General features: G+C 45.2%; 40 protein-coding genes (2 of these 40 running past the window's edge). 18 read left to right on the forward strand and 22 right to left on the reverse strand.

Annotated features, from left to right (window positions below; genetic code table 11):
* Window positions 1–1,191, forward strand: partial view of a ferrous iron transport protein B gene (gene feoB / locus BLP33_RS19855; protein WP_090532384.1) — the 3' portion only. 924 nt of this gene lie to the left of the window's left edge; only the last 1,191 of its 2,115 coding nucleotides appear in the window; the start codon falls outside the window, past its left edge; the stop codon is at window positions 1,189–1,191.
* Window positions 1,192–1,428: 237 nt separating this feature from the next.
* Here the strand turns inward: feoB and BLP33_RS19860 are convergent, their stop codons facing one another.
* Window positions 1,429–2,358 (reverse strand): TIGR01777 family oxidoreductase, encoded by a 930-nt coding sequence (locus BLP33_RS19860; RefSeq protein WP_090532387.1) that lies wholly within the window; start codon window positions 2,356–2,358, stop codon window positions 1,429–1,431.
* Window positions 2,359–2,360: 2 nt separating this feature from the next.
* Window positions 2,361–3,179 (reverse strand): DCC1-like thiol-disulfide oxidoreductase family protein, encoded by an 819-nt coding sequence (locus BLP33_RS19865; RefSeq protein WP_090532389.1) that lies wholly within the window; start codon window positions 3,177–3,179, stop codon window positions 2,361–2,363.
* Between the two features lie 118 nt (window positions 3,180–3,297).
* Here BLP33_RS19865 and BLP33_RS19870 point away from each other — a divergent pair, with 118 nt between their 5' ends.
* The 5 genes from BLP33_RS19870 to BLP33_RS19890 all read left to right on the forward strand — a co-directional run bounded on the left by BLP33_RS19870 (window position 3,298) and on the right by BLP33_RS19890 (window position 6,805).
* The gene (locus tag BLP33_RS19870) at window positions 3,298–4,128 is read left to right on the forward strand and encodes a protein NO VEIN domain-containing protein (protein WP_090532391.1); all 831 of its coding nucleotides are present in this window, start codon (window positions 3,298–3,300) and stop codon (window positions 4,126–4,128) included.
* 65 nt (window positions 4,129–4,193) lie between these two features.
* Window positions 4,194–4,811: a hypothetical protein gene (locus BLP33_RS19875; RefSeq protein ID WP_090532393.1), complete on the forward strand. Its 618-nt coding sequence runs from the start codon at window positions 4,194–4,196 to the stop codon at window positions 4,809–4,811.
* The gene (locus BLP33_RS19880) at window positions 4,808–5,110 is read left to right on the forward strand and encodes a winged helix-turn-helix domain-containing protein (RefSeq protein WP_090532394.1); all 303 of its coding nucleotides are present in this window, start codon (window positions 4,808–4,810) and stop codon (window positions 5,108–5,110) included. Before BLP33_RS19875 ends, BLP33_RS19880 begins: the two co-directional genes overlap by 4 nt.
* Before the next feature lie 487 nt (window positions 5,111–5,597).
* Window positions 5,598–6,017: a cobalamin B12-binding domain-containing protein gene (locus tag BLP33_RS19885; RefSeq protein ID WP_090532397.1), complete on the forward strand. Its 420-nt coding sequence runs from the start codon at window positions 5,598–5,600 to the stop codon at window positions 6,015–6,017.
* Window positions 6,018–6,022: 5 nt separating this feature from the next.
* Entirely contained in the window at window positions 6,023–6,805 is a 783-nt protein-coding gene (locus tag BLP33_RS19890) for an enoyl-CoA hydratase/isomerase family protein (RefSeq protein ID WP_090532399.1), read from the forward strand.
* Between the two features lie 185 nt (window positions 6,806–6,990).
* Here the strand turns inward: BLP33_RS19890 and BLP33_RS19895 are convergent, their stop codons facing one another.
* Window positions 6,991–8,649, reverse strand: coding sequence for a glutamine--tRNA ligase/YqeY domain fusion protein (locus BLP33_RS19895; protein ID WP_090532401.1), 1,659 nt, complete (start codon window positions 8,647–8,649; stop codon window positions 6,991–6,993).
* Between the two features lie 497 nt (window positions 8,650–9,146).
* Between BLP33_RS19895 and acs the strand changes: the two genes are divergently transcribed.
* On the forward strand, window positions 9,147–11,048 hold the full coding sequence (acs, locus tag BLP33_RS19900; RefSeq protein WP_090532845.1) for an acetate--CoA ligase: 1,902 nt from the start codon (window positions 9,147–9,149) through the stop codon (window positions 11,046–11,048).
* 13 nt (window positions 11,049–11,061) lie between these two features.
* Here the strand turns inward: acs and BLP33_RS19905 are convergent, their stop codons facing one another.
* Window positions 11,062–12,378 carry an amino acid permease gene (locus tag BLP33_RS19905; RefSeq protein ID WP_090532403.1) on the reverse strand — a complete coding sequence of 439 codons (1,317 nt, stop codon included), beginning with the start codon at window positions 12,376–12,378 and terminating at the stop codon, window positions 11,062–11,064.
* A gap of 194 nt (window positions 12,379–12,572) precedes the next feature.
* On the opposite strand from BLP33_RS19905, the gene BLP33_RS19910 reads away from it, so the two are divergent.
* The 4 genes from BLP33_RS19910 to BLP33_RS19925 all read left to right on the forward strand — a co-directional run bounded on the left by BLP33_RS19910 (window position 12,573) and on the right by BLP33_RS19925 (window position 19,294).
* Window positions 12,573–14,324, forward strand: a complete 1,752-nt coding sequence (locus tag BLP33_RS19910; RefSeq protein WP_090532404.1) for a PQQ-dependent sugar dehydrogenase — start codon at window positions 12,573–12,575, stop codon at window positions 14,322–14,324.
* Between the two features lie 60 nt (window positions 14,325–14,384).
* Entirely contained in the window at window positions 14,385–16,058 is a 1,674-nt protein-coding gene (locus BLP33_RS19915) for a tetratricopeptide repeat protein (RefSeq protein WP_090532406.1), read from the forward strand.
* A 115-nt stretch (window positions 16,059–16,173) separates the two neighbouring features.
* Window positions 16,174–17,772, forward strand: coding sequence for a S8 family peptidase (locus tag BLP33_RS19920; RefSeq protein ID WP_090532407.1), 1,599 nt, complete (start codon window positions 16,174–16,176; stop codon window positions 17,770–17,772).
* A gap of 13 nt (window positions 17,773–17,785) precedes the next feature.
* Window positions 17,786–19,294: a carboxylesterase/lipase family protein gene (locus BLP33_RS19925; RefSeq protein WP_175490069.1), complete on the forward strand. Its 1,509-nt coding sequence runs from the start codon at window positions 17,786–17,788 to the stop codon at window positions 19,292–19,294.
* A 437-nt stretch (window positions 19,295–19,731) separates the two neighbouring features.
* Here BLP33_RS19925 and BLP33_RS19935 read toward each other — a convergent pair whose 3' ends face one another.
* From BLP33_RS19935 to BLP33_RS19945, 3 genes are all read right to left on the reverse strand, one after another.
* Entirely contained in the window at window positions 19,732–19,962 is a 231-nt protein-coding gene (locus BLP33_RS19935) for a hypothetical protein (protein ID WP_217633194.1), read from the reverse strand.
* A 55-nt stretch (window positions 19,963–20,017) separates the two neighbouring features.
* Complete coding sequence (locus BLP33_RS19940) at window positions 20,018–20,953, reverse strand: DUF6268 family outer membrane beta-barrel protein (protein WP_090532412.1); 936 nt, start codon at window positions 20,951–20,953, stop codon at window positions 20,018–20,020.
* Window positions 20,954–21,189: 236 nt separating this feature from the next.
* A complete protein-coding gene (locus tag BLP33_RS19945) occupies window positions 21,190–22,356 on the reverse strand; it encodes a DegT/DnrJ/EryC1/StrS family aminotransferase (protein ID WP_090532414.1) in 1,167 nt (388 codons plus the stop codon).
* 71 nt (window positions 22,357–22,427) lie between these two features.
* Here BLP33_RS19945 and BLP33_RS19950 point away from each other — a divergent pair, with 71 nt between their 5' ends.
* The 5 genes from BLP33_RS19950 to BLP33_RS19970 are packed head-to-tail and all read left to right on the forward strand — an operon-like array spanning window position 22,428 to window position 28,322.
* The gene (locus BLP33_RS19950) at window positions 22,428–24,182 is read left to right on the forward strand and encodes an FAD-binding protein (protein WP_090532416.1); all 1,755 of its coding nucleotides are present in this window, start codon (window positions 22,428–22,430) and stop codon (window positions 24,180–24,182) included.
* Window positions 24,175–25,032 carry a methyltransferase domain-containing protein gene (locus BLP33_RS19955; protein ID WP_090532418.1) on the forward strand — a complete coding sequence of 286 codons (858 nt, stop codon included), beginning with the start codon at window positions 24,175–24,177 and terminating at the stop codon, window positions 25,030–25,032. Before BLP33_RS19950 ends, BLP33_RS19955 begins: the two co-directional genes overlap by 8 nt.
* A gap of 2 nt (window positions 25,033–25,034) precedes the next feature.
* Window positions 25,035–26,132, forward strand: a complete 1,098-nt coding sequence (locus BLP33_RS19960; RefSeq protein WP_090532420.1) for a hypothetical protein — start codon at window positions 25,035–25,037, stop codon at window positions 26,130–26,132.
* A 19-nt stretch (window positions 26,133–26,151) separates the two neighbouring features.
* Window positions 26,152–26,922 carry a hypothetical protein gene (locus BLP33_RS19965; RefSeq protein ID WP_090532422.1) on the forward strand — a complete coding sequence of 257 codons (771 nt, stop codon included), beginning with the start codon at window positions 26,152–26,154 and terminating at the stop codon, window positions 26,920–26,922.
* 26 nt (window positions 26,923–26,948) lie between these two features.
* Window positions 26,949–28,322: a leucine-rich repeat domain-containing protein gene (locus BLP33_RS19970; RefSeq protein WP_139160028.1), complete on the forward strand. Its 1,374-nt coding sequence runs from the start codon at window positions 26,949–26,951 to the stop codon at window positions 28,320–28,322.
* Window positions 28,323–28,666: 344 nt separating this feature from the next.
* Here the strand turns inward: BLP33_RS19970 and prfH are convergent, their stop codons facing one another.
* The 7 genes from prfH to BLP33_RS20010 all read right to left on the reverse strand — a co-directional run bounded on the left by prfH (window position 28,667) and on the right by BLP33_RS20010 (window position 39,547).
* Window positions 28,667–29,200 carry a peptide chain release factor H gene (prfH, locus tag BLP33_RS19975; RefSeq protein WP_217633195.1) on the reverse strand — a complete coding sequence of 178 codons (534 nt, stop codon included), beginning with the start codon at window positions 29,198–29,200 and terminating at the stop codon, window positions 28,667–28,669.
* A gap of 85 nt (window positions 29,201–29,285) precedes the next feature.
* Window positions 29,286–30,686 (reverse strand): RtcB family protein, encoded by a 1,401-nt coding sequence (locus BLP33_RS19980; protein ID WP_090532426.1) that lies wholly within the window; start codon window positions 30,684–30,686, stop codon window positions 29,286–29,288.
* Between the two features lie 5 nt (window positions 30,687–30,691).
* A complete protein-coding gene (locus tag BLP33_RS19985) occupies window positions 30,692–31,423 on the reverse strand; it encodes a hypothetical protein (protein ID WP_090532428.1) in 732 nt (243 codons plus the stop codon).
* Window positions 31,424–31,881: 458 nt separating this feature from the next.
* Window positions 31,882–33,156, reverse strand: coding sequence for an alginate lyase family protein (locus BLP33_RS19990; protein WP_090532430.1), 1,275 nt, complete (start codon window positions 33,154–33,156; stop codon window positions 31,882–31,884).
* Window positions 33,157–33,457: 301 nt separating this feature from the next.
* Complete coding sequence (locus BLP33_RS19995) at window positions 33,458–35,539, reverse strand: glycoside hydrolase family 43 protein (RefSeq protein ID WP_090532432.1); 2,082 nt, start codon at window positions 35,537–35,539, stop codon at window positions 33,458–33,460.
* 62 nt (window positions 35,540–35,601) lie between these two features.
* Window positions 35,602–37,215, reverse strand: a complete 1,614-nt coding sequence (locus BLP33_RS20000) for a glycoside hydrolase family 43 protein (RefSeq protein ID WP_090532434.1) — start codon at window positions 37,213–37,215, stop codon at window positions 35,602–35,604.
* A gap of 325 nt (window positions 37,216–37,540) precedes the next feature.
* Entirely contained in the window at window positions 37,541–39,547 is a 2,007-nt protein-coding gene (locus tag BLP33_RS20010) for an alginate lyase family protein (protein WP_090532438.1), read from the reverse strand.
* A gap of 513 nt (window positions 39,548–40,060) precedes the next feature.
* Between BLP33_RS20010 and BLP33_RS20015 the strand changes: the two genes are divergently transcribed.
* Together BLP33_RS20015 and BLP33_RS20020 are read left to right on the forward strand one after the other, a co-directional pair.
* Window positions 40,061–42,061 carry a family 43 glycosylhydrolase gene (locus BLP33_RS20015; RefSeq protein ID WP_175490070.1) on the forward strand — a complete coding sequence of 667 codons (2,001 nt, stop codon included), beginning with the start codon at window positions 40,061–40,063 and terminating at the stop codon, window positions 42,059–42,061.
* An 88-nt stretch (window positions 42,062–42,149) separates the two neighbouring features.
* The gene (locus BLP33_RS20020) at window positions 42,150–42,353 is read left to right on the forward strand and encodes a hypothetical protein (protein WP_090532442.1); all 204 of its coding nucleotides are present in this window, start codon (window positions 42,150–42,152) and stop codon (window positions 42,351–42,353) included.
* A gap of 103 nt (window positions 42,354–42,456) precedes the next feature.
* On the opposite strand, the gene BLP33_RS20025 is transcribed toward BLP33_RS20020, so the two are convergent.
* The 8 genes from BLP33_RS20025 to BLP33_RS20060 form a co-directional block, all read right to left on the reverse strand.
* Window positions 42,457–43,470: an NAD-dependent epimerase/dehydratase family protein gene (locus BLP33_RS20025; protein ID WP_090532444.1), complete on the reverse strand. Its 1,014-nt coding sequence runs from the start codon at window positions 43,468–43,470 to the stop codon at window positions 42,457–42,459.
* A 65-nt stretch (window positions 43,471–43,535) separates the two neighbouring features.
* Entirely contained in the window at window positions 43,536–44,105 is a 570-nt protein-coding gene (locus tag BLP33_RS20030) for a Crp/Fnr family transcriptional regulator (protein WP_090532447.1), read from the reverse strand.
* 111 nt (window positions 44,106–44,216) lie between these two features.
* Window positions 44,217–44,564, reverse strand: coding sequence for a hypothetical protein (locus BLP33_RS20035; RefSeq protein WP_090532449.1), 348 nt, complete (start codon window positions 44,562–44,564; stop codon window positions 44,217–44,219).
* Window positions 44,565–44,627: 63 nt separating this feature from the next.
* The gene (locus tag BLP33_RS20040) at window positions 44,628–45,698 is read right to left on the reverse strand and encodes a glycoside hydrolase family 43 protein (protein ID WP_090532450.1); all 1,071 of its coding nucleotides are present in this window, start codon (window positions 45,696–45,698) and stop codon (window positions 44,628–44,630) included.
* A 173-nt stretch (window positions 45,699–45,871) separates the two neighbouring features.
* Complete coding sequence (locus tag BLP33_RS20045; RefSeq protein WP_254780202.1) at window positions 45,872–48,322, reverse strand: glycoside hydrolase family 95 protein; 2,451 nt, start codon at window positions 48,320–48,322, stop codon at window positions 45,872–45,874.
* A 404-nt stretch (window positions 48,323–48,726) separates the two neighbouring features.
* On the reverse strand, window positions 48,727–50,646 hold the full coding sequence (locus BLP33_RS20050) for a RagB/SusD family nutrient uptake outer membrane protein (RefSeq protein ID WP_090532452.1): 1,920 nt from the start codon (window positions 50,644–50,646) through the stop codon (window positions 48,727–48,729).
* Window positions 50,647–50,656: 10 nt separating this feature from the next.
* The gene (locus tag BLP33_RS20055) at window positions 50,657–53,719 is read right to left on the reverse strand and encodes a SusC/RagA family TonB-linked outer membrane protein (protein WP_090532454.1); all 3,063 of its coding nucleotides are present in this window, start codon (window positions 53,717–53,719) and stop codon (window positions 50,657–50,659) included.
* Window positions 53,720–54,195: 476 nt separating this feature from the next.
* Window positions 54,196–57,671, reverse strand: partial view of a hybrid sensor histidine kinase/response regulator transcription factor gene (locus BLP33_RS20060; RefSeq protein ID WP_175490071.1) — the 3' portion only. It continues 553 nt past the right edge of the window; 3,476 of the gene's 4,029 nt are visible here — the last part of the coding sequence; its start codon lies off the right edge, out of view; its stop codon occupies window positions 54,196–54,198.

Consider the following 57,671-nt stretch of genomic DNA (forward strand, 5'->3'; position numbering starts at 1 on the left):
ATCGAAAACCTGTTTATCTGGCTGCAGGCCGGCGCCGCTAAAATACTGCCTGCCGGTCCGCTGAGCAGCCTCATCATCGATGGGGTATTGGCCGGCCTGAGCGGAGTATTGGTATTTATCCCGCAGATCGCCATCCTCTTCGCGCTTATTTCTATTTTGGAAGATACGGGCTATATGTCGCGCGTTACTTTTATGATGGATAAGGTGATGCGCAAGGTAGGGCTTAACGGCAAATCAGTAGTACCCCTTATTGGCGGTTTTGCCTGCGCTGTACCGTCTATCATGAGTACCCGAACTATCGAAAACTGGAAAGACAGGATGATCACCATTATGGTTACCCCCCTGGTAGCCTGCTCTGCCCGTTTACCGGTTTATACCTTGCTTATTTCATTGGTAGTGCCCAACCGCAACGTTTGGTGGATCTTTAATATGAAGGGCCTCGCGCTTACTGCCATGTATGTGCTCAGCATCTTTTCGGCTATTATTGTGGCTTTTGTGATGAAGTTTATCCTCAAAGCCCGCGAACGCGGCTATTTTATTATGGAACTGCCCGTGTACCGCATGCCAAGGTGGAAAAACGTGATCTTTACGATGTATGACCGTTCAAAAACGTTCGTACTGCAGGCCGGTAAAGTGATCATTGCGGTCTCGGTGATCCTGTGGGTAATGAAATCATATGGCCCCGGCGACAGGTTTGCCCAGATAGATAAACAATACGCCCAGCCTCAATATACCAAAACCATGACGCCGGATAGCCTCAGCAAAGTTATCGCATCCGAAAAACTGGAAAACTCATACGCCGGCGTATTTGGTCATGTTATTGAACCCGTTATTAAACCCCTTGGCTTCGACTGGAAGATAGGTATAGCCCTCATCAGCTCCTTTGCTGCCCGCGAGGTATTTGTGGGCACCATGGCCACCATTTACAGCGTGGAGGGCGATGCCGATAAGATGCAATCGGTTCAGCAAAAAATGCACGAGGCTAAAAATCCGCAAACCGGAGAGCCGGTATTTACCTTAGCGGTGGCTTTCTCCCTCATGATGTTTTATGCCTTCGCCATGCAATGTGCCAGTACAGTGGCCGTTGTTTACCGCGAAACCAAAGACTGGCGCTGGCCCGCTGCCCAGTTTGCCTATATGACCGCGCTGGCTTATACGGCGAGCTTTATCGTATACCATTGGCTCAAGTAATTTTTAGTTCATGGATCATAGTTGATGGTTCATAGCCCTAAATGTTTCAGCAATGTTTGCACTGCTGAAGTCTCCGACTTTGGATAGCGAAGTATATCGGGGGCTGAAGTAGTTTTAGTTCATAGTAAAAACTATTCTTACCAATACCTGCTTATTAAGTTTCGCTATTTAAAGCCCAGACTCCCGGCAGCGTCCGTGTTGAAGAAATTCATCACGCGTTGCCATATTATTAACCTGCTACCTCTTCAAACTCAAAATATCATGCACCGCATGCTCCGCTTTTGGGTATTGAAATATAAACCCGCTATCCAGTAAGCGTTTGGGCATTACCCACCGGCTTTTTAATATCAGTTCGGTTTCGGTACCGATTACCATCGCGCCGACTTCCAGCAGCCACTGAGGGGCAGGTAAACCGAAAGGCGCACCATAAGCCTTGCGGATAATCTGCATCATATCAGTATTCTTTGCGGCTTCAGGGGCAGTGCAGTTAAATATGCCATTTAATTCGGGGTGGTCTAACAGCCATTGGGTGCTCCGGGCTACATCATGCTCATGCACCCAGGCTATGTATTGCTGCCCATCGCCTTGTTTGCCGCCGAGGCCAAACCTAACCAGGTTAAGCAACCGCGGAAAAACGCTGTCGCTTCGGCCTAACACAATGCCCATGCGCAGGGCAATTTTACGGGTATGGGGCGTATCTGTTTTAAAGAAAGTGTTTTCCCAGATGTTGCAAACATCAATAGAAAAGCCATAACCAATCTCACCGGTATCCTCATCCTGCGGACGGTCTTCAGCATGCCGATAGATGGTGGCAGAAGTTACATTGATCCAAACCTTTGGCGGGTTTTCCATCTTATGGATCACCCTGCCTAATAGTTCGGTAGGTACCACCCTTGAACGGATGATCTCCCGCTTGTTCTTTTCGGTATAGCGGCAGTTTACATTTTTGCCGCACAGGTTGATCAGCATATCGGCACCGGCAAGGTGAACCGTCCATCCCCCTTCGGTTTCACCATTCCAAACAGCGGTATGTACATTGCCATCAACAGGTTTTTGTTTGCGGGCCAGGATGATCACCTCGTCTGCCAAATCGCGGTAGTATTTGGCCAGCACGGTACCGAGATAACCGTTGCCGCCGGCCAGTACGATTTTTTTATAAGCTTTCATGATCAGTTAAGGTTTAAAATAAGTAATAATAAAACAATACGATAAGTTACCCAGGTAACGGTGAGCACCCAGCCAAGCCCAAGCAATTTGGTACGGCGGACGTGTTCAAGGAGCATTAAACCTGCTACCGCCATAAAATACAGGGTGTAAATCAGCGGGCCGAATTGAAAAAAGTGATTTACAACCAACCCCATCAGCAGTAATAAGCTGCCGGCAAAAGAGATGGTCATCATGTTGCCGAGGTAGGTCCACAGGTTACGGCGGTCAAAGCTGCATATAGCTGCTCCCTGAAAAAGGATCTGCCCGCCACAAATCAGGTACTCACGATAGGGGCTGCCTAAAGGAACAATCCCCCTAAGCAGATGTGCATAAGCGGTAAGGATAAACCCTGTACAAAACCAGGTGAAAAGCAAATACAATAAACGATAATGCAGCTTAAACGCAGGCTGGTATTCGAAGCCGGTTTCGGCAGCAGGGATAATTACCCTCCTATTGTATGATATAAAAGCATAAACCTTGCTCATGAGCCAGATGAATGGTTTAAAAGCAAATAAGGGAGTAAATACAGGCCAGGTATTGGCAATTATTTTGAAAAGGCTTTTAACACCGTAGGTAACCTCGCCGCTTTTCAGGTTAATTAAGGCTATTTCGTTAACAGCCCGTTGCCTGTCATAAACAGGGCAGGTACCTGCATGTGCTTCCTGGTACGCAGCGCGGCCATCAGCATCAAGCATCCCTGTTTTTACAAAGGCACCAGTATAAGCACGGCACATCGGGCATTCTGCATCAAACAGGATCATGTGGTTCTTGAGCGCTTTCATAACTTTCAGTGTTTTCTGAAACAAATATACAATATATTTTAAACTTTCAATAAATACTGAAATTTAAATTAACCACTACCCTACATATTTAACATATTATTTCACCGATATTTAGTGTATGACAACCTATAAATTTATCCGCGATGAAACTGAATTGGTTCAATCTTTAATTGAATTTAATAAGGAGCCCATTTATCACAGAAAAATGGTTGGAAACAAACCTTTATATTTTGTCCACACAATTATAGGAGAACAACATTTATTCGGGTTGTCAAAATTTTGTGCGTTCAAGGACATTACAAGCGATGATTATCTTTCAGGAAAGCGGCGTGAGACTGATGGGGGTAAAACCCAAAAACATATTGAGAAAGTGGTCAATAGACAATGGGAGCCATATGAGGGAATAGCAAAAAACATTCAAAAGGCATTCAAGCAATGGATTGAATCCTTTTTTCCACATTATAATATCTATAATGCCAACTTTTTAACCATCGAAGCAAAGCTTCTAAAAAAAGTAAAAGCGCAGAATAAAAGGTCAATAACTCAAGATGAATTGGAGATTTTATTAGACTTTAAGAAACGGATAGGTGCTACAGGCGAAGAAATTGCTATTACTTACGAAGCAGATAGGCTATTGAAACTTGGGGCAAGCTCACCATTGAATTATATCACCCATACCTCTAAAATAAACGCTAACGCTGGGTTTGATATTTATAGTGATTTCAATAAAAAGGTAAGATTTATAGAAGTAAAATCGAACGTAAATAATACAGGGGAAATATATCTCACAAGTAATGAACTTAGTACATTTAAATCGAATCCCAGGGAAGCATATATCTACTTAGTTAATATCACAAACCTCGAAAAAAAGGAAGGCATAGTTAGGGTTTTGAATGATGTAGATGAATTAGGTGAACGGGAAGCCATACTTTATAAAATAATTCGATAAACTTTTCCTGTCCCCTCTTGCAAAATCAAATCTTATATTTAACTTTGAACAACAAAGTACTTTTGATGAAAGAACAAGATATTCATGCAGAGTTAAGTTCCATCCGCGACCTGATGGAACGTTCGGCCAAGTTTATTTCGCTTAGCGGCCTTTCGGGTGTGATGGCGGGCATCTATGCCTTCGCCGGCGCCGGCATAGGATACAGTTTGCTGCAGGGCGAGTATACTACCCTCAGGGAGCGCCGTACTTACAATGAAGAATTGCTGATCATAAAATTATTTATCGTGGCAATTGCGGTGCTTGTATTGTCCATTGGCACGGGGATCTGGTTATCGGTACGCAAAGCTAAAAAAAACGGTCAGCCATTTTGGAGCGCCGGCAGCAAACGCCTGCTCATTAATATGGCAATCCCACTGGTAAGCGGCGGTTTATTTACTATTATACTTGTTTATCGTGGTTATTATGGTGTTGTGGCGCCTGCTACATTGATTTTTTATGGCATGTCGTTAGTTGCAGGCAGTCATTATACATATTCGGGTATTAGGAGCTTGGGGATATTGGAGATTTTATTAGGTTTGCTGTGTGCTGTAATGCCGGGTTACGGCTTAATTTTCTGGAGCGTGGGTTTCGGTCTGCTCCACATTATTTATGGTACTGTAATGCATTTTAGATACGATAAGTGAAGATATCATTAGATCAGTTTGATAAAGCCTTTGAAAACCGCATCCGCCTGCAAATCATGAGCGTATTGGTTGCTAATGAAAGCTACGACTTTAACTCGCTTAAAGAATTGCTTAACCTTACCGACGGTAACCTGGCGTCGCACCTGAAAGCGCTGGAGAAGGAAGAATACATTCAGGTGGAGAAAACTTTCATCGGCCGCAAACCCAATACACGTTACCTGGCATCCGAAAAAGGCCGGGCCGCCTTCAAATTGCACCTCCTTGCCCTCGAAAATTTGATCAAACAACAAAAAATGTAATTTTTTTTATTCATAAACTTTGAATTACAAAGTACTTTTAATTTATAAGACATGAAAAACCTTAAAGCAATTCTATTTAAAGATAGCACAGTTAAACTTGGCCTAATCCTAATCACTATATCTGCCGGGCTCTTCTTTTATGGAGGGGTCCGGCCTTTTTGAAGTCACCAGCTATTAAACAATAATAAATTGCTTCTTAGCGCCTTTGCGAGACAGGGCAATCGCTTTTAACCACATGCGGATTGAAAAATAATAAATGAAAAATTTTACACTAATTTTTACGTATTAATCGAATTACACGAATTGAATCAATTTAATATTCGTGTAATTCGATTAATTGTGGAGAGCTTGTAAAGCATTTGTGTAGAAATTTTTTAGTATAAAATTGGTAAAACGGATTGAATTATGAGGTTTCCCTACATTGCATGAAACATAAATAAACTTCCATAATTTTCTTATTACTTTTACAAAAACCAATAGGTTATTCATGAGTAATACCTTTAACCGACCAATCCGTGTTTTAGTTGCCAAAGTAGGGCTCGATGGCCATGACCGCGGCGCGCGCATTATTGCCACTTCGCTGCGCGATGCAGGTATGGAAGTTATTTATACCGGGCTACGCCAAACCCCCGAAATGGTGGTGAATACAGCCCTGCAGGAGGATGTGGACGCCATTGGCATTTCTATACTTTCGGGCGCGCATATGACGGTATTTCCGCGCATCATTAATCTCATTAAAGAGAAAAAAATGGATGATGTTTTGGTTACCGGCGGTGGTATTATTCCGCATGAAGATATGCTTGAGCTGCAAAAGCTGGGTGTTGGCGAGCTTTTTCCGCCCGGCACCAGCACGCAGGATATTGTAAAATATATAACCGCTTGGGTACATGAACACCGCAATTTCTAATATCTATGAAATTTCAAAATTTACTGATAACAAACAAGGGCCGCGTTCAACAAATCACTATTAATCGCGAAAGCAAACTGAACGCTCTTAATAAAGATACGCTGGCCGAACTGCATAGCGCTTTTACCCTGGCTTTCCAAAATCCGGAGGTTGGTGGTATCATCATTACCGGAGCCGGACCAAAAGCATTTGTTGCCGGGGCTGATATCAGTGAGTTTGCAGCGCTGAATATTGAAGGGGGTGCACAGCTTTCGCGTACTGGCCACACCGCAGTTTTTGATTTAATAGCTAACGGCAGCAAGCCTGTAATAGCGGCGGTAAATGGGTTTGCTTTGGGCGGTGGGCTCGAACTGGCCATGGCCTGCCACATCCGCATAGCATCTGACAATGCTAAAATGGGCCTGCCTGAAGTAACTTTAGGCCTGATCCCCGGTTATGGGGGTACACAACGCCTTACCCAACTGGTTGGTAAAGGCAAAGCGATGGAAATGATCCTGACCGCAGATATGATCACCGCGGGCGATGCCCTTCAATATGGCCTGGTTACCCACGTAGTTAACCCCGAAGAACTATTAACTAAAGCCGAAGAGATCCTGAATAAAATATTATCCCGTGCCCCTTTAGCGCTTGCTGCTGCTATCCGCAGTATTAATGCCGCTTATACCGATGGTATTAATGGCTATGAAACTGAAATAACCGAGTTTGGCAAATGCTTCGGCACAAAAGATTTTAAAGAAGGCGTAGCAGCCTTTATGGAAAAACGGAAGGCTGAATTTAAAGGAGAATAGAAGCTAAAAGCGGAAAACTCAAGGCTATGCCGTTGTTGTCGTCACGGGTGTCCGGAACACAAAAAACATGTCATTGCGAGGAGGAACGACGAAGCAATCGCATGCTATACAGGGCGGATATTCTTCCGTGCGATTGCCACGCTACGCTCGCAATGACATGATTTTTTTAAGGGGGCCAGGGGTGATTACTTTTTACCCCAACCGTCCTTCAATGTAACGGTGCGGTTAAACACCAGTTTATCATCAGTCGAGTTTTTATCTAAAGTAAAATAGCCTTTTCGCATAAACTGAACCGGCTTGCCTAACTCGGCATTAACTAAATCTGGTTCAATGTATACGGTTGATAATACATGCAGGCTGTTAGGGTTGATATAATCTTTAAAGTCGCCATCCTCATTTGAAGGGTCTTCAACCTGGAATAAACGGTCGTATAACCTCACCTCGGCAGTTTTGGCGTGTTCAACACTCACCCAGTGGATGGTGCCTTTTACATTAATGCCGCTGGTATCATGGCCCGATTTTGATTCGGGCAGGTAGCTGCAATGAATTTCGGTGATATTACCATCGGCATCTTTAACAATGCTTTCACCTTTAATGATATAAGCGTTTTTAAGGCGAACCATCAGCCCGATACCCAGGCGGAAGAACTTTTTAGGTGCAACCTCCATAAAATCCTCACGCTCTATCCACAACTCACGGCCGAAAGGGATATCCCTGCCGCCATCGCCGCCTTCAACTTCGGGGTTATTTTCGCCATGCATCACTTCGGTTTCGCCTTCAGGATAATTATCCAGGATCAGCTTAACCGGATCAAGCACAGCCATACGGCGCCATGCGGTTTTGTTCAGGTCCTCGCGGATACAGAACTCCAGCAAGCCAACATCTATCATGTTTTCGCGTTTGGCAACGCCAATACGCTCGCAAAACTCACGGATAGAAGCAGGGGTATAACCACGGCGGCGTAAACCGCTGATGGTAGGCATACGCGGATCGTCCCAGCCATCAACATAGTTTTCGTTAACCAGTTGCAGCAATTTGCGCTTGCTCATTACCGTATAGTTCAGGTTTAAGCGGGCGAACTCGTATTGTTTTGACGGGAAAATATTCAGTTTTTCAATAAACCAATCGTACAACGGACGGTGAGGTACAAACTCCAGCGTACAGATAGAGTGGGTGATCTCCTCAATAGCATCCGATTGTCCGTGAGCAAAATCATACATGGGGTAAATACACCATTTATCGCCTGTACGATGGTGATGAGCGTGTTTAATACGGTACATCAATGGGTCGCGCAGGTGCATGTTGGGCGACGCGAGGTCAACCTTTGCACGCAGTACTTTCGCACCGTCAGGATATTTGCCATCTTTCATATCGGCAAACAGCTGCAGGTTTTCCTCTACTGAGCGACTGCGGTATTGGTTTGGTGTGCCCGGTTCGGTAGGCGTACCTTTCTGGGCGGCTATTTCTTCGGCTGTGCTGTCATCAACATAGGCCAGGTTATTTTTGATCAGTTCAACGGCAAAGGCATACAGCTGATCGAAATAATCAGAAGCATAAAGCTCATTGGCCCAATCAAAGCCAAGCCATTTTACATCTTCCTTAATACTGTCAACATATTCAACATCCTCCTTAACGGGGTTGGTATCGTCAAAACGGAGGTTGGTAAGGCCATTGTATTTTTTTGCCAAACCAAAGTTAAGGCAAATTGACTTGGCATGACCAATATGCAGGTAACCATTAGGTTCGGGCGGGAAACGGGTAAGTACACGGTTGTCGTTTTTACCGGCAGCCAAATCTTCTTCAACAATTTCCTCTATAAAGTTCAGTGATCTTTCTTCGCTCATAAATTAGTATAGCAATATGAGCAAAAGTAACAAAATTTTAGGCGGCTGTGCGCATTATCATAGCATATTCGGTTGTGTATTATTGGCCAGTCAAAACAGGAAGCCATGCCGGATATATCGGCGTCCCACACCTCGGGTATCCAATGCAAGGAGATGGCCTCCCAATCGGGTTTATAACATGGGCGTTGCCTGCGGCCCGGGCTATCCGTTGCAAGTCCTCGCATTGCCCCTACGCTCCCCCTCGTTCGCTGCGGGCTTTCCACTTCTATCCCTAACGCGCCTCCTGCACAAACCAATAACAATACCAAAATCTAAAGCCTGCAATAGTCCAATTCTTACTTTTTAAAATATTTTAAAAAGTAAGAATTTTAATATATACATCACACATAAATTATTAAATTACGCCCACCATTTAAACCAGCATGAAACTGGTGCGGGGCAACAAAAAAACAAACAATTTAAACCCGGAACAGCTTCATCAACCAAACAACCAACCGATGAAAATTACATCATTTGAAGAGTACAAAAAAGTTTACCAGCAAAGTGTTGAGCAGCCCGAGCAGTTTTGGGCCGGCATTGCCGATAATTTTTTATGGCAAAAAAAGTGGGACACCGTACTGGACTGGAACTTTAAGGAGCCTAAGATCAAATGGTTCCAGGGTGCAAAACTCAATATTACCGAAAACTGTCTCGACCGTCACCTCGAAACTCTTGGCGATAAACCGGCCATCATCTGGGAACCTAACGACCCGGAAGAGGATCACCGCATTTTAACATACCGCCAGTTGCATGATAAGGTTTGCCAGTTTGCCAACGTACTTAAAAATAACGGCGCAAAAAAAGGTGACCGTGTTTGTATTTATATGCCCATGATCCCCGAGCTGGCTATTGCTGTTTTGGCTTGTGCACGTATCGGTGCTATCCACTCAGTAGTGTTTGGTGGTTTTTCTGCACAGTCCATTGCCGATAGGATCAACGATGCCGAGTGTAACATCGTGATCACCTGCGATGGCGGTAAACGCGGCAACAAAGAAGTACCGCTTAAAACTGTGATTGATGATGCTTTGGTACAATGCCGTTCGGTTAAAAAAGTGATTGTGCTTACCCGCAGCCGCACGCCGGTATCCATGATCAAAGGCCGCGATGTTTGGTGGGAAGATGAGATCAAAAAAGTGGAAACACAAGGTAACCCAAGCTGCCCTGCCGAGGTAATGGATGCCGAAGATATGCTCTTCATCCTGTACACATCTGGCTCAACCGGTAAACCCAAAGGAGTGGTACATACCTGTGGCGGCTATATGGTTTATACCGGTTATACTTTTGCCAACGTATTTCAGTACAACCAGGGCGAGGTATATTTCTGTACTGCCGATATCGGTTGGATCACCGGTCACTCTTATATCGTATATGGCCCGCTTTCGCAGGGCGCTACCACGCTGATGTTTGAAGGGATCCCAACTTATCCTGATTGTGGCCGTTTCTGGGAGATTGTGGATAAATTCAAAGTAAACATATTATATACCGCGCCAACAGCTATCCGCTCACTGATGAGTTTTGGGCTGGACAATGTAAATAATAAAGACCTGAGCTCACTCAAAAAATTAGGCTCTGTAGGTGAGCCTATCAATGAAGAAGCATGGCATTGGTTTGATGACAATATCGGGAAAAACCGCTGCCCGATTGTTGACACCTGGTGGCAAACCGAAAATGGCGGTATCATGATTTCTCCTATCGCCGGCATTACCCCAACCAAACCGGGTTATGCTACCTTACCATTACCAGGCGTGCAACCCGTGTTGGTTGACGAAAACGGCAAAGTGATTGAAGGCAACGGTGTAAGCGGCAACCTGTGTATCAAATTTCCGTGGCCGGGCATGCTGCGCACTACTTATGGCGATCATGAGCGCTGCCGCACCACTTACTTCGCCACTTACGAAAACATGTATTTCACCGGGGATGGCTGTCTGCGCGATGAGGACGGCTATTACCGCATTACCGGTCGCGTGGATGACGTACTGAACGTATCAGGTCACCGTATAGGTACTGCCGAAGTGGAGAATGCCATCAACATGCATAGCAGCGTGGTTGAATCGGCGGTGGTGGGTTATCCGCATGACATTAAAGGCCAGGGTGTTTATGCCTATGTGGTGAGCCCCGATAAGCATGGCGATGAGGACATTACCCGCAAGGACATCATCATGACGGTATCACGTATCATTGGCCCGATAGCCAAGCCTGATAAGATCCAGTTTGTAACCGGCTTGCCAAAAACCCGTTCGGGCAAGATCATGCGCCGCATTTTGCGCAAGATAGCCGAGGGCGATACCTCAAACCTGGGCGATACCAGTACTTTGCTTGATCCGGCAGTAGTTGACGAGATCAAGGCAGGGGCCTTATAATATTTAAGAAAAACTAATTCGCATTTTTTGTGAATGCGGCCCAAACATAAAACGGGATCCCGGCCATCAGCAGTAAAAAGCCGTAATATACAGCCTCCTGCCCGGCTCCTGCAATAGCCCAAAGCGCATAGGCAAAAGCCAGCATAGCCAGTGCTATAGCTCCGGCCCAGCCGCCTGCCTTTGGGCTTTTTCGTACCCGGATAACCAGGTAAGCCGCTGCCGATAACAAATAGGGGATCAAAACGCTCAACAGCGAAAGCAGCAGCAGGAATTTAAATTGTGTTACCAGGCCTTTGGTATAATTCATGGTCATGAACAGTGATACCATGATACTGCTGATGATAATACCCATATAAGGTACACCCTTTTTATTAGTGCGGCTGAATATCGGCGGGAAAAGTTGATCTTTTGAAATGGCATAAGGCACTTGCCCCTGCAATAACGTCCAGCCGTTCAGCGAGCCGAAAGCGGCGATGGCAATACCTGCGCTTACCCAGTAGCGGGCGCTGCTGCCGTAGATGATCACCGCGGTATCGGCATAGGGCGTAAGTGATTTTTGCAGCTGCGCCGCCGGGATAATACCGATAACGCTTACACTCCCCAGTATATAGATAAAGGTGGTGATGAGCAGCCCCAGCATGGTTGCCCTGGCCACTGTTTTTTCGGGATTGGCCACGCTGCCCGACGGTACGGTGGCGCTTTCAATACCAATAAACGCAAACATAGTCATGGTAGCGGTTGCCTGCAGGGCGCTGACTATGCCTGTCCCGCTGGCGTTAAAAGGTTTAAAGTTGGCCGCCTTAATGAAAAACAAACCGCCGATAGCTACCAGCAACAGTGGTAACACCTTTAAAATGGTGGTAACCAATTGCAGCTTGCCGCCGGTAACGACGCCCAATGTATTGATATAAGCTAATAACCAGATAGAACATAAACCGGTAATCACAGCAATAACACTGCTGCTTCCCAATATTGGAAAAAAGGTACTTAAGGCGCTCACAAACGAAATAGTAATGGCCGCGTTGGCGCAGGCCACAGCAAGGTAATATCCCCAGGCCACTAAAAATCCAATAAAATCGCCCAGCCCGTCGCGGGTATAGGCATACGGCCCGCCGGTAGCATGGGGCAACAGCTTGCTCAGGTTACTGAAAACCCGGGCTAAAAAGAACGAGCCTATTGCCGAGAACACCCAGCCCAGCAAACCAATACTCCCGAACGAAGCCATAGCCGCCGGCATCAGGAAAATACCTGCGCCAATCATATTGCCAATCACCAGCGAAGTACTGGTCCACAGGCCTAATTTGTTTTTTTCGGGATGAGTTTCGGGCATGGATCTTTTGTTTTGTTGAAAAGATAGGATTTTTTGGGATAACATGATATCCTTACATCCGGCCCATGTTATAATATTTAGTCTCTCAGCCAATAAAAATGAATCTTCCTAAACATTTACCTGCAAAATCGCTTTTATAGCAGGGCATTGCCGTTTAATACCAATCCTGCATTTAGATAACCTGTTCGTCTCAAATGAAAAGCAAAAAAACTATGACCGGCGTGATGCTGGTGCTGTGTGCACTGTTGATTATCAGTTTTAAAAATATAGGCCATAACACTGTACCGCCTGCTGCTGACACCACCAATGGCGGCTTATTCCTGCCCGGCAAATTTAAAGCGGTTGTGGTGGTGGATAGTTTGGAAGGCCGCGCACGTCATATCGCGGTGAACACCAATGGCGATGTTTATGTAAAACTCCGCTTCCCCGATTCTATCGGCGGCAACGTTGCCCTGCGTGATACTAACGGCGATGGCCGGGCTGACATCATTAAAAAGTTTGCCAATTATGAAGACAAAGGTCCCTATGGCACAGGCATGAGGGTACATAAAGGATACCTGTACTTCAGCTCGGAGGCAAATGTTTATCGAACAAAATTAAATCCGCAATCGCTGGTGCCCGATGGCCCCCTGGAATTGATTTTGCATGATGCTGCCGCCCCGCATGAGCATGACGCCAAACCTTTGGCCTTTGATAATGCCGGGCACATGTACGTGGCATTTGGCGCGCCCTCAAACGCCTGCCAGGAGCAAAACAGGGTGCCCGGTTCAAAAGGGATCAAGGGCTGCCCCTTGCTGCAGCAATATGGGGGCATCTGGCAGTTTGATGAGGCTAAACCTAATCAAGTACAGGCTGATGGTATCCGCTATGCCACAGGTATGCGCAGCGTTGTTGCTATGGACTGGAATACTGCCGATAATTGCCTGTATGTGGTGGCCCACGGTCGCGACGACCTGCGTCTGCAGTTCCCTAAAATATTCAGTGCCTGGCAAAGCGCTGTGCTGCCCGCCGAAGAATTTATAAAAGTAAAAAAGGGCACTGATGTAGGCTGGCCATATTATTATTACGATCCTATTAAAAAGAAAAAACTTCTGAACCCCGAATATGGCGGCGATGGCATAAAAGCCGGCAACGGTGCTAAATACACCCAGCCTATTATGGCTTTCCCCGCGCACTGGGCCCCCAACGACCTGTTTTTTTATACCGGCGATCAGTTCCCGGCAAGATATAAAAATGGGGCCTTCATTGCCTTTCATGGTTCAACCAACAGATCGCCTTATCCGCAGGCTGGCTTTTTTGTATGCTTTGTACCCTTTAAAAACGGCAAACCTTTTGGGCAATGGGAAATTTTTGCCGATGGCTTTACCGGAAAAAACACGGTAGTAAGTGTAAGTGACGCGGCTTACCGGCCAATGGGGCTGGCCATGGGTCCGGATGGCTCCTTATACATCAGCGAAACAGAGGAAGGAAAGATCTGGAAAATTTCCTATACGGGTAACAAAGCCGGGTTTGGCAAGGCCGAACTGGCCAAAATGGAGCTCCGTAAAAAACTGCCGGGTTTCAGGTTGCCCGATGTTTTAAAGAGCGATCTGCAAACCGGGATGCTCAAAGGCGGCGCTAAAATTTACAATACCTATTGTGCCAACTGTCACCAAAAAAACGGCCGGGGCGATGGTAATATGATCCCGCCGCTTAGCGGATCTGAATGGGTAACCGGTGGTAAGTTTATGGAAAAAGACCTCGCTATAAGGGTACTGCTTAATGGTCTGGATGGCCCTATCAAGGTGAAAAACAGGCCTTACAACAGCGCCATGCCCAAGCATAATTTTTTAAGTGATGCTGATATCGCGGCGGTACTTACCTATATCCGCAATAATTTTGGTAATAACAGCAGCCTGGTTACCGCGGCTGAGGTAAAAAAGGTTAGGGCTGAACTGGGTAAATAGGATTAAACCGGCAACCCATTTCCATTTTTTAATATTAACCGGATATGCTATTTTTATAGCATGACCTTATCATTCAAACCAATAGCTTTTTGGCTGTTCATTTTAGGCCCCTTAACCACCTGGGCTTTAGTACCGGCGGATACTTCCAGTAAAAAAATTTCTGTACCAATAACCGCACCTGGTTATCAGATCAGCGACTATGCATCCAATTTAAAAGAGGCTATCACCTGTTTCAGACAAGACAGCATTGATAAAGGAATGATGTTACTATCCAAAAGCATTAAAAACATCACTTTACAAAAAGATGTAACACGGATCATGCCCTATCAGGGATATGAAGTTTTTAGCCTTGTTAAGGATATTGCTGACAATAGCAATCTTTCGCCTGCGGAAAAACAGCTGGGGAAAGATTTTTTTAAATTGGTATTCACATCACAGCCCGGCGATAAAAATGCCGATAAAATTTTAGACGGCTTTTTTAAAAATGCCCCTAACACCGTTTTTGCTAAACGATTAAAATTACTTACCGCGTCATTTAAAGGAAAATCGGCCGCAGGTACTGAATTGAACCGATTGCTAAAGGACAGCCCGGGATTGATTTCGACCAACACAATGAAAGCAGAAATGTTGTTTGATGAACATAAATACCACGAATGTATAACGTATTGTGATCAAATATTGGCGGTATGGCCACAGTATGCCCATGCGTACCAGATGCGGGCTAAGTGCTATTATAATCTTGATGAGCTTGACAAGGCGATAGCTGATTACAACCAGGCCATTAAATTTTTCCCGGGCTATTTTGTACTTTATTATGACCGGGCCGACTGCCTGATCGACCTTGAAAAATATAAGGAAGCAGCAACTGATCTGCGATTGACATTACGGTTAAAGCCCAATTATAGTTGGACTTACTACAACCTCACCAGGTGCTACAAAAATATGGATATGCCTGATAGCGCCCTTTATTTTATCAATCAGCATATTAACCAAAATGCCGACGATGGTGATGGCTATAACCTGAAAGGTGATATTTACTGTGACAGGAGCGAATACGAAACAGCTATCAGTCTGTATACACAGGCCATCAACCTGGAACCCGACCGACGGACTTTTTATGTTGATCGCGGCGACGCTTATTATTACGCAGATAAATTGGACGATGCCATAAAAGATCTCCAAAAAGCTATCAGCATTGATAAATCATATCCTTTTCCATACGACAGGATAGGCGATTGCTACTATCAGAAAAAGCAATATGAAACAGCTATAACTTATCATCAGAAAGCAGTAAAGGCCGACCCGACCTATAAATACGCCTATGTTGGGCTCAATTTAAGCTATACGCAATCGGGTAACTACCTCGAAGCTATTGATGCCGCCAAAAAAGCAATAGCTATTGACAGCACCTATGCCAATGCCTTGGGTAACCTGGGGTGGTCATGTTATTGCGCCGGTAAGTTTGATGACTGTATAAAATATTCTTACAAGGCGCTGAAATACCAGGATGACGCCACTTACGCCATGTTTAATATAGCGCTTGCCACACTTGCAAAAGGCGAAACAGGCAAAGCGAAACAATTGTATACAGGTTTTATAAAAACCTGTAAAGAAAAGAAGTATGAGATAAGGGATGGCGCCACCGACGATTTACGGGAACTGATCAGGAAAAAGGTTTACGTAGAAGAATCAAAATTTATAATTGAACATATTTTTGAGCAAAAAGTAGAGTGACAAGCAAGATATTTTTCCTGAAAACGTGTTAAAATCACCAAACCCGCACATTTTTTAAACAATTAAAAACCTACTTTAGAGTTTTTGTACTTATAAACTATTACTGAAAGTATTAATGATAAACAATTTTCCGCTTAAAAAGCTTGTGCTGGTAGCCGGGCTTTGCTTACCTGTATTCACTTATGCGCAGGAAGCTCCAAAAACTAAACCTAACTGGCAAAACCTTGATCTTAAAACCGATTCTGTATTTGGGATCAGTACCGAAAAAGCATACAACGAACTGTTAAAAGGCAAAAAACACGTTACCGTGCTGGTAGCCGTAATTGATGGGGGTATTGATGTGGACCATGAAGACCTTAAAAAGGTGATCTGGAACAACCCGCAAGAAACCGCCGCGAATAAAAAGGATGATGATAAAAACGGTTATGCTGATGACGTGCACGGCTGGGATTTTATTGGCTCGGCCAAGGGAGATGTACATTATGATAACCTGGAGCTAACCCGCCTTGTACGGATCAACAACGCCCGCTTTGCCAATGCCGACAGTACGAAACTTACCGGGAAAGACCTTGCCGATTTTAAAGCATACAGCGCTATGAAAGCTGATATGGATAAGCAGGTTGCCAAAGCACAGCAAACCTATACGGTGATCAATAAATTCAATACCCTGCTTGATGGGGTACTGACCAAGCTGGGCAACCAAAACCCAAGCCTTGATGATATCACCAAATTTGAGCCTAAAGATAATGGCGAGGCCTATGTTAAACGTGTATTGGTAAGCGCCCTGCCTTCGTTTAAAAATGTAGCCGAGTTCAGGGAGAAAGAGGTAAACGGCGGCTTAACTCACTTTAAAGAGCAGTTGGATTATCACCTCAACCTTAATTTCAATTCGAGGGATACCGTGGGCGATAACTATAACAATGCTAATGAGCGTTTTTACGGCAATAATGACGTAACCGGCCCGGATGCTGATCATGGCACCCACGTTGCCGGGATCATTGGCGCGATACGGGATAACAATCTTGGTGTTATGGGTGTGGCCAATGATGTAGCTATTATGTCGGTACGTACAGTACCTACCGGCGATGAACGCGATAAGGATGTAGCAAACGCTATTCGTTATGCTGCGGCTAACGGCGCTAAGGTGATCAACATGAGCTTCGGCAAAAGTTACTCGTACAATAAAAAAGCTGTTGATGAAGCAGTGAAATTTGCTTTAAGCAAGGATGTGTTGCTGGTACATGCCGCGGGTAATGACAACAATAACACCGAAGTTGAACTGAACGTCCCTAACCGTATTTATGAGGACAAAAGCGGCGTAGCCGGTGCCTGGATAGAAGTTGGCGCATCGGGCCCTAAAGATGATGAAACGCTGAAAGCATCTTTCTCCAATTATGGCAAAACCAGTGTTGATGTGTTTGCACCGGGCGTAGCCATCAATTCAACCACACCAAAATCAGCCTATGCCGAGCATGATGGTACCAGTATGGCGGCACCGGTTGTAACCGGTCTGGCAGCGCTTATCCGTTCATATTATCCTAAATTAACGGCTGTACAGGTTAAGGAGATCATCATGAAATCGGTAGTAAAAATATCGCATAATGTGGAGATTAAAGATGGAGAGACTAAAAAAGAAGTTCCGTTTACCGATCTTTGTGTAACCGGCGGCGTTGTTAATGCTTATAACGCGCTTCAGCTGGCTGCCACTTATTAAGATCAACCATTTTATGAAAAATATCATCCGCTTGATTCCGGTATACACGTTTTTACTGGGCATATTTTTAGGTTTTACCACCTCTGCCCAAACAGTTGTAACAAAAGTATCAGGTGGATGGATAAAAGGTATCGAAGAAGGGCCAACCCTGGTGTTTAAAGGCATCCCGTATGCTAAACCACCGGTTGGCCCTTTGCGTTTTATGCCCCCTCAGCCCATGACGGCATGGAAAGACACGCTTTCATGCGAAAAATTTGGAAGCCCGGCATCGCAGGGCGGCGGCACAGGCGGACTAAAAGGCAGTGAAGATTGCCTGACATTGAACGTTTATACACCAACAACAGCAAGGGATGCCAGGCTTCCGGTGCTGGTATGGGTACATGGCGGCTCGCTTACAGGCGGCTCGGGTATGGGAATGAACGGGCACGCTTTTGCCGACGATGACAGCGTTGTTACCGTTACCATTAATTATCGCCTTGGCGTTTTCGGCTTTATGTATTTGGGCGATGTAAACAAAGCTTACCAATCATCCGGCAATAATGGATTGCTCGATCTGATCATGGCGCTGAAATGGATCAGACAAAATATTGCGGCTATGGGCGGTGATGCTTCGAAGGTTACCGTCATGGGCGAATCGGCAGGCGCAAAACTCACCAGTGCCCTGTTGGCAACACCACAATCCAAAGGCTATTTCAACCAGCAGATTTTAGAAAGCGGCGCCGTGCAATGCATCCGGGATTCTGCTGCCGCTAAAGGCATCAGGCAGCGGTTAATGACCGAGCTGGGTGTTAGCAAACCCGCCGACCTTCTCAAAATCTCCGCCGAAAAACTTATAGCAGCACAAGCAAACATCAGCAATGGGGCACAGGGTACCAACTATTTTGGCCCGGTGATAGATGGCGCGGTGATTTCGCAGGATCCATATCAATATATCCTCAAAAACAGGAATGATAAAGTACGCTTCCTCATCGGTACCAATAAGTTTGAAAGTAAAATGTTTATGAATTTTGATAAACGTCTCAACCACCCCGATAGCACGGTGCTATATGGTTGGTTTGGTGATAATTACCGTTATATTTTATCGAACTTTGAAAGTGAGGCTAAAAATGGCAGTGCAGATAGCGCCGCCATAAAAGTACTCACCCAATACATGTACCAGATGCACAGCTACCGGCTGGCTAACACATTAGCACAGGCAGGCAGCCACGTTTGGATGTACCGTTTTGATTACAAGCGCGATGGTACCGGTGCAACCCATGCCGATGAATTAGGCTATGTTTGGTTTTTACCTAAACAAAACAACTTTAACGATACAGAACTAAAACTGGCTAACCAAATACACCAAACCTGGGTAAACTTTATAAAAGGCATAGCTCCGGGCCTGGTTAATGATAAGCAATGGCCACATTTTGTAGCCGGCGAAAGCAATATCATGGTTTTTGATACGGTTTCGGGACCAACGCAGCTTAACGATATTTACAACGACAGGGCCCACCCTTCTTCCTGCTTTGTGCTAAAATAATTACCCTGGATGCAGTTTAAAATGGTTTGATAAAATCTTATTGAAAAAGCCGTCATTGCAAGGAACGAAGCAATCCCCGGTTAGCAGAGTTGCTCCGTATAGTTCGGGATTGCTTCGTTCCTTATGATTGTAAGCTATTGATTATAAGTATGTTTTCGATTGACTTTATAGATTTGGGCGTTGCCTGCGGCCCGGGCTTTACGTTACAAGTCCTCGCTTTTCCGGCCCGCAATCCCCATCCGCGCTGCGGGCTTTGCACTGCAATCCCTAACACGGCCCCGCATAATATCCCTAAAATATATTTTACATGCCATAACGGCTTTTTTCAGATTGCCTTGATGCTTTCTCAATAACGCGTTTCATCTGTTTTTTAACAGCTCTTCGGGTTTATTTGACAAGCGAATAGGCATACAAGTGTTATAATCCGGGCTTTGTGTTTATTCGAGCGGCTGGCACTTGTAGCCATAATCTTTAAGGATGCCCACGATCGATTGCGGTGAAACATCCGGGCCCTCTATCCTCAATACTTTATCACAATCTTCCAGGTCAAAATTTACACTGCTATTGGTAATGCGTTTTTGAAGCAGGCCCACCAATTTTGCTGCCTGCGCCGGATCCTCAACATTTGTTTTAAAAACCTCGACCATTGAATTAATAGTTGTTTCCATTGCTGCGGTTGATTGATGTTATACGTTGATAAGGAATACTTGCGCCTGCTTCGGGTTAAAACCGGTAGCTGATCCCTGATTCGACGGTAAAGCCGGTCTTTTTCAGTTCGACCAGGGGAACACGTTTGTTCAGGTCGTTAAATGGTGCCCAGTTAACTTTTTGATCTTTGTTGTACAAGTCAAGCTGTTGCACAAAATTGTAACCACCGCTTATTTGTACCGAAAAGTTTTTAGCCAGCTGGTAATTATAAAAAAGCGTGTTTTTATACTGCTGTACCTGTAAATAATTTGACCCTGTTTTTTTTGATAGGCGATACGAGCCCCCGCCAATGCCAAAGTCGCTGCTGAAACCAATGATACTTTTATCGTTGAGCTGGTACTTTAATTTTTCGGAAACGGGCAGGGTGCCGCTAAGGCTCAGTTTTTCGCTGATCTGCCATTCTATCCCGATAACCGGCAGCAGTATCGTACCAAAAAACTGCCTTGAATAACCCACACCTACGGCGTAGGAAAAGGTTTTAGACTTACGGATCTTGAGCATGGCAAAGCCTGAATATAGCATGTCTTCGCCCGAAACATCTTTCAGGTCGGATGATAAGGTAGGGATTGCTGACACCAGCAGCGCGTACTTTGCAGAAAACGATTTTTGAAAAGTGATGGGCACCGAAATAGAATAAAAATCAGTACCGCCGAACGATTTTCCTGTTCCGGATAAGGAAAGCCCGCTGTAACTAACGCCGGCAAGTAAAAAATCAAGCTTTCCGTCCCTGAAATTATTTATCAGCGGTAAGTTGAGCGAAGCATTCACTTGCCTGATGTTCATGTTTTTATTTTTAACGGTAAACGGCGAGTAGGAGTAACCGGCATCAAATGATCCGATTTTGGGTTTAAATACTGAATCGGCATTGGTTGCCGTTTTTTGCTGGGCGCCTGCAGTAAATTTAAACGAAATCAAAAAGATAACAAGATAGATCGGGAATGTTGCTTTCATAGCATTTGTGTTGTTAAGACGATTATTAAATTTGTCTCTTAAACACGCCTGAAGCGTTTTACCCTCATTGCTGTTGATGATATTTTTTTAAAAGTGGATTTGGATGGGTGGGGTGGGATAGTTCGGGCTATTTTTTATTAATAAACGGATATCTTTCGGCCAGGGATATGGTTAAGCAATTGAAGCCCAGTTATGGAAAACGTTAAAGCACCACAACCTGTCAGCATAAGAAGAGATCAGTGCGAAAAATTGATTATTAATTGTATTAGTTTATTACGGTCTTTTGCGCTCATAGCGGGATATACTGGTAAATAAACAAGATTGTCTAATGCTAATTCTTCAGGTTTGGGAACGCCGCCCGCCTCGCTCAACTTGATTAAGCTTGATGCTTTTTGCGAAGCATCAAAACCGTTATTACGCAAGTGTTTGATCAGTGCATCCGGATTATGGGTTTCAACAGGCATCACCCAGTAAGAATGCCTCTTGTTCTCAAAACCAATTTTATAATTATCGGGGATCTTTGATAAAATATCTTTAGCTAATTGGATCCTTTTAGTAATACTATTTTGATCAAAGTTAGCAAGTTTTTTTCGGAGCAGCCTTTGATTTGGCGAGGAAGGCTGATGCCGGATCTGTCTAAAAATATCGTTGCCGGGGAAGCCTTTTGTAAAGCCACCTAATACCTGTTCAAAGTCCTTTCCCAAAGCCATTACTAAATTATAAAACCCGGTATAAATACCTTTATTGGTGAGCAGCTTTACAAACAGCACTTTAAAAAGCTTTTTAAAATAGCCTGCAGTACTTTGTTGATGGTAGCGCCTATTTTGCGCAACAACCTCAGCGTACAAACCCGGGTCTTTTATTTTGATCATCGCCCCGCTAATAGCCGTATTGGTTTTAATAAAGCCAAAGCTAAACATCACTACGTCTGATGCGGGATTCCCGCTATATAAATTACCGGCATATGCTTGTGCGCAATCCTCAAATATAATAAGGTTATGCTTTTTTGCTATGGCAACTATCGCTTCAATTTCCATGATACCGCCAAAAAGGTGAGTGATCAGTATGGCTTTGGTTGCAGGTGTAATTGCTGCTTCCACCTGGGCCGGGGACATATTTAAGGTATACTTATTAACCGGGATGGGAACAAGCGTTAATTCGTGCCAGTTAATTATGGCGAACATATCCGGGATATTGATATCAGTAACAATCATCTCGAAGCCCGGCGGAAAATTCAAAGCATTTAATACCAGATCGATTCCAGTTCTCACCGAGAGGCAAACCATTTCGTTAGCGCATTGATCAACATCCGGCCCTGGTGAGCGAAAGCGATCAGTAAGGCAGTAATAAGCACCTTCAACCAAATTCTTATAGCTGATATATAATTTACCTCTGGGTATCATGTTACATCTATATACGCGGCTATAATTATAATTGAAAGTAATGATATATTAGCGTATTGCCAAGACCATCCATGCGCCTGAAACAAAAACTACCTGTAACCTATCTGCTATTTTCTTTTAACGGCCGCTTATCAAAAGGGGCTTTTTGGCTGGCTTCCCTGTTTTACTGGTGCACTTTTTACGTGTTGTACAACTTTTTATTGCTTGCTGGCGAAGGAGCTACGTTTATCCTATATCCTTTATTATTCTGGATCATTATAGCTACTTCTATTAAGCGCCTGCATGATCAGGGCTATTCAGGCTATTGGCTGTTTACTGTTTTAATACCCGTGCTTGGGCCATTATGGTTATTCTGGCGGTTAGGTTTCAAAAAAGGGGATTATACGCCAAACCAATACGGCCCGGTACCCGGGTCGGCGCCAGATTATTTGAAAAACGATGAAGGTAAAGAGATCCCCCACCTTAAAACCGATGAGCGTATTATTGACGATGTAACCCGGCTGAACCCCGTATTGGTTAGTAAAATTGCGCGTCCAACTTCGGTCGAAGAAATCTGCGAAATTGTTAAAAACGCTACCGGCGCTATCTCCGTAGGCGGCGGCCGTTTCAGCATGGGTGGACAAACAGCAAGCCCGCATAGTCTGCATATTGATATGCGCGGAATGAACAAAGTACTGGAGTTTTCAGCAGCAGATAAACTCATCAAAGTACAGACGGGTATCCGCTGGTGCGATATTCAGCAATATATTGATGAGTATGACCTGAGCATCAAGGTCATGCAAACCTACGCCAATTTCACGGTAGGCGGCGCATTGAGTGTTAATGCCCATGGGCGATATATGGGCATGGGGCCGGTTGTTTTATCAGTACGGTCAATTGATGTTGTGTTAGCCGATGGCTCGTTAGTGCATGCTACTAAAACAGCAAACCCGGAAGTATTCTTTGGCGCAATTGGCGGTTATAATGGCATTGGCGTTATCGTTCAGGCCGAACTCGAGTTAGCCGATAACCTGGCCATTAAACGAATTGATAAAAAAATGAAAATTGAAGAATATAAAGATTACTTCTTCAAAACCATACGCGATAATTCACAGGTAGTTTTCCATAACGGCGATATCTACCCACCAAAATACACGCGTTTAAGAGCTGTAAGCTGGATAGAAACCACCGAAAAGCCGACAGTTAAAACCCGGCTGATGCCACTGAAAGAATCCTATCCGCTGGAACGGTATTTCCTGTGGGCGTTTACAGAAAGACCATTAGGCAAGCCTTACCGGGAGTTTATAATTGACCCTTTACTGTTCAGGGGCAAAAAGATCCACTGGCGCAACTACGAAGCCGGTTATGATGTTGCCGAACTGGAACCCAAATCACGAATCAACAGCACTTATGTATTATTGGAATACTTTGTTCCTGTTCAGCGCTTTGAGGAATTTGAACAAGCCATGGCCGAAATATTTATCCGTTTTAATGTTAACGTGCTTAATGTATCCATCAGACATGCCAAAGCCGATCCGGGCACCTACCTGGCATGGGCACGGGAAGAGGTATTTGCTTTTGTGGTTTATTACAAGCAACGCACAGATCCGGCATCTAAACATGCTGTTGCTGTATGGACCCGTGAGCTGGCTGATGCCGTAATTGCTGTAAACGGCGCTTATTATTTACCTTACCAGGTACATCCAACCGCGGCACAGTTTCATAAAGCATATCCTAACGCGCAAAAGTTATTCGACCTGAAAACCAAGCTTGATCCTGACTATAAATTCAGGAACATTTTTTGGGACACCTATTATCAACCATTAAAACCCACAAGCAATGGCTAATACATCCGAATTTAAAGCAGTATTTAACGATACCAAATGGAGCGACGATTTTTACCGCTTTTTGCAGGTGATATTTCATTTGTATCCCGAGGATAAATTCCATCAATTAATAAAAGAAGAAACCGCCATAGGCAAAACCGATGAGGAGATCTATAAATCAGTTCAAAGCAAATTGAAAAGCATTAAGCCATTCTTATCAGAACTGACTTATGCCTTGCCAGCGCTTAAAAAGCAAAAAAAAGAAATAGTCAGGCAAACACTGGGGTTATTGGGCGATGTTAAACAGATCTCGGGTTATGCCGAGATTGGTTCTACCGGTCGTTATATTAGTCAGCTAAGAAAAGAAATCAAGGTCACCGGCCCGATATATCTTATTAATGATCTCGCGCCAACCAATTCGCCGGGAGACATTATGGAGCGGGGGCAGCTGGGCAAGCTGGGCAATTTTGTGGATATTAATGGCTATAACCCAATTAGTAGTTTAACTATTCCTGATGCAAGCCTGGACGTGGTTACGTGCTATATTGGTTTACACCACTGCCCGGTAGCGAAGCTGGATGGGTTTGTGGAATCGATATACCGAATCCTACGGCCCGGCGGCTCGTTTGTTATCCGCGACCATAATGTTAAAACGCCAGAAATGGCCACCTTTGTTTCTTTGGTGCATACGGTATTTAATGTGGGATTGAACGAAACCTGGGAGTTTGAAGCCAGAGATTTTAAAAACTTCAAGTCCGCAGATGAATGGGCAGCCATTATTGAGCAGGCGGGATTTAAAGATGCCGGTAAACGAATACTACAAGATAAAGACCCATCCGATAATACCTTAATGTTGTTTACCAAAATATAGGCATGAAAAGGCTAAGGATACTGACATTAATTGCGCTGCTACTGGCTATCATAACTTTTGTTGTTAAAAACAGGGAGCCATCCACTGTGCCTTCCGGGAAGGGTTTGTTGGTGGATAAAGCCTGGCTGTCAATCAATAAGCACCCGCTAACACCTCAGGCAGCCGTACGTCCGCCTGATCAAACTTTTCTGACCTACCCCGAATGGTTCCTGGTGTTTAGTCCGGCTGAGCAGGCAGATTACTTTAAAACCCATACTTCAACCACCTTTCCATACCTGAAACATGTTGACCAGATGTGGGGTGGTTACGGTGTAATGTACGATCAGATTAAAGGCAATTTCCCTTTCAATACCGGCTACCATGTGATGATATGGGTAATAGCCGGCAGCACAACCGTTGAGTACGGTATTAAATCATTTTACGAGACCGTTATTGGCCGGGTGACCGATATCAGCCCCAACGAAGAAATGACCGCCGAAGATAAGTTTAACGCCGACTATGAATACAGCTATGTGAAATTTATTGAGGCGTTGCCATGGTACGAGTATGATTTTAACCATCAGCTTAAAATGTTGTGGAGCAGCACCTCTTTCTCCGGTCCGCATTTGCTGCGTAAACTGGAGAGGCGCTATTATCTAACCACCGAACTATTGGTTAAAAGTGGCTATGGCTGGTTGATTGGCCTCGGCACCAAATCGGCTTATGAAACAGCCTCGTTGCAAACAGCAGTAGTGATGGATAGGCTACCCACAGGGTTGGATACAACCGGATTTATGCATAATATAAAAGTATTGCCAAATGGTATGGTGCTGGCTAATTTACCCCGTTATGCTGAATTCAATACAGCGGTTAATAAGCTGGCAGAAAATGGTGTTGGTTTTACTGAGATTGCCGCAAATAAAAGTGCTATTATGCTTACTGTTTTAACTGACAGGCCTTTAAATGTTACCGGTAATTATAAAATACTATTTACTCAGCCAATCTTTACCAAGCCGGGCTTAAGCAGGGTTGCTATAGTGACAACGGTGGGAAACCTTAGCTCGCTTGTAAGAACACTTAAACTAAAAGGAGTGACGATAGAGCATATTTATGATTATTAATTAATTCTTTCTACAACTTATGAAAGTTAACCTACTTATTATATTAATAGTATTTAGCCTCGAAAGTTGTTTAGGCCAAACTGATAAAAAGCTAATCAGTAACTGGAATACGCATCCAATTCCTACTAATCCGGACAGCCTCAGAAAATATGGTTTCTCTTTTCACGAATGGGCTGTCTATAAGAAAAACGATTCTGTTTTTGTGGTAGATAAGAAAGAACTTCCATCTCCTCAATTACCTTTTAAAATTAAAGTTAAAAAAGCTGATAGTCGTGACTTTGGAGGAAGGGCTTCAATCTTGAAAGTAGAAGATGGTTATTTAGTAGGCTTTTACAGAGGTGAATGGGGTGGTGCTCTATACTGGGTTTCAAGTGATGGTAAGAATTATTATAAAATATCAAGTCATGAGATAGTGCAGTTTATTAATAGAGGAGGCAAACAATACGCCATTGAAGGGCTTGCACACTTAGGAACCTCGGAAGGAAGCATTATTGAAATCTACAAACCAAATGATAAGTGGGCTGTGAGAGAACACTTAAAACTACCAACAGCACCAGAAGCTATCGCATTAGATCATCAAGATAACTTTATCATTATTACTTCTAAAAGTTTGTTAAAAGTAGGTCGAAATGCACAAATATTTTTTTTAGTAGATAAAGGATTATGGTACGCGGCTCTTTATCCCAATTCAATGGTTATCAGAAATAATATTATTTACGCAGGCATGCGCGCGGGAGTTTATCATTACGATCTGAGTACAGGGAAGGATTCCTGGTTGTTGCCATATTAGTATTAGCGATTCCAAGCTTGACAAAATTGAAAAGATCAAACATAACTCCGCTCAAAGCCCTTGCCATATTGGCCATCTGTTTAGGCCTTGCAATAATTTACTTCACCGGTGGGTTTGGACTAGGAATAGGGATATTGATGATGATAAGTTCAATATTACTTTATCTCATTAATTATTTTGCTTCCAAGACTAAACATTTTAAACTAATACAGATGGGAGTATCGGCAGTATATATTCTTACTGTTTCTTATTGTGCTTTGAAATGGCAGGAACATACAACTTTTATCTTCTCTAAAGCATCCAGGGGCGCAGCAGGGATAGTTTTCGGAATTCAAGGTTACCCTGAGCTACCTCCAGCTTTTCTTTGGACTAAAACTGTTATCATCCCGGATAGCGGTATTGTCATCACGTCTACAAAAGAGGAAGAGATGCCAACCTGGCAACGATACCGGTACTCCGATAGATCTGCAGTTGAAACGAATGACATTGAATGGAACCCAAACTTTCAATATCCCTGCATTAAAAGCAAGGGAATAGTAAAGGCATGGTTATTTAGCAAAAGGGGGCAATCCGATTCATTAGCGCAGAAGCGTATAGTAGAAATTGTGAACAAAATTGATGCAGGCAAGTTGAAAACCCTTTATACGTCTTCAGGAGTGTCAATTGTAATGGCTAATGAGGGAGCGTATCTAAATCTTCAAGGTGCCGGACTTGCTTACCTGCCCGATGCTGTCAGCACATTACCAATTAATACAATTTACCTCGCACAGAATAAATTTACAACAATACCCTCACAGCTTTATAAAATTAAATCACTTCATAGTGTTTATTTGGGTGCAAACCCCATAAAGTCACTTCCTGATGATTTGTATAAAATGCGAGGGCTAAAAAGCCTGCTGGTAGGAAAAACGGAAATCAACGAAATTAAAACAGATCTTTCAAATCTTGATAGTTTAGAATACCTTGATATTTCTGGCAATAAATTGTCAATGTTTCCTGAAAAAATCAAGACTGTTCCCCACCTAAAATGGCTCTCAATTGAAGAAAATGAGTTTAAAGATTTGGGCTTCGTAGATAATAAATTAAGTGGGCTTCAAACATTACAGGTCTATAGCAATAAGATTAAAGGCATCTCTGATAATATTCGCTATCTGTCAAATCTTAGAGAATTACTAATTTTTGATAACCAAATAGATAGTATCCCTAACTGTATAGGTTCGTTGGTTAATCTCGAAAAACTTGAAATTTGGAATAACCCACTTCGTTATATTTCTCCTGAAATCAAAAAATTAACAAAATTAAAAGAGATAAGATTGGATGACAATTACTTATCAAAAGAAGACAAGACACAGTTAAAGCAGTGGTTGCCGCATTGTGATATTCACTTTCAAACCAGATAAATAATTAATATGCTGGTGCTGTGTCGACAGTATCAATAGGATCAGCCGATAGTTAATTCATTAACAAAACGGATGACAAGATACTTTCCGCTGGGACAACAACGTTTTGGCCAAAAACCTTACAAGTCTACTTTTCACGCAGATTGGGATTGGAACATATCAATAAAACTTACGGAAAGTGTTGTGCCGGTGTAGTACCCATAAAAAACAGGCTTTTAGAAATTAATCTAAAAGCCTGGTAATCGATATGTGGAGAATATCAGAGTGTTCAAAACCTCTAAAACAACAGCCAAACGCCGTTTTGAGGCTTTTACGAAAAAACCCGGTTACTTTTGCCGCCTGTTTTAAATTACTGCCCTGATGGTTTTAACCGGATTACCACGCTCCAGGGCGTTATGCTCCTGCCATTGGCTTTGCTGTTGCTCTATTAATTGTTCAGTTTGCCAGATCAATATTTTGGCTTCCAGCCGGGCTAAACAAAGCTTCTTGTTTTCGAGCTGCGACCGGGTATCCATTGCCATAACTTGCAGCCCCGATGGTAAATGTGTTCCCCGAACCGCGGTTTCCACCTTGTTTACATTTTGACCGCCTGGCCCCGACGAACGACAGGTTTCCAGCTTTACATCTTTAGGGTTCCATTGCATCAGTTCTTTTACGTCAAAAACAGATACGCCTACAAACCAGTTTTTACGTTTATGGTATTTTCGATACGGACTTTGCGCTATCCATTGTATAGTGCCGGTCCATTCTTTTACAAAGGCATCCAGGTTATTACCTGTAGCCATCATCGTAGCGGATAGTAAAGTGCCGTTTAACCCGCCGGCTTTGTTTTCCAGTACTTCAAGCTGAATGCCTTGCTGTTTGGCTTGCTTCAACATCAGGTTTTGTACGCGGGGGCTACAACCCGGCAGCATTCTGCCGGGCCTTTGCCTGAAGTGATTTGTATCATCATCTTTTTCATCACTACTCCTTATTCATTCGAACGATACGTGGATAAAACTTGCCCTGGATATCAACCAGGTCGCTTTGCACCGCCATTACGGCCTCGATATCCTTATAAGCTAAGGGGTTCTCTTCAACGGTACCGCCAATTAAGGTTACACCTGCATTGGTCAGCAACTTTTTCATGGCCGAAACCGTCATGCTGTCCTTAGCCTTTTGCCTGCTCATGGCCCGGCCGGCACCGTGCGATGCAGAATATAAAGCATCATTTGCGCCTTTGCCCGATACCAGGTAAGCCGGCGTGGTCATGCTGCCGGGGATAATACCCAGCTCGCCTTGATGCGCCGGTGTCGCGCCTTTGCGATGAATAATAACCTCCCGGCCGTCAGCCAATTGTTCTTTCCAGGCAAAATTGTGGTGGTTTTCCACCACGTGCAAAGCTTTCAAGCCTAAAGCCTTTAACAGGTTGGCGTGTATGCGCTCGTGACAAGCTTTGGCATAATCTCCGGCCAGGGTCATGGTTAACCAATATTCCTGACCCGCCTCACTGTTCATATCCAACCAGGCCAGTTGCTGTGCGTGGCGTGGCAGTTTGCAGGTATTCATGGCTATCTGCGTGTACTGCCTTGCTATTGCCGAGCCTAAACCCCGGCTGCCTGAATGTGTTAACAAGGCCGTATACTTTTTAGCGGGTAAACCTAAAGCGTTATCAGCCAAAAGTTCGATCTCGCCAAACTCCACAAAGTGGTTTCCGTTGCCCGAGGTGCCTAATTGCCGTACCGCCTTACTCCGCAGCGGTTTCAAAAATGGGACCTCATCAAATACCCTGCTATCCAGCACTTCATGCTCCTGCCTTACATCCAGGCCTCCTTCCATACCAAAATGAGTATGATTTTTTAAGGCTTGTTTAATTTGATATTCGAACCGTTTTAGAAAACCCTCGCTCTCATCGATAATCGACAACGCCATGCGACAGCCAATATCCATACCTACAGCATAGGGAATTACCGCGTTGTTTGCAGCGAGTACGCCACCAATAGGCAAACCAAAACCCATATGCGCGTCAGGCATTAATGCACCTTGAACGCTTACAGGCAGCATATTAGCCAGCTCCATTTGTTTTTTGGCCGATTGCTCAATGCCCTTGCCACCGTAAGTTTTGCAGTACACCGGTTCATCACGCAGTGCAAACGTTTTAAAGGATGGTGCATCCGTTTTGCCAATTACCTTTTCGGCTATCTTGCTTGTTAACTCATTATCCAGAAATGCTTCCGGATCGTTCTTAATATCCACCAATAGATCCAGTAGCTGCTGCTTACTATAGTGCTTGAAATTTTTAGAGATTATACCAATAACCAGGCTTCGCAGCTGATCATTATGATAACCTATTTTACTTAAATCTTTTGTTCTTAAATTGCCCATGTGGGTTATGTTTCTAATTCCAGGTAACCTTCTTTACAGGCATACCTTGGTATGTTTTTAAATTTGTTAATGTATTTTGGCCGGTCGTTAAACTCATCTTTCCAGCGATAGCTCCGGCCACGGGTTAACAGGTTAATGCGCGGCCACAAGTGGTTGTTATCAATGTGTTCGTCTATCCACGCTAATTCCCTTTCAATATCCGCATCGATCATTTTAGTATGTGTTACCATATGCGGCGCTACCTTTAGCACATATCGCCAGGGCTCGGCAAACACGTATTTCACCTCGGTACGGTAGGTTTTAACATCAAAAGTTTCAACACGGGTAAAGCAAGTCTTTTCCTGTTCGGTTAAATTGATCCTGTTGATATCCCAGCTATGCTGCGACAATTCACGCAGTATTTGCGGTTTTGCCTGGTACACATAACGTTGTTTGCGTCGTTTTTTCCGTTTGAAGGATTTGTCCTGATGATATTCAACCGTGTTAATTTTCATTAGCAAGGCTTCATAAAAGTCATTCCCCGGGTTATGCTTCTGGTCATCCCGCAACACAAAAAAACGTTTCCAGCCACGTTGATACGGGTGTTCAAGCGCAACCATAGGCAAAAGCCTTCTTTGCTCCCTTAGTTCATCGCGCCGTTTGTGAAGCTGTATCAGTTGTTTATCCCGACCGGTTTTAACGAGCCGCCTTTTGCGCCGTGCCGATTTGATACAGCGCGGCCATTCATGTGTGTTCATCACACTTTCATTTAATTTTCCTGAATTTGATTTTTGATCTCAGTTCGTCCTTGAGTAAGGATATACCCTTGTTAGAGCGCTCAAAAAATCCAGTGAATTTGGGGGCAGGCAAAATAATGCACAGGTTACTGACGCAACCGTTTAATTATTTAATAAAATACAGGGTTTGCCTGCCTGATCAGGCAATGAGCGAAAGGGGCGATATGTAGATTTGCTCTGTCATGATTCCTTGATATTTAAAGATTAACAAATCAGGAATTGGATGCAAAGATAGAATTTAATTCGAAATATCAAGAAGCGGCTATTTAGTTTGCAGGTTTGGGCCGCAAAGTAGCTACAATTTCCATCGCCAGCGCTTGTTGTTTATGATTTAAACTGCGCGGATCTATTACCATAGGAAAGCACTGGCTTCGTCGGTATCTGACAAAGCCAGTGCAGCCTGTTTAGTTGTTTGTTGTTTAACGGGAGAAGGTCAGTGTGCCAAAACCTAATTGATCATAGCCGCCACTATTACCTCCGTAGTCACCGCCACCTCCTTCGGGGCGTACTTTAGTTGCAAATTGAGTAGTGTAAGTGGCTGTCTTTCCCTTTACTTTAACATAATAGTTATAAACAAGTTCCCAACCCGGGCGAACATTGCCCCGGCCTCCGCTTGAAATAACGGTTTGGTTTGAATTTTCACAGTTATTATAAGTTGTATAAGGGACAGTGTTGGTTGTATTGATGTTGTAAGCCGCGATATATTCGCTTACTCCCAAAAGTGGTGGGTTAACGTGGTTCCAGGGATTATAGTCGAAAAAGTTTTGCCCCTGGTTGTATAACATCTGGCAAAAAGTGCCAAAGAGCGGAACTTCCATGGTGGCGTGCCCCTGGTCTCTTCCGGCTTCCTGCGCCTGGTCCATTCCGTTGGGATAGGTAGCGGTGGTTACACGCCCTATATACGCTGTACCAACACCACTGTGCTGGTAATAATTGATAGCGTAATTAACTTTACTGATATCATCACAAAGAATGCCAATGGCCAGCACGGTACAAAGGTTTGACATATCCCAATTTAACCAGTAATGTGTTCCGCAGGTATTATTATGCCTCGCCAGGAAATCGCTTGATACGGGATAATACACATTAAGCATAAAGTTTTTGAAAGCGGTAAAATCGGTTGCCGACCAGCCACTGTAGCTACGCATAATTTCGGCCGCGTTGGCCCATTGGTAACCCTGCAGGCCGGCTGCAAGCTGTTTGTTACTATCGCCGTCAATCAGTTTGCATTTTGCCGCCCACGCGTTCATAATAGCTACGGCATTATTCCCGCAGGCGGTATCGCCCTTAATTTTCCAGCGTAATGCATTTTGATAAGCCGCGGCCGCGTCCTGGCAAGCCAGTATGTAATTCTCGCCCTTTCCGCTTGCCGCCTTCCCGCGCACAATAGTATCTACCGGCCTGGGAACATACGTAGCAGATGAATGGCCGTTAGCGACGAGCTTGTTCCAGCCGTCGAGCCAGGGTTGCGCCCCGGCATTTACTTTGGCCGTCATCCGGGCAAAATCCGCTGCCGAATGCAGCATTCCCGGGTGAACAATGGTTGTTACGCTACCCAACGAATATGACGTTAAATTTTTGCCTGCTACACTGTCTTTACCGCCGGTTGTTACGCTCTGAACAGATACCGGTTTGCTGCATCCGCACAGCGAGGCTATGACACAAATAGCCAATTGAATTGATTTACTTTTCATTTTGTAGATATAATTAAATTTAGTGAGCAATATTTTAGCTTATAATCTGAGCAAAACTCCATTATAAGACAATAAAGTAAATTGTTTATACTCTCCAGAATTAATATTAATCAAAAATTAAATTTTAAATCGAATTGGTGTTAAATCAAAAGGTTCACATTCCTGTGTTTATAGGTAAATAAGGGAGGGCACCGGTTCAAAAACAGCTAAGTTTTTTCACAGACAGGCATCGCTGGCCAAATGAAACAGCCGATAATTGCACCGTATAGGCCTGCATCATATAGGTAAACTTGTCGCGGGTTTATGGAGCAATTTCCTGCCAGCTGAAAACGGTACCATCTTTTTTGCCGGGCAGGGTTCCGGGCCAGTCGGCCCCATACAATTCGCCGGTATGGGGGTTCAGTCCCACAAAACGGTTGGTATGTAATGAGAGCAGCATGCACTGGCCTCGCAGCATATCCTGCCACAGCAGCAGGCTGGCGGCAGTTTCCTGTTGGCTGAGCCGAACATCGGCCGCCATACCCTGGCCGGTAATGGTTACAAAGCCGGCACCGTTCATGGCCTGCAGCACAACGCGGCCATTTCCCCGGTCAATCACCCTGAAATTGCAGCTCGTGTCTTTTTCGTTGGTCCGGTAACTCCGTCCGGGGACGAGCATGCCGTGGGGATCGGCCCATACCATGCGGCCGTCGGCCAGGTTGGTTAGTGTAATTGTTTTTCCGATGGGCAGGTTTGTGGATCGGTCAGCCAGGGGCTCCTTCAGTTCAAATTTACTGAATGCGGCATAGCCGCCTTCTTTATTTTGGGTATTATAGGCAAACAGCGCAAAACGGGTACCCTGGAATGTTTTTAACTGGTAAGGCAGGCGAATGGTATCGCCAAGGCTTTCAAACCCCGTTCCGTTAATGCTGTAGCTCAACCTGGCAATATCGTTATCAAAATCGCCAAAAGCCCGTAAGCTCACCTGCGGCGATTGTAGCGGCTTATCAATAGTTTGATGCTTATACTGGTCAAAAAAACGCAGCGTATACCCGTTACCCTCACGCAGTACGGCCACCCAGGCGTAAGGGATGTTCATCAGGCCTAAACCGGCGATATCTCCTTCCTTCAAGTGCGAGGCATCCAGGATTACTGTAGCTTCGCTCTCGGGGCCCACGCAGCGTTGGGTAAGTGTGTTGTGTGCCCATAAAAAATCTTTGGCGGGCAGGGTGTGCAGCTGTAGTTCGCCGGCTTTAAGTTTCCAGTGAGTGTTGATGGGGTTATGGTTCCATTGCCAGGCGGAAGCCAATTGGCCTGATTTAAAATCGTCGCTCCGCACGTAAGGGGCATGCGGTGCTGATGTGTTGTTAGGCTTAAACCAGGTTTTGGGCGAGCGGCCCAGGTTGCCCGCCAGGCCAAAGTAAGGCCAGCCATCCTGCCAGGTAACAGGCGAGAGGAACGTAGTGCGGCCCACCGACCTGAAGTCCATCATCGAAAAGCCCCACCACTTGCCATTTGGCATATCTACAATACCGCCCTGGTGCATGGGCACGGAGGCTAACAGCTGGTCATTACGCTTAACCATGGTCAGGTTTTCGGTGGGGGAAGGTGCGGGCGTGCCCTGGCCCATGTTGTTGGTAAACCAGCCCAGCGAAGTGCCCATGGTCTCTTTGGCGCTTATCACCGTAGTTTCGTAAGGGCCGTAGATATTGGCAGACCGGGCGCACTGCAAGCGGCCGCCATCGGCATTGGTGATGTAATATTTACCGTTGATTTTATAAAAATGGTTGCCTTCACCCATAGCCTCGGTTCGTGCGATGAGCAGCCTGTCGGTATTGGGTTCAAAGCCGCTAAAGTCGGGCTTGAGTTCAATCATTCTGATTTCGCTTTGCCCGTAAACGATGTAGATCCTGTTGTTTTCGAACAGAACCGAAAGGTCATAAACAGGCTTTTTAAGGTCGTATTGTTTCCAGGGGCCGGCCGCGCTTTTAGCGGTAAATACCTGCAGGCCGTGCCGGTTTATGTTGGAGAAAATATAAAATGTACCGTTGTGGTACCTGATACAGGGCGCCCAGATCCCCTGCCCATAAGCTTCTTTACCGTTGCGCAGGTTAAAATCATCGCTGTCGTCAAAACGCGGAAGTGCGTAACTCACCAGCCGCCAGTTCACCAAATCGGTAGAGTGCAGCACCGGCAGGCCCGGTACGCTATGCATGGTGGTACCTGTGATGTAGAAATCGTTATTTACCCGGATCAGGTCGGGATCTGAAAATTCGTCGTAGAACAACGGGTTGGTGTAGGTGCCGTTACCATTGTCGGCCGTCCAGGATTGCGCGGCGGCCGGGGCCGTGGTCAATATACTGTAAACGAGTAATAATTGCAGTGCGGATATTAAGCGTATCATCGGGTTGGTAGGGATTATGCATGTATAGGGTCAGTCAGTCTGCACCCCTTTTAGAGCTGTTGTTAATGAGAATATTGATAGTGCAGGTAATCAACATCAATAAAACCGGCATCTTGCAGATCGTTAAAACTGTAAATGGCCAGCCTGTCGCCCCTGTAAGATCCCCATCTTAACTGATAGGTTTCGCCAATGGGTTTAAAATGCCTGCCATCCGTGCTGTACGTAAAATTACTTTTGCCATCCAGGCCCCACACAGTGCGTAACCAAATGCTATTGCCCTTAATGATAGGGCCGTCGGTTACGGCATTTTCAGTAAAGAACTGCAACTGTTTACCGCTGTTGGTTTGCACTACACCGGCCGCCGCATAATGGGGTGCTCCAAAGTGCGATAGCCCGGCGCGCTGGCCGTTAGCCATACCGCTCAGCTCAATTTTAACGGTGGCCTCGTTGGCGTTGGTGCGGTAGCAGCGCTGGGTTATGGTGTTGCCGGCATATAGCAAATCGTTTTTGAGCGGCTTGAAGGCGTGCAGCCTGAGCCAGCCTTTTCGTTGGGTTAAGGACCATTTGCCGGCGCGGGGCTGGTAGTTCCATTCCCACTGTGGTCCGGGCGTGTTGCCGGTAAACTCATCAGAGCTTTGCGGAACAGCCCGGTCGGTGCCGGTTACGGGCATGGGGGCCTGCCACACCATTTCGCCAAGGCCCGCAGCATTAGGCTGGCCAATGATAGGCCAGCCATTAGTCCAGGTTACAGGTAACAGGCTCAATATCCGGCCCGACCAATCGCCCGAGCCATGGTGGGTCAAAAAGTACCACTTACCGTCAGCTGCCTGCACTAATCCGCCCTGGTTGGGTTCGTTAAATTGCGGCTGACCTTCGCTCAATTGCTGCGGGCCTTCGTAAGGACCCCGGATATCTTTGGCCCGCTCCATCATGAGCACCCTTACGTTGTTGCGCACCTCGCTAAACAGGTGGTAATAATAGCCATTAATTTTGTACAGCTTGTTTGCCTCGCTGCCCTGCGACTGGTAAATCACCTTGTCGCTTTCCCGTTCAATCACCGAGCCATCGGCCGACATTTTAAACAGGTGGATTTTATAGTTGTCGGCAAACCTGGTGCCTATCAGGTAGCCCTGGCCGTCATCATCCCAAAACGGGCAGCAGTCGTCCCAGCCTTTTTCGCTCAGTACATGTTTTAAAGGTGCCCAGGGGCCTTCGGGCCGTGTAGCCGAACTCATAAAATAACCCTCGTCCGGATCTCCGAAGTAGATCCAGAAACGGTTGTTATGATAGCGTATGGCCCCCGCCCAGATCCCACGGCCGTAACGGTCCATCCTGGTGTAATTCATAGCCGGCGAAATCACCGAAATATCGTTGACGGCGTGCCCCAGGATGCGCCAGTTCACCAGGTCCTTAGAGTGCAGGATCACAAAACCAGGCGAATACTGAAACGTAGAGGATACGGCATAATAGTCAGCACCCACCCGGATGCAATCTACATCGCTGTAATCACCAGGTAAGACAGGGTTACGGTAAGTGCCGTCGGGTTGGTCGCCCCAGTGAGTCCAGCTGCCCCATAACTGGGCTACTTGTTTAGGCTGGCAACTGGCTTTATTAAAACAAAGCAGGGCTGAAACAAGGCCAGCAATAATGGGCGCAAAAGAAATATTACCGAACATAGTATTAAAAAATCAGGGAAAGCTTAGTTTTCATTTTTCCGGTTTAAAATTCTGTAACGTCATAACCAGTTTAAACAAAGTTTATAATTGCACCTCAGTTGCCCCGGCTTATCAAGTCCTGTAAAAATCCGGGCTTTTCGACCGCAGGCACACCAAAATTGATGGTGCAACCAGCAGATATGATCACGGGTTTGTTTGCTCAAGCTAAATGGTTAACGAATTTATGGGTATCAAAAAGAATATTGTTGTTCCAAATAGACTTTTTGTTATATAAACCCGACCTGACGATGTCAGCATTTCCGGCTATACTAATATTTTTAAAAGATTATTCTAACCTAACCTGATCAAACCTGACCGTTGTAGATACCGCTTCAAGCCCTGAAAAAACAATTATGCCGGCTTCTGTCAGCGATAGGTTTCGCGCAACAGTCCCGATCAGTTGCCAATCTTTACCATCCGCGGAATAAAACGCGTTTACCTGGTTTTGCTCCTGAACCAACTTCAACCAGCAACCGCCCGTCATACGGTTAAAAGATATCACGGGTTCTTTTATATCGAGCGTCGCTCCCACCTGTGTTAAACTATCGCCCGGGTGAAGCCGAGCCGTACAGGTTACTACCCATTTGGGGGCCTCAAGTTGTTGCGAAACTTCTGGATAGATCAGCAAATTTACCCCGGTCCCCTTTTCCTTTGCAGACTGCCGGAACGAAATGCCGAAACCGGTGAACTGCGAAGTCAACTGCGGCTGGTAATGAATGGCGAGCGTTTGATAAGGCACTAATTTGTGATGGATGTAGGTAGCCTGCTCTTCGTTTCCGGTAAATCCCAAGCCGTTACCTTCAACAGTAAAACCAGATTCCAATGACCGTGCTTGTCCTTTTTTTGATTTGGGGTCGAGATCGGTAACCGACCATCCGGCAGGCAATCCCGCTGTAACAGCAGCAGGATAGGCATCCGTGCTTCTGCCTTTATTATTCACTGCCGATACCGTATACACATACTTGCGCCCCGGGGCTACGTTTTTATCCTGAAACTGTGCATTAGTAACCCTGGTGGAAATTATCTTAAACTTCCCTTTCCTATTGATTGCCCTTTTAACCTGATAAAAAATGGCTCCCCGTACCGGTACCCACGTCAATTGAATGGATCTGTTCTCAGGCATGGCCGTCAATCCCGACGGAGTGCACGGCTTAACCTTTGCATAGGGGTCAATAGTTTGCGGGCTGCGTGAGTACAATAAAGTACCAAAGCCAATATGGTCTGCACCTGGTGTGCCCTGCGGTTCCGGTCGTACTTTTTCAGCAGCTTTCTGCGTAAAAGTGGCTGTTTTATTCGCCCGGTGAACATAGTGATTAAATACCTCTTCATAAACCGCACGCAGTTTGCCGCGCCCTTCTGTAGCTATCTGAGCATGCAAATATTTTCCGGTCTGGTCCATTGCGGGCAAATAAGGAACATCCCCCCCCAAATTATATTTCGCGGTATACTCGAAGCCCCTGAGCAGGCGATCATTGAGTATACCGTAAAGGTTTAGTCCCTGTTGCCACGCGATCTCGGCGCAATCGGCAAGATGCGCTATACCTAATTGCGTATGCGATTGGTCTCTTCCGCTTTCCTGGCACTGGCCTTCTTCATTAATAATATAATTAGGAAGGCTGCCGTTGCCTTCGCCGTATTGATAGTAAACAATCGCGCGTTCAAACATTGGCCGGTCATTGCAGAATACTGCTATGGCCATCATTGTTTTTAGTGCAGCTGAATCCCAGTTGCCGTTAGCAAAAGGTGCAAAATCCTTAATAATCGGATAAATCACTTCTTTAAAGTGCTTCTCAGCTTGCTTAATTTTGACAGGTGCCCAGTTTGAATTGGTATAGCGCAAAATTTCCGCGGCATTAACCATTTTGAACGGTCCAAGACCGGCCATTAATACGGCGTCACGGCCTGTTATGGATTTTAATGTCGATGCCCAGGCATCAACAATTTGTTTTGCTTTTTCCGCATAACGTTGATCGGCTGTTATGGTCCACATGATGGCGTTCTGATAGGCCGCATTGGCGTCAGCATCATAAACACCCTGGCCGACGGTAGGATTTCGGCCAACCATCTCCATTGGCCCCTGCATTTTATAATCGAACTGCGACTGGCGATTCTCTTTTAATTCATTATAGCCCGTAAAAATGGGCTCAATGCGCATGGCAACACCGTTTTTTATTCTGGCCAGGTCTTCGCGGCTTTGAAGCAGCCCCGGATGGACAAACTGTTGTGCTGTTGAAGTTTGAAAGCAAAACAACAGCGCTGAAGCATTAATAAGATACCTGACAACTGTTTTCATAAACGTGTCTTAAATAATTAAAATTGAATATTTTTTTAATTCGCCGAAAATTTAAATCAACCGGCCTGTCGGATATTACAAAAGGCTTGATAATACGCCAATTGTGCCTAATGTTTATCATTTGTTATAGTCATTATAAGTGACAAATCGGACGCCTTGCACATGTTCAGCCCGGACGATACTCACTATATCAGCAGGAAAGCACACAGTACAACTCTTAACAGTTTTTTATAAAAAGGCACATACAGGAAAGACACTTTTTACCTTTTTTTATACTCATTACTATTGCCGCAATGACTTAAAAATGGAACAATAGCCTTGTTTTGATAATTCGGCACCTTTGATCATGTCACCTAAAGTCTAATGACAATATGGATAATCAGCTATTCGATATCTGCAATGAGCGTTATCAATATGGCGGTTTTGCACATTCGTTGTACGATTAGTTACATACAGGACATCCGGGCGAATGCTGTAATCATACTTTTAGGTCTTATATTCATTTGTACACTGATGACTTTCAAATCCATTATTTCCCGTTGTAGTTTAATAGTTGTTTGTTCTTTTTTCTGGTATCATGGCGCTATGGCCCAGTTCAATAAGGTAGAAGATATCAAGCCGGCCCCTTACCCCCAGGATGCAGCAACCCTGGTTAGAACTTATGTCAATCCGGTGCTCGCCGGGGATCATCCGGATCCGACACTCTTAAAGGTTGGCGATGACTTTTACATGTGCGGCTCCAGTTTTCATTTCGTCCCTAACTTACCGATTCTCCATTCCAAAGACCTGTTGCATTGGGAGCTCATTTCAAGGGTTGTGCCCGCGGATTGGGATGAGTTAAAGTCCGGGGCGCCGGGTGCCGGCATTTGGCAAGGCGCAATAACCTATTTTTATGGCGTTTATCGTATTTATTTTTCAAACAGCGCAGGAGGCGGGCAATACATGTCAAGCGCCGCGAAACCGTCGGGGCCATGGTCTGCGCCTGAAAAAGTTAAAACAACCCCGGATACAGGCCCTATCGGCTACGATAATTCTATTTTCGTAGATGACGACGGCACACCTTACATGATCATTAAAGCCAGTCAGACAGCTAACCGCATACAGCAGATCGATCGTTCCGGCCACCTGACAGGCAAATTGATTAACCTGGACTGGATCAATCATGACAAGAAATATAGCTGGGCTGAGGGCCCTGTGATGTGTAAGAGGGAGGGCTGGTATTATTACTTCATGGCTGGTGATGTTACAGGCGGGCAGTATGTACTTCGTTCAAGATCACTTACCGCGGATTCAGCGAAATGGGAGAACCTTGGAAAAATATTCGCGTTTTCAAAAGATCCGGATAACAGGTTCAGATCAGTCAATCACATGTCGTCCCCATTTCGGTTAAGCGACGGTACCTGGTGGTGTATCGCGCAAAGTTATGATGCGCCCAAAGGGGATGACTGGAGCGGCCAGGGAAGGCAGGACCTGATTTTGCAGGTTCAGTGGACAGCCGACGGCCGTCCGTTTGTTCCTTATCCCTCAGATATGCCCCTTGCACGTCCAAATCTTACAAATAACGGCCTGGCCTGGCGCTTACCGAGGTCGGATGAATTTTCAAGTTCAAATTTGTCGTTGTATTGGCATTTTTTCAACAAGAACGCTGCGCAACAGTATTCAGTCACTGACAATAAAGGCTGGCTTAGGCTTAAGCCGAAAATTGGCAGGACCCACATTCTGCAAAAAGAGGCGGGACATTATTATTCGCTCGTTACGCGGGTAAGGCTGAATGCACTGGCATCGGGGCAAGAGGCGGGGATTTACCTTGCTTCCGGCAATGAATCGGTAAACGTGCGTCTTTGTACTGGGTTTGAAGAAGGCAGAAAAATATTCAATTTCGCGATGGGCGGCCAGTCGTTCAGCACAGAAAACAAAATTGGGGAAAGCGTATGGCTGAAACTGGAGCGAAAAGCGCATGAGCTAACCGGTTACTACAGTTCTGATGGTCTGCAATGGCATCAAATCGGTACGGTCATCAATGCAAGTGAACTGGACAAAGCCCAGCCTAATTTTAATTCGTGGGTAGGTACCAGCCTGGGCCTTTTTGCTGAAGGCAGGGAAGCGGATTTCGATCTTTTCGTTTATAAAGACGGTTATTCGGAGCAGCCCTTAGCAGGCGCCAATAATTATTGGGGCGTTACGTTATCTCAGGTTGATGGCGTTATCTTAAACAATGATGCCGGAGGTTGGGTGATGTTGGGCGGAGTGGATATGGGGAGAGGGGCAAACAAAGCAACCAGTATTTCTTTGACCGCCGCGGCGCTTAATAACGGCAGCGTTGAAATATGGATCGATGACCTAAACAAAGACGGCAGGAGAATCGCCGTTATACCAGTTAAAAGTACGGGCTCATTGAATAAATGGTCGGCCATATCTGCAAAGATACCCGCCATTGCCGGTCAGCATGATCTATATGTTAAGATAAAGGGATCTAAGAATGCTTTGGCGATAAGATCATTATTGTTTAAATAAGCTGCCCCTGCCCGAAACTAACTGGTTATAAAGGCAGGCGCTCTCCTTGCTTCCCGATTGCTATCCTTACCTTTTTTATCATTTAAAAATGAAAACCGCAGAAAAAAATGGTACAGCAGTACAAGCAATTGCAAACAAAGGAGTAAACAGAATTTCAAACCGCCCAGGCTTAACAGGAAAGGAAGCCAAAGAAGATGAGAGCACCGGAAGGTATAAGTTTTTCAGCGATGCTACGTTATTTTTAAAGCCAACTGAAAATCCTCAAATACAAATGCGATTAAAGCATCTCTAATGAGGATTTTCTACTTGGACTATCAGAGCGTAACCGTAATTATTTCAGATCCGGAAAACAAGGAGGTTAAAAATCATTTATGTTATATATCCGACTATCTCAACTAATATATTTTGTTCCGATTTTTAATCAAATAGACCATTGCTTCTTTCACTACCTGCACCGGGTTTCTTGGAATAAATCCCAATTCTGTTCTGGACTTTGAAATATCAAAATTTTGTTGAAGTCCTGAAAACATTTTAATGTCTTTGGTAGTGAGCAATGGTGCTTTTCCCGTGATTCTGCTTCCGGTTTCCATCAGCCAGGCAATGGTCAAAAGTATGGGTTTTGGAACGGCGGCTGGCAGTTTTATATTCAGTTCAGGGAAGAGTTCCTGGGCGATTTTGGTAGTTTCTTTTATCGACATACATTTTTCGTTTGCCAGAATGTACCGCTCACCATCCCTGCCTTTTGTTGCAGCCAGATAACAACCTTCGGCAACGTCTTTTACATCAATCCAATTGAGCGTAATGTTGGTTTCAACAGGAATTTGTTTTTTCAAAATCAGGTGGATGATGTTATAGGAAACGTTCAATGGTGCAAATGCTTCACTGCCAATCATTGCGGAAGGCAGTACGGCAACCAGCTCAATGTTACGTTTCTTAGCCAACTCGAACGCCAGTTTTTCACCGTCATTTTTCGAGTTGTAATACATATCCCTGCGGTCGGGATTGTAGCCATAGCTCTCCTTTGTAGGAAGTCTGGAATAATCTAACGCCGCTATGGAACTTACATATACAATCCGTTTTACACCGGCTTCTGCGGCGGCTTCAATCATGTTTTTCGCCCCGGAAAGATTGACGTCATAAATTTCTTTTTTCGGGTTATTTGCCCAAAGTTTGAACGATGCACCTACGGCATAAAAAACATCTACATCCTGCAAGGCGTTAGCCAGGGATTGTTTGTCGGTGATGTCAGCCTGAACCACTTCGCAATTGAGTCCTGCAAAAGATTCCTGGTTTTTAATGTTGCGAACCGAAGCCCGGACAGGAATGCCTTTTTCGATAAGCAATCTCACAAGGTTATTGCCCAGATGTCCGTTTGCACCTGTAACCAATGCCAAATTTTTCTGTGCCATAGTTTTTGATGTTTAAATGATGGTACAAAATTCAAGATTGGCTTTTTAAAGGCACTTCACAAATGTTACTTAATGATTTCCTTTCGTATTCTGCTTAGGCTTTTAGGGTTCATTCCTAAAAAAGATGCGATGTGTTGCAGCGGTACGTTTTGTAAGATCTGCGGATAGTTTTTCATTAATTTGCGATAGCGTTCTTCGGCACTTAGTGTTGCCAGTTCTGTTGAGCGGTTTTCGTTATAGGCAAGTGATTGCTGGAAAACCGAGATGCTGAAATCCCTGAAGACTGTGCTTTGCTGTGTTAGTTGATCCAGATTCGTTTTCGTAATTCTCAATAATTCACATTCCGTTACACATTCCAGATTTTCGTTGGATTTTGTTTGGTTGACAAAGTGGAAGTAGGAAGTAATAAATCCTGGCGGACAATTGATATGTGTGGTTACCTCATCTCCGTTCTCGTTGTAATAAAATAGTCGTACATAGCCAGAAACCACGAAATAAAGATACTTCGGAATGCTTCCCTCTTTTTCACAGATGTGGTTTTTGGGGAAAAGTACATACTCAAAAAAGTCTTTGCACAAGGCCCTATCTTCCGGCGTGATTGTTTGGGATAGGAGTGCAAATAACTTTTCATGCATTTTGTAAATTTAGAAATTTTATTAACCGTTATCGGCTTTTGCCTTTCCGTTTTCCAGGATGGTTTTGTCTGTAAGTTTTGAAATGGCATCGTTTTATCGTGCTTTAAATGGTTATACAAAGCGATGCAGATTCGGAATGCCCGAAGCAATGGCATCATTTAGATTTTTGGGTAGATGGGTAATGATTTTACTGACGATGGTATTTGTCACTACAGTTATAATTATATGATGAGTGAATACAAAATTGCCATCTATGTCCGGGAAAAAATTGCCATCCTGTCCGGCATAAATAAAGCCGAAAATGGATTTGCTGACTGCAAGATTGCAGTTGATTTCGTATAAATGCGACAATGAAGTAATATCATTAATGAGCTCGAAATTTTTGGCACTGTTGTCTGCCAGTAATTTGCCTTTGGGTGGTTTGAAAAAAGCAGTGTCGCCTTTCTTTAATTTTTGCATCCATTCCGAAATGTTAAGCAAATTGATCCTCCTTTACGCTTCATCATATGGCTTATTCTAAATTTATTTTGATTTAAACGGGTCAATCAGGGCAATACTGCCATCTGAACGATGGTAAAGCGGCGTTACCTTAACATTTCTCAGGTGCGTTTTGCCGGAGATTTCCGTGTCGTGGTAAAACAGGTACCATTTTCCTTTAAACTCCACAATAGAATGGTGCGTGGTCCAGCCCTGCACCGGTTTCAAAAATATTCCTTTATAGCGGAAGGGGCCGAATGGCTTATCACTTGTAGCGTACGCCAGGTAATGCGTGTCGCCTGTAGAGTAGGTGAAATAGTATTTACCTTCAAATTTATGCATCCAGGGCCCTTCAAAAAAACGCCTGTTATGGTCTTTTCCCAGCAGCGGGCGCCCGCTCTCGTCCAGGATAATAACATCCTTCACCGGCCCCTCAAAATGCTTCATATCCGAACTTAGCCTGACCACTTTACAACTGAGCGCCGGGGCATCGTCGTTCTGAAGGTCGGTTTTAGAACCGTTGGGCTGGTATTGGCCCGTGGCCCATTGCTGTAACTGACCTCCCCAGATACCGCCAAAATACATATAACTTTGGCCATCCGAATCTGTATATACCGCCGGATCGATACTAAAACTGCCTTCAATTGGCTGTGGTTCGGCTTTAAAAGGCCCGGCGGGATCTTTGGAAGTAGCAACGCCAATATGGAAAACATCTTGTTTATCCTTCACCGGAAAGTAAAGGTAATACACGCCATTTTTGTAAGCACAATCCGGCGCCCATAGCTGCCTTCCTGCCCAGGGGATATTTTTTATATCGAGGGCTACCCCGTGATCGGTTACCGGCCCGTTGATATGATCGAGCGAAAGGATATGATAATCCCTCATCGCGAAGTGATCGCCGCCGCCGTTGTCGGTTACGGCTGTGTCAATGTCATGAGAAGGGTAAATATAAATTTTACCATTGAAAACATGTGCGGAGGGATCTGCGGTATAAATCGACCTGATGAGGGGAGGAGATAAAAAGGTTTGTTTTTGTTTTGTTTGGGCGGCGGCCTGATTTACGGTGAAAACCGCCGCCATGAGTGTGCAGATAAGTTTAAATTGGGTTTGTTTCATCTTTGTTAATATTGTTTTCCAAAGGCAGCAGGCAGGGCATTTATACCTCGATGTTTAATTTGACGGGGCTGGATAGCCCGGGTTGTCCGGCATTTTTTCATCATATCGCCGGCCAATTCCCTTTTATATGTTTATAGCGGGAAATTGCTACTACAACTCATCTTATTAATTACTCAAATAATGCGGTATGTTTTACCTGCCAGGGTTGGAAGATCATATAAATAACTTTTCGGGAGTTTTACGTTTAGATCTTTATCGTTTTTTTTGATGATGGGTTGCGCGATGTCGGTGATACGATAGAATCGATTGCTGTTAACCCCGTTTGCTTTTTTTAACATCCGGTTGTTCAGCAGTTCGTTAACACGCAGCCGGCAATTCCCGCCAAGGGCCGAATGTATAACGAGTTTTGTTAGGTGACGGCCTGACCATGCCAGGTCTATCTTGAATCCGCCACGGGCCATCAGTCCGTTTACGCTGCCTTTATCCCAGTCGTCGGGCATAGCAGGCAGCAGATAGATTGCAGCATCATGGCTTTGCATCAACATTTCGGTGATCCCCGAAGTACAGCCAAAATTGCCGTCAATCTGAAAGGGGGGATGTGCGTCAAATAAATTGGGATATGTGCCTCCGGATCCGGTCATGACTGGTTTTATCTGGTCTTTGATTAGCTTGTAAGCGTGATTGCCGTCTAATAACCGGGCCCACAAATTAATCTTCCAGGCCATTGACCAGCCGGTAGATACGTCACCACGGTATACCAATGAATTTTTGGCCGCGGCGAATAATTCCGGATGTATAAAAGGAGAGATCTGGTTCCCCGGGAAAAGTCCGTAAAGGTGCGATACGTGGCGGTGATTGTCAGTTGGCCGGTCAAGGTCGTCCAGCCACTCCTGCAATTGCCCGTACCGGCCCACCTGCATTGGCGGCAATTTTTCGCGCAGCGCTTTCAGCGAATCGGCAAATATTTTGTCTGTATTCAGGTCTGCCGCAGCATATATAACATCTGTAAATAAGCCATATACCAATTGGTTATCCATCGTGGTCCCGGCAGCAACCGACACCTCATGGCTCCCGGTTATGTATTCGTGCTCGGGCGAAACAGACGGGCTTACGACGAGCCAGCCATGATCCGGTTCTTTTTGCAGCACATCAACGAAATAGGTAGCGGCACCTCTCATTACCGGGTAATATTGCTTCAGAAATTTTTTATCTCCCGTGAAAAGATAATGCTCCCACAGATGCTGGCACAGCCAGGCATTTGCGGTTGGCCATAAGCCCCAGAATGCGCCATCCACTATACCGGTAATCCGCCAGATGTCTGTATTATGATGAAGCATCCAGCCCCTGGCCCCATACATCTGCCTGGCTGTCGCCTTACCGGTTACGGAAACATCTTTGATGAGGTTAAATAAAGGCGTGCCCAGCTCAGATAGTTGGGTGGCCTCCGCCGGCCAATAGTTCATTTCAGAATTGATATTGACGGTATACTTACTATCCCACGGACCTTTCAGTTCCCCGTTCCATATGCCCTGAAGGTTGGCCGGTTGTGATCCCGGTTGTGACGAACAGATCAGTAGGTAACGCCCGAATTGAAAATACAGTTCGGCCAGTTGGGCGTCGTTGTTACCTGCAAAGTTTTGTATCCGCACATCTGTGGGCAGCTTGATCGCGTTTGTCATGCCCAGGTCCAGTTTTATCCGGTTAAAGTACGACTGATAAAACCTGATATTAGATTGGCGCAGGGTATTAAACGATTTGGTACAGGCAGCCTGCATATCGTTGCGGGCCCGCCCAGGCGCGTTTCCTGACAGGTTGTGATAGTTGATGAAATTAGTGCCGATGGAGAGATAAATAGTCGCCGTGTCCGCATGGGCGATGGTCATCCCGGAAGTATCCGTTTGTATCGTGCCCCCATGATTTTTTACACGGGCGATCATGTTAAACCTGACCTGGCCTTTTTGATTTTCGTGATCGCTGCTTTTACCTGAAAGAACGATTTCCTGGTTAGCTGCGCTAATCTCTTGTACAAGCGGGCTCTGGAGCCTTACCTTGCAATTGATCATTCCCGGTTTATCAGCACTCAGCCGTACCAGTAACACATGTTCTTTGAAAGAGGTAAAGTATTCCCGCTTATACTGAACGCCTCCCGAGCTGTAACGTACTGTGGCTGTGGCATGTTCAATATCCAGGTTGCGGTAATAATTGCTAACGTCCGTCTGGCCGGGAAAATTGATATACAAATTGCCAGCGAGCTGATAGGGCATGCCGCTGTTGCCCTTCGGGCCGAGATATTTATTGGCAGCCGCCTGCGCCTCCAGGTATTTTTTTTGCGCCAAAAGCACGCGTACTTCTTCAATATGAGGCTTAGCGGCCGAATCAATGTTGTTGTTGGGGGCGCCTCCCCAGATGGTAGATTCGTTGAGCTGGATGCGTTCCTGCTGTACGCCGCCAAAGACCATTCCACCTATAAAACCATTCCCTATCGGCAGGGCCTCATTCCAGTTGGTGGCGGGCCTGGTGTACCATAGCCTATAACGCAGATCCCGAAGAGCGGATTGATTATTTTGTCCCCAGGCGACGGCACAAAAAAGGCCTGCAATCATTGCTAAAAATGTCTTTTTCAATTTTATCAGTTTAGTTATGACAGGGGTATACAAGCCCGTGCCGGTTTGCAAGTCAGTTTATTGGGTTATAGCGCAAGTCACTTTTTAAGTATGGCTGCTTTTTTCTTACAATATATTGACTATTAGCCTTATGAACAATATTTTATCCCCGGATTAATTATCCCGATTGATTTTCGAACAAGCTCCGTTTTAAAGAAAACAGGGTTCGCCGAATAGGCCTGCGCAATACAATTGCGCAAATGTTAAACCGGAAAGCTGCATTAAGCCGTATAAATTGCCCCTCAAACACGAGAAAGATCATCGTATAATTATGCAAATGCTGTACGCTAAGCATCACCGACCGGAAGAAATTAAGAGGCTGTTCACATTGAACAGCCTCGTTAAAAAATCATTATTTCTCCAGCTTAGTAGCCCGGATTCTGGTAGGCAGCCTTATCAGCAGCGCTCATAACTAATGCATCTATTTGCCCCTGCGGAATAGGGCGAAGATAGAGATGCGAGTCGATGGAACGTGTAACTTTAACCGGCGTATGGTCTCCAAAGGTGGTTCCTGCAATTGTAAAGGAAGCAGCAAGTTCCCCCCACTTTTGTGTCCGTACCAGATCGAACCAGCGGCCGCCTTCTGCATAAAATTCCCGGGAACGCTCCGCTAATACATAGTTCATGTCGATGATTGCGGGAGTAGCCGCCATCATAGCCTGGCTATCGTCTTCAATCTTTACTACATTACCATTATTATTGAAACGCCACTTTCCTGCGCGTGCCCGCAGCACGTTAACGAGTTCACGTGCTGATTTTCCTGGTTTAACAGTGGCGCCTTTAACTGCCGCCTCCGCTGCGATCAGGTATAGCTCCGAGAATTTTGCTATTGGATAAGGACGCGTACTACCGGCATTTGGCTGTCCCAAACCTGTGCCGTTATCTGTACGATAAGGCCCCAGTTTCCAGAGTCCCGGATAAATTATCCGGCTTATATCGCCAGGGTTGACCACCCAATCTGATCTACCTGGCAGCAGCCCGGCACCAACATTCCCGTTTCCTTTGGCATACACCACGTTCGGATCGTCATTATCCAGGAACGAGAGTATCGCGCCCCCCTGTGCAACGGGCAAGCCGTTGGCGTTAGCTAAGGTCTGGGCCGTGTTTCCGCCCTTTTGCCAGTTTCCGCGATATACGGTTGTGAAAGTTCCGTCATATCGTGAATCGTTTACTTTATCAGCGAAAGTGTTTTTCAGTACTTCAACAGTAGGGGCCATGCGAACCCAGGGCCGACCTAAATGTTGATCTGCCTCACGCAGAACGGAGTTCACCCCGCCACTGATTATGTTGGGATAGTTCCAGGTCATCATCCAGCCGGCAAAGTTATCCGGAGCGCCGCCGCTTCCGTAGGTCAAACTCGAACCGTTATATTTTTCACTGCTTTGAGTATGGTCTGCATAGAGCACCATTTCGCTGTTACGGTCGTTTGTGCCAACATTCACATCGTAAAATGTTGGCTGTAATTTGAACGAGCCCGGATTATCAATTGCGGTGGTGGCGATATCGTAGGCGTTTTGAAAATACCACGCAGCATCGTGTCCATTGGGATCTGTCCGGTTACTTGCGGGATAGGTCGGGATACTATTGGGATTTTGCAACCACCATGCATAAGTTAAATAGGCCTTAGACAGGAAAAGACGAGCTGCCGTTTTGGTCAGTCCGCCGGTTACCCGGCCGGTTTCCGGCAGATCATTGATCGCCTGCAGTAAATCCGGGAAAATCGCCTTTGTATAAACTTCGGGTACCGTATTACGCACCGACGTCCTTGAAGGCGTGATATTAAATTTCAACGCTCCCGAACCCAGATCAAGCGGTACGCCGCCGTAGGATTGCACCAGCAAAAAATAATCAAATGCCCTGAAGAAGCGGGCCTCAGCAATCAGAGCGCTGGAAATCCCCACGGCACTGGCGTTTTCGATTACGCCGCTGGCAGTATTGATGTCGGTAAAAGACTCGCCCCATATGATACTGGTAGGATAACTGGTTGAAGATATGATACCGACGCCTGAGCAATCCAGATCTTTGAAGTTTCCGTCGGCGCTCTGGCCCCATGTAGCTTCATCGGTACCGGTAACACCCGAATTATAGTAATAAGCCTGCCCGTAAATATTACGCAGGTGCGCGTACATGGCCGTTAATCCCCCATTAACACCCTGTACCGTTTTAAAATATTCCGGGGTGAAGGAGGAACGCGGTTGCTCATCAAGCACTTTTTTACATCCCGTAGATAAGACCGTTAGCAAAAGCGTGGATTTTATGACGCTTTTTATCTTTAAAGTTTTCATGTTGATAATGTTAAAATGTCAAATTCAATCCAAGTACATAATTCGTGGTCGAAGGGGCGTTGCTGCCGACTGTCAAGAATCGTCTTAGACTGTTTGACAGGGGCACCGCCGCGTTTTCATTACCATAAGAGTTTGGTTCAGGATCCATCCCTGACTCTTTGTGATAAGGCGAGAAAAATACAAATGGATTTTGCACCGTGAAATAAGTGCGCAGGCGCATGTTCGCGTGCTTTGAGAGCAGCTTGCTGAAATCATAACCAAGCGTCATTGTCCGGATCTTGAGATAGGATGCATCAAAGTAACCGAGCGTACTGCCATATTTCGGATTATCGCCACTCAGGATACCGCCTGGTTTCGGATATTTTGCACCTGTGTTATCCGGCGTCCAGTAATCTTCCTGAACGTTATTACTGCGGCCTGTCATCAGGTTCAGATAGCCCCCGGAGCCGTACAGGCTACTGATGAGCGTGCCCCCTTTCTTAAAGGCACCTACAACACTGAAATCAAAGCCTTTATATGCCACACGCGTATTAAAGCCGCCTTCGAATTTAGGATCAACATCGATGATCTGACGATCGGCGGCCCCGATAGCCCTTGTTGGCTGACCGTTGGCGTCATAAGTTCCGGTATACAACACTTTGATCATGCCCACATTTCCGCCCGGTTCAAGGGTGCTCAGGTAAGGGTCGCCAGACTGCCACAATCCTATTTTCTTGTAATCGTATATGGCGTTTATATTATGGCCTACGAACCATGCGTTGCCCTCATCACGTGTCTGACCTGAAGCGAGCGCCACAAGTTTATTCCTGTTTCCATAGATATTAATACCCAAATCCCAGGTAAACCCGTTTTTATTGATGAGCGTACCATTCAAACTTAACTCAAGCCCCTTGTTCTGAGTCCGCCCAACGTTTGCTGTATAGCTTCCAACCCCCGCGGTAGGCGGCAGCCCTACGCCCAGTAAGATATCGTTTGTATTTGTAACATAATATTCAACAGTACCTGATAAGCGATGTTTAAACAAAGAAAAGTCTATTCCATAGTTCCATGTCTTTGAATATTCCCAACCTAAAGTTGGACTTGGAAGCTGGGTTACATAATAACCCGTAGCATAGTTTGTGTCGCCGAAATTATACTGACGCGTACCCAAAGTACCTAATGTCTGATAAGCGTTTACTGCCTGGTTTGAGGTTTGCCCAAAGCCTGCACGCAGTTTCAGATTATCTATAACCGAAATGCCTTTCATGAAAGATTCGTTCATGATATTCCAGCCTGCTGAAACTGCAGGATAAGTGTGCCATTTATGCCCTGGAGCTAAACGGGAAGAGGCATCCGAGCGCACGGTGGCAGACAGCAGGAAGCGGTCATCGTATGAATACATCACACGACCCATGTATGACATCAGGCCGCTCTGGCTGTAGTTGCCGTTGCCGATTGTGATCTCGCCGGTTGCTGCACCCAGGTTATAAAACTGGAAAGCATCAGCTGGAATATCTTTGGCTGACATGCTGGAAGAATTATACCTGGTTTGCTCGGTAGAATACAGGGCCACGACATTTATGTTATGCTTTTGAGCGAAAGTATGGTCGTAGGTCAGCAAATTTTCAACCGCCCAGTGATATTGGGCTGAGTTGCTTACGCCCGCTGTTGACGGCGTTGTCGGCGTGGCACTGCCAATCCCAACTCCGGTATAATTGCCGTTGTTGCTTTGCACATAATCGAGACCAAGGTTTACCCTGTATTTCAGGCCTTCCACCCACGGAATTTTTACTTCGCCATAAACGGAGTTGTATGTGGCGTAATTTCTTGTTTCGTTGAGCCATTGATCGTGGAGGTTATTGATGATGCCTTTGGTCAAAACGAAACTTTCAGACAGTGGCGTTTTAACGGTTCTTTTCAGGCTTCCGTCCGCATTATAGGGATTGGCAAGGGGCGAAAGTCCCAAAACACTGCCAACGCCAACCTGGCTGCCTTCGGTAAGGTTATAGTTATTGTTAGTGGTAAAGCCAACTTTAACGTATTTGCCTACATTCTGGTCAACAGATCCTCTCATGGAGTAGCGGGTATATTGCTGCGTGGGAATAAGGCCCTGATTTTTATAATAGCCGCCGCCGAAATTATATGTACCCGTTTGGCTGCCTCCGGAAACACCTACGTCATTACTGAAAACCATACCGCTTCTGTAAAAAAGCTTCTGCCAGTCGGTATTAACATCGTCAGCTTCGTCTACGGCGTTGGTGTACAGGCCCGCCGCTTTACGTAGTTTTAAAAATTCGGGACCGGTCATCATCGGGTACCTGGCGAAAAGTTTTTGCTCCCCATAATAGGCGTTATAGGTAATTTTAGCGGCTCCTCCCACCTGGCCCCTATTCGTGGTAATAAGTACAACGCCGTTTGCTCCCCTCGAGCCGTAAATAGCTGTGGCGGAAGCATCCTTAAGAATATCGATACTTTTAACGTCGTTAGGGTTAATATCACCAAGAGAGCCGGTAAAAGGGATACCGTCAAGTACGATCAAAGGGTCATTGCTTGCAGTAAGCGACCGTTGGCCCCTGATCAGGATCTGCATCGTTGCACCTGGTTTTGTAGAAGTTTGAGAGACCTCTACGCCGGGCAACCTGCCTTGTATAGCCTGGCTGATATTAGGCGCGGGAATATCACGGATCCGTTCGCCGCTGATCGACGCGACTGAACCCGTTACAGCTTCCCGCCTTTGGCTACCATAGCCGATAACGATCACATCGTTAAGGCTGTTACTGCTTTGGCTAAGACGAATGGATAAATGTGTTTGCCCGTTAATCTGGATTTCCTGGTCGGCATAACCAATAAAAGTCACAATAAGCGCCTTCTCGGTTGGAGGGACAGTTATGGTGAAATTGCCGGCAACATCGGTTACTGATGTTGCTTTAGCTGTTTTTGCCCTTACGGTAGCGCCCGGTAAAGGCAGACCCTTCTCATCGACTACGGTACCGTTTATTTTCCTGCCTTGCCCAAATGCTGTAAGGCTGGAAAGCAAAACCGCCAGCAGCAGCAAGAAAGGTTTCTTTTGAATAGTTTGTAATGATTTTTTCATAATTCAGGTTTAAAAAAATTGAAGTTTTTGTGCCATGGAACAATTCGCCCAGGTTTGAGTTTAATATGCTTCCCGTCCGGGCCCCTAATCAGGTTTTTCATTTTATAGTTTGTTAAATCACAACGATAACTTTATTATGACCAGCTTCGCAATCGATTGCGAAATTGATGGTGACATAATGCGGAGCTTAATCCGGACGATATCAAATAAATCAGAATGTTTTTTTTAGTTTATAAATTGTATATGGCGGCAGGAATGCCCTCATAGCTATGCCGAAGATCATCGCTTTAAAGGGATTAGGGTAGGACAAATCGCAAAATTCGTGATACATTTGTTCAATGATGCCATTATGGGTGGTTTCTGCAGTGTTGCCGAATTACTTTGACTTGAGCGCGCGACCACGCGAATATCCGGAATGCTGCTTCCGATACATGTACCATTGTGTAAAAAGATGGCTGCGGAGGCTATAGGACGCCTTAAATTGCAGGAGTGGCCTTGTTTTTAGACATATTCCTTTTGATGATCATGTACTCCGACGGTAACATGCCGAAGCGTGTTTTAAAGATCCGCGAAAAATAACTGGGTGTGCCGAAGCCTGTAATATAGGCGATCTGAGCTACATTATAATCACTGATCTCCAGCAACTGGGCTGCTTTGTCAAGTTTGACGTTGCGGATGTACTCCACCGGGGTTTGCCCGGTAATTTCCAGAAGTTTGTAATAAAGTGACCCCCGGCTCATGCCCACATGCCGGCTCAGTTCTTCAACTGACAACCCCGGCTCACTTAATTGGTCTTCTATATATTTCATGACCGAATTTAAAAGCTTTACATCGGCCGACTCCATTTCAACCTGGGGGCTAACCATCTGTATTTGCCTGGAATATGTATCCTTTAGATTTTTGTTCAGATCAAGAAGGTTATCGATCTTGGTTTGCAGGATTTGGAAATTGAAAGGCTTCGTAAGATAGTCATTAGCGCCTGTTTTGAGGCCTTTTAACTGATGCTCTTCCCCGGTTGTTGCCGTTAATAATATTACAGGGGTATGGCAGGTGCGCTTATCGGCTTTAATTTTTTTGCTCAACTCAATCCCATCCATGTGGGGCATGTTGATATCACTGACAACCAGGTTAACATGCGCGCCAAGTGTTTTTTGCCATCCTTCTTTACCGTGGGCCGCCTCAATAATATGATAGTATTTTTTCAGGTGATCCGACAAATAAGAGCGGAATTCGTCATTGTCCTCTACCAATAGTACGGTTGGCTTTAGTTCAGGGTTTTCGCTTCTGGCCTGCCTTTCTTTAGCGTTTTCTCTATCAGAAACGGGAGGTGTTTCGGAGGTACCGGCTTCCACCGCAGCGGTGAGCGGAAGCCTTACTAAAAAGCTTGTTCCCTGTCCGGCTATACTTTCCGCCTGAATGGTGCCGCCGTGAAGCTCTATAAATTCCTTGGTTATGGAGAGGCCGATGCCGGTACCCTGGTTGACTATTGCACTGCTTTGGCGCGATTGATAAAAGCGTTCAAATATTTTTTCGAGATCATCGGCCTGTATGCCAATTCCGGTATCAGTAACCTTAAGCAGCAGGCCTGTGCTCAACAACGAACTCTTTTCAGCCCGGGCGCTGACAGAAACTACCCCGCCGGCAGGGGTGAATTTAAATGCGTTAGACAACAAGTTGAAAATAACCCGCTCCAGCTTATCGGGGTCAAAGTAAGCCCGCACCTCTTCCTGTTGCACATCAACCTCCAGTGTAACCTGTTTTTTTAAAGCAAGATCCTGAAACGCTTCGCACGACTCGGTGATAAAAGACATAATCTCTCCCGCCGAAAGGCTGAGCTTCAACTTTTGTTCTTCCATTTTACGAAAGTCAAGCAACTGGTTGACCAGGTTGAGTAACCTGCGACCATTTCTATTGATCATTTTCAGATCCTCGATGTCATTCCCCGGAACAGATTTTTCAAGCAGTTTTTCGACCGGGGCCAGGATCAGCGACACCGGGGTTCGAAACTCGTGGCTTAGATCTGTTAAAAACTTTATTTTCAGCAAGTCCAGCTCATGCAAACGTTCAGCTTCCCGCCTTTCCTGTTCAATAAGCTGACTGACTTGAAGTTTCTCCTGGGCCTGCTCGAATTGCCTCCGGATCTTCTGAATACCACGTCTCCTTATGAAAAACAAAGCCGATCCTAAAATAACCACGTAAGCAATATAAGCATAAACTGTTCGCCAGAACGGCGGCAATATAGTTATCCTGATCGTCGTCACCGGGTTATTCCAGTGGTTTTCATCTTTACTGGCCATCACCTCAAAACTGTAGGTCCCGGGATCAATATTGGTATAGCTGGCTGTTCGAATATTTTGAACATAATTCCAGGCTTTATCAAAACCTTTTAGCCGATAAGCATATAAATTCTGTTTAGGAGATGTATAATCCAGTGCCACATAACCGATGGAAAAATTTTGGCCGTATTTCAAAGTGATTTCTTTTGCGGTACTGATATGCTCATGAATCGGTGACTCATTTCCCGGATTTACTATCGCATTATCAACGGTTAAATTGCTTAGAATTACCCGTCCGGGACGAGAGACAACCGGTAATCTCGATGGATTAAAAAAATTAAAGCCGTCCTGACCTCCAAAATAAAGATTGCCGTCCCTGGTTTTTATTCCTGAGCCTGAAGAAAAAGCTCCTTGCTGTACGCCGTTTTCGTTAGTAAAATTGCGGAAAACCCTTCTTTTGTAATCAAACGAACTGATTCCGCGATCTGTGCTTAACCACAGGAAACCTTTATCGTCTTGCAAAATTGATTTTACGAAGGAATTAGCCAGGCCCTGATCTTCACCGTAAGAAATGAATTTTTTTTGATTTTCGTCGAAGTAGCTAATCCCCTGTTTGGTGCCAGACCAAACACTCCCGTCATTAGTTATAAATAAGTTCAGTACCACGTCGTCGGCCAGTGCCGAATTTTTTTTATTGTAATGCGTCCACTTTTGATGCTCAGTATCAAGCACTACGATTCCAGTTCCCATCGAGGCAATCCACATGCGCCCGTCCCGGCCCGGAATAATAGAAGAAATAAAACCGTTAACGGGTAAACTCCGGCTCTGGCCGCCGGCCCCGTTTTGACTTGTGAGATGTGAAAATGAATGGCTATTTTCATCATATATATCTATTCCCCGACCCAGTGTACCTATCCAAATTCTGCCACTCGCGTCGGCGTTAATACAAGTAATATCATTGCTACAAATTCCATGACCATTGCCCTCAGCTGTATATTGTACATATCTATGAGTAGCGGTGTCGATTCGGAAAAGCCCGTTATGGTAAGTTCCCGCCCACAAGTTTCCTTTCCTGTCTATATAAAGTGATGTTACGGCCAGTGAGCTTCCGCGGCGTTTCAACTTACTTTGTATATCATACGAATGCAAAAGGCCTGTCTTTTTGTCGAGCAAAGCAATACCTGCGTCGGTCCCTACAAAAATGCCCCCGTTGCTACATTCCGCGAAAGCGGTTACAAGCGGAGATTTTAGACCGAGAGGATCGAAAGGGTCACTTTTCTTGTGATTGAAGAGTGCAAGATGAGGGTCGTATTTTCCGATCCCTTCGGTAAAAGTTCCAACCCAATATATACCTGCAGGGTCAATAAATATGCTGCGTATGGAATTGCTTTTCAGGCTACCCGCATTCCTGGGATCTGCGGTCAATTGCTGAAAAACCTCCAGTTGAGGATCGAATAAATTGACCCCACCCTCTGTTCCGATCCAGATCTTTCCGTCTTTAGCCAGGCACATCGTGAAAATTGCATTATTGTCCAGACCCAGGGGCGATTGATTGCCAGAACGAAAAATTTCAAAATGCCCATCGTCTGTCCACTTGTTCAGCCCGTCGTACGTACCAAACCAAATGCTGCCTTTTCTATCTTCAATGATTGCTTTAACCGTGTTATTACTTAACG

The sequence above is a fragment of the Mucilaginibacter sp. NFR10 genome (assembly GCF_900100445.1).
In the GTDB taxonomy this organism is placed as follows: Bacteria; Bacteroidota; Bacteroidia; order Sphingobacteriales; family Sphingobacteriaceae; genus Mucilaginibacter; species Mucilaginibacter rubeus.

Bases quoted from the DNA above. Each gene is read 5' to 3' on its own strand.
- BLP33_RS19860 (WP_090532387.1), bottom strand. From the start codon at position 2,358: ATGAAAGCTTATAAAAAAATCGTACTGGCCGGCGGCAACGGTTATCTC.
- BLP33_RS19865 (WP_090532389.1), bottom strand. From the start codon at position 3,179: ATGAAAGCGCTCAAGAACCACATGATCCTGTTTGATGCAGAATGCCCG.
- BLP33_RS19870 (WP_090532391.1), top strand. From the start codon at position 3,298: ATGACAACCTATAAATTTATCCGCGATGAAACTGAATTGGTTCAATCT.
- BLP33_RS19875 (WP_090532393.1), top strand. From the start codon at position 4,194: ATGAAAGAACAAGATATTCATGCAGAGTTAAGTTCCATCCGCGACCTG.
- BLP33_RS19885 (WP_090532397.1), top strand. From the start codon at position 5,598: ATGAGTAATACCTTTAACCGACCAATCCGTGTTTTAGTTGCCAAAGTA.
- BLP33_RS19890 (WP_090532399.1), top strand. From the start codon at position 6,023: ATGAAATTTCAAAATTTACTGATAACAAACAAGGGCCGCGTTCAACAA.
- BLP33_RS19895 (WP_090532401.1), bottom strand. From the start codon at position 8,649: ATGAGCGAAGAAAGATCACTGAACTTTATAGAGGAAATTGTTGAAGAA.
- acs (WP_090532845.1), top strand. From the start codon at position 9,147: ATGAAAATTACATCATTTGAAGAGTACAAAAAAGTTTACCAGCAAAGT.
- BLP33_RS19905 (WP_090532403.1), bottom strand. From the start codon at position 12,378: ATGCCCGAAACTCATCCCGAAAAAAACAAATTAGGCCTGTGGACCAGT.
- BLP33_RS19910 (WP_090532404.1), top strand. From the start codon at position 12,573: ATGAAAAGCAAAAAAACTATGACCGGCGTGATGCTGGTGCTGTGTGCA.
- BLP33_RS19915 (WP_090532406.1), top strand. From the start codon at position 14,385: ATGACCTTATCATTCAAACCAATAGCTTTTTGGCTGTTCATTTTAGGC.
- BLP33_RS19920 (WP_090532407.1), top strand. From the start codon at position 16,174: ATGATAAACAATTTTCCGCTTAAAAAGCTTGTGCTGGTAGCCGGGCTT.
- BLP33_RS19925 (WP_175490069.1), top strand. From the start codon at position 17,786: ATGAAAAATATCATCCGCTTGATTCCGGTATACACGTTTTTACTGGGC.
- BLP33_RS19935 (WP_217633194.1), bottom strand. From the start codon at position 19,962: ATGGAAACAACTATTAATTCAATGGTCGAGGTTTTTAAAACAAATGTT.
- BLP33_RS19940 (WP_090532412.1), bottom strand. From the start codon at position 20,953: ATGAAAGCAACATTCCCGATCTATCTTGTTATCTTTTTGATTTCGTTT.
- BLP33_RS19945 (WP_090532414.1), bottom strand. From the start codon at position 22,356: ATGATACCCAGAGGTAAATTATATATCAGCTATAAGAATTTGGTTGAA.
- BLP33_RS19950 (WP_090532416.1), top strand. From the start codon at position 22,428: ATGCGCCTGAAACAAAAACTACCTGTAACCTATCTGCTATTTTCTTTT.
- BLP33_RS19955 (WP_090532418.1), top strand. From the start codon at position 24,175: ATGGCTAATACATCCGAATTTAAAGCAGTATTTAACGATACCAAATGG.
- BLP33_RS19960 (WP_090532420.1), top strand. From the start codon at position 25,035: ATGAAAAGGCTAAGGATACTGACATTAATTGCGCTGCTACTGGCTATC.
- BLP33_RS19965 (WP_090532422.1), top strand. From the start codon at position 26,152: ATGAAAGTTAACCTACTTATTATATTAATAGTATTTAGCCTCGAAAGT.
- prfH (WP_217633195.1), bottom strand. From the start codon at position 29,200: ATGTTGAAGCAAGCCAAACAGCAAGGCATTCAGCTTGAAGTACTGGAA.
- BLP33_RS19980 (WP_090532426.1), bottom strand. From the start codon at position 30,686: ATGGGCAATTTAAGAACAAAAGATTTAAGTAAAATAGGTTATCATAAT.
- BLP33_RS19985 (WP_090532428.1), bottom strand. From the start codon at position 31,423: ATGAACACACATGAATGGCCGCGCTGTATCAAATCGGCACGGCGCAAA.
- BLP33_RS19990 (WP_090532430.1), bottom strand. From the start codon at position 33,156: ATGAAAAGTAAATCAATTCAATTGGCTATTTGTGTCATAGCCTCGCTG.
- BLP33_RS19995 (WP_090532432.1), bottom strand. From the start codon at position 35,539: ATGATACGCTTAATATCCGCACTGCAATTATTACTCGTTTACAGTATA.
- BLP33_RS20000 (WP_090532434.1), bottom strand. From the start codon at position 37,215: ATGTTCGGTAATATTTCTTTTGCGCCCATTATTGCTGGCCTTGTTTCA.
- BLP33_RS20010 (WP_090532438.1), bottom strand. From the start codon at position 39,547: ATGAAAACAGTTGTCAGGTATCTTATTAATGCTTCAGCGCTGTTGTTT.
- BLP33_RS20015 (WP_175490070.1), top strand. From the start codon at position 40,061: ATGACTTTCAAATCCATTATTTCCCGTTGTAGTTTAATAGTTGTTTGT.
- BLP33_RS20020 (WP_090532442.1), top strand. From the start codon at position 42,150: ATGAAAACCGCAGAAAAAAATGGTACAGCAGTACAAGCAATTGCAAAC.
- BLP33_RS20025 (WP_090532444.1), bottom strand. From the start codon at position 43,470: ATGGCACAGAAAAATTTGGCATTGGTTACAGGTGCAAACGGACATCTG.
- BLP33_RS20030 (WP_090532447.1), bottom strand. From the start codon at position 44,105: ATGCATGAAAAGTTATTTGCACTCCTATCCCAAACAATCACGCCGGAA.
- BLP33_RS20035 (WP_090532449.1), bottom strand. From the start codon at position 44,564: ATGCAAAAATTAAAGAAAGGCGACACTGCTTTTTTCAAACCACCCAAA.
- BLP33_RS20040 (WP_090532450.1), bottom strand. From the start codon at position 45,698: ATGAAACAAACCCAATTTAAACTTATCTGCACACTCATGGCGGCGGTT.
- BLP33_RS20050 (WP_090532452.1), bottom strand. From the start codon at position 50,646: ATGAAAACTTTAAAGATAAAAAGCGTCATAAAATCCACGCTTTTGCTA.
- BLP33_RS20055 (WP_090532454.1), bottom strand. From the start codon at position 53,719: ATGAAAAAATCATTACAAACTATTCAAAAGAAACCTTTCTTGCTGCTG.